This window comes from Comamonas testosteroni ATCC 11996, assembly GCF_000241525.1.
Classification (GTDB): Bacteria; Pseudomonadota; Gammaproteobacteria; order Burkholderiales; family Burkholderiaceae_C; genus Comamonas; species Comamonas testosteroni.
This window is the reverse complement of the sequence record NZ_AHIL01000027.1, coordinates 1-43800: the sequence shown is the minus strand read 5'-3', so window position 1 is coordinate 43800 and position 43800 is coordinate 1. Positions and strand designations below refer to the sequence as shown.

Annotated in this window: 43 protein-coding genes and 1 pseudogene; 14 read left to right on the top strand and 30 right to left on the bottom strand. The window is 61.7% G+C overall.

Going from position 1 to position 43800, the window contains the following annotated elements; all coding sequences use genetic code 11:
* Positions 1–75 precede the first annotated feature (75 nt).
* From ubiA to recG, 5 genes are all read right to left on the bottom strand, one after another.
* Entirely contained in the window at positions 76–957 is an 882-nt protein-coding gene (gene ubiA / locus CTATCC11996_RS11420; RefSeq protein WP_003076209.1) for a 4-hydroxybenzoate octaprenyltransferase, read from the bottom strand.
* A 50-nt stretch (positions 958–1007) separates the two neighbouring features.
* Positions 1008–1856 (bottom strand): phosphatase PAP2 family protein, encoded by an 849-nt coding sequence (locus CTATCC11996_RS11415; RefSeq protein ID WP_050878853.1) that lies wholly within the window; start codon positions 1854–1856, stop codon positions 1008–1010.
* Between the two features lie 97 nt (positions 1857–1953).
* Positions 1954–2490 (bottom strand): Dps family protein, encoded by a 537-nt coding sequence (locus CTATCC11996_RS11410; RefSeq protein ID WP_003068377.1) that lies wholly within the window; start codon positions 2488–2490, stop codon positions 1954–1956.
* A gap of 63 nt (positions 2491–2553) precedes the next feature.
* Positions 2554–3522 carry a LysR substrate-binding domain-containing protein gene (locus tag CTATCC11996_RS11405; protein ID WP_003050465.1) on the bottom strand — a complete coding sequence of 323 codons (969 nt, stop codon included), beginning with the start codon at positions 3520–3522 and terminating at the stop codon, positions 2554–2556.
* A 142-nt stretch (positions 3523–3664) separates the two neighbouring features.
* Positions 3665–5860 carry an ATP-dependent DNA helicase RecG gene (recG, locus tag CTATCC11996_RS11400; protein ID WP_034348887.1) on the bottom strand — a complete coding sequence of 732 codons (2196 nt, stop codon included), beginning with the start codon at positions 5858–5860 and terminating at the stop codon, positions 3665–3667.
* Between the two features lie 152 nt (positions 5861–6012).
* Between recG and CTATCC11996_RS11395 the strand changes: the two genes are divergently transcribed.
* From CTATCC11996_RS11395 to CTATCC11996_RS11380, 4 genes are all read left to right on the top strand, one after another.
* Positions 6013–7227, top strand: coding sequence for an HD-GYP domain-containing protein (locus CTATCC11996_RS11395; RefSeq protein ID WP_034348874.1), 1215 nt, complete (start codon positions 6013–6015; stop codon positions 7225–7227).
* Between the two features lie 87 nt (positions 7228–7314).
* Complete coding sequence (gene queA / locus CTATCC11996_RS11390; RefSeq protein WP_003076200.1) at positions 7315–8403, top strand: tRNA preQ1(34) S-adenosylmethionine ribosyltransferase-isomerase QueA; 1089 nt, start codon at positions 7315–7317, stop codon at positions 8401–8403.
* Between the two features lie 127 nt (positions 8404–8530).
* Positions 8531–9385: a Wzz/FepE/Etk N-terminal domain-containing protein gene (locus tag CTATCC11996_RS11385; RefSeq protein ID WP_003076198.1), complete on the top strand. Its 855-nt coding sequence runs from the start codon at positions 8531–8533 to the stop codon at positions 9383–9385.
* Between the two features lie 103 nt (positions 9386–9488).
* Positions 9489–10415, top strand: coding sequence for a DMT family transporter (locus CTATCC11996_RS11380; RefSeq protein ID WP_238532407.1), 927 nt, complete (start codon positions 9489–9491; stop codon positions 10413–10415).
* Between the two features lie 20 nt (positions 10416–10435).
* Here the strand turns inward: CTATCC11996_RS11380 and CTATCC11996_RS11375 are convergent, their stop codons facing one another.
* A complete protein-coding gene (locus CTATCC11996_RS11375; RefSeq protein WP_003076195.1) occupies positions 10436–11173 on the bottom strand; it encodes a uracil-DNA glycosylase in 738 nt (245 codons plus the stop codon).
* A gap of 172 nt (positions 11174–11345) precedes the next feature.
* Between CTATCC11996_RS11375 and CTATCC11996_RS11370 the strand changes: the two genes are divergently transcribed.
* Entirely contained in the window at positions 11346–11750 is a 405-nt protein-coding gene (locus CTATCC11996_RS11370; protein ID WP_003076194.1) for a winged helix-turn-helix domain-containing protein, read from the top strand.
* 21 nt (positions 11751–11771) lie between these two features.
* Here CTATCC11996_RS11370 and trpC read toward each other — a convergent pair whose 3' ends face one another.
* From trpC to trpE, 6 genes are all read right to left on the bottom strand, one after another.
* Positions 11772–12572, bottom strand: coding sequence for an indole-3-glycerol phosphate synthase TrpC (gene trpC, locus CTATCC11996_RS11365; RefSeq protein WP_003076193.1), 801 nt, complete (start codon positions 12570–12572; stop codon positions 11772–11774).
* Positions 12565–12726: a hypothetical protein gene (locus CTATCC11996_RS25880; RefSeq protein WP_003076192.1), complete on the bottom strand. Its 162-nt coding sequence runs from the start codon at positions 12724–12726 to the stop codon at positions 12565–12567. The genes trpC and CTATCC11996_RS25880 overlap by 8 nt, the downstream gene beginning before the upstream one ends.
* On the bottom strand, positions 12723–13766 hold the full coding sequence (trpD, locus tag CTATCC11996_RS11360) for an anthranilate phosphoribosyltransferase (RefSeq protein WP_085959855.1): 1044 nt from the start codon (positions 13764–13766) through the stop codon (positions 12723–12725). Before trpD ends, CTATCC11996_RS25880 begins: the two co-directional genes overlap by 4 nt.
* Positions 13767–13877: 111 nt before the next feature.
* Positions 13878–14459 carry an anthranilate synthase component II gene (locus tag CTATCC11996_RS11355; RefSeq protein WP_003068342.1) on the bottom strand — a complete coding sequence of 194 codons (582 nt, stop codon included), beginning with the start codon at positions 14457–14459 and terminating at the stop codon, positions 13878–13880.
* 4 nt (positions 14460–14463) lie between these two features.
* Positions 14464–14793: a chorismate mutase gene (locus tag CTATCC11996_RS11350; RefSeq protein ID WP_003076190.1), complete on the bottom strand. Its 330-nt coding sequence runs from the start codon at positions 14791–14793 to the stop codon at positions 14464–14466.
* 166 nt (positions 14794–14959) lie between these two features.
* Positions 14960–16459 (bottom strand): anthranilate synthase component I, encoded by a 1500-nt coding sequence (trpE, locus tag CTATCC11996_RS11345; protein WP_034348884.1) that lies wholly within the window; start codon positions 16457–16459, stop codon positions 14960–14962.
* A gap of 439 nt (positions 16460–16898) precedes the next feature.
* Here trpE and CTATCC11996_RS11340 point away from each other — a divergent pair, with 439 nt between their 5' ends.
* Entirely contained in the window at positions 16899–17504 is a 606-nt protein-coding gene (locus CTATCC11996_RS11340) for a chalcone isomerase family protein (RefSeq protein ID WP_003076187.1), read from the top strand.
* A 1-nt stretch (position 17505) separates the two neighbouring features.
* Here the strand turns inward: CTATCC11996_RS11340 and speE are convergent, their stop codons facing one another.
* From speE to rpe, 4 genes and pseudogenes are all read right to left on the bottom strand, one after another.
* Positions 17506–18396: a polyamine aminopropyltransferase gene (speE, locus tag CTATCC11996_RS11335; RefSeq protein WP_455580278.1), complete on the bottom strand. Its 891-nt coding sequence runs from the start codon at positions 18394–18396 to the stop codon at positions 17506–17508.
* A 21-nt stretch (positions 18397–18417) separates the two neighbouring features.
* Positions 18418–18771, bottom strand: a pseudogene (locus tag CTATCC11996_RS26585) (S-adenosylmethionine decarboxylase family protein); the annotation flags it as partial.
* Between the two features lie 138 nt (positions 18772–18909).
* On the bottom strand, positions 18910–19593 hold the full coding sequence (gph, locus tag CTATCC11996_RS11330) for a phosphoglycolate phosphatase (RefSeq protein WP_003076183.1): 684 nt from the start codon (positions 19591–19593) through the stop codon (positions 18910–18912).
* A 177-nt stretch (positions 19594–19770) separates the two neighbouring features.
* Positions 19771–20451 carry a ribulose-phosphate 3-epimerase gene (rpe, locus tag CTATCC11996_RS11325; RefSeq protein ID WP_003076181.1) on the bottom strand — a complete coding sequence of 227 codons (681 nt, stop codon included), beginning with the start codon at positions 20449–20451 and terminating at the stop codon, positions 19771–19773.
* 31 nt (positions 20452–20482) lie between these two features.
* Between rpe and apaG the strand changes: the two genes are divergently transcribed.
* The 6 genes from apaG (at position 20483) to CTATCC11996_RS11295 (ending at position 26879) form a co-directional block, all read left to right on the top strand.
* The gene (gene apaG / locus CTATCC11996_RS11320; RefSeq protein WP_019043152.1) at positions 20483–20890 is read left to right on the top strand and encodes a Co2+/Mg2+ efflux protein ApaG; all 408 of its coding nucleotides are present in this window, start codon (positions 20483–20485) and stop codon (positions 20888–20890) included.
* A gap of 20 nt (positions 20891–20910) precedes the next feature.
* Positions 20911–22878 (top strand): site-specific recombinase, encoded by a 1968-nt coding sequence (locus CTATCC11996_RS11315; protein WP_003076179.1) that lies wholly within the window; start codon positions 20911–20913, stop codon positions 22876–22878.
* Between the two features lie 62 nt (positions 22879–22940).
* Positions 22941–23918, top strand: a complete 978-nt coding sequence (gene thiL, locus CTATCC11996_RS11310) for a thiamine-phosphate kinase (RefSeq protein WP_003076178.1) — start codon at positions 22941–22943, stop codon at positions 23916–23918.
* Positions 23919–24105: 187 nt separating this feature from the next.
* Positions 24106–25722: a DUF4139 domain-containing protein gene (locus tag CTATCC11996_RS11305; protein WP_034348864.1), complete on the top strand. Its 1617-nt coding sequence runs from the start codon at positions 24106–24108 to the stop codon at positions 25720–25722.
* A 21-nt stretch (positions 25723–25743) separates the two neighbouring features.
* A complete protein-coding gene (locus CTATCC11996_RS11300) occupies positions 25744–26337 on the top strand; it encodes a phosphatidylglycerophosphatase A family protein (protein ID WP_080569866.1) in 594 nt (197 codons plus the stop codon).
* A 23-nt stretch (positions 26338–26360) separates the two neighbouring features.
* The gene (locus CTATCC11996_RS11295; protein ID WP_003076173.1) at positions 26361–26879 is read left to right on the top strand and encodes a CinA family protein; all 519 of its coding nucleotides are present in this window, start codon (positions 26361–26363) and stop codon (positions 26877–26879) included.
* Here CTATCC11996_RS11295 and CTATCC11996_RS11290 read toward each other — a convergent pair.
* The 14 genes from CTATCC11996_RS11290 to CTATCC11996_RS11230 form a co-directional block, all read right to left on the bottom strand.
* Positions 26876–28780, bottom strand: a complete 1905-nt coding sequence (locus CTATCC11996_RS11290; RefSeq protein WP_003076172.1) for a TadG family pilus assembly protein — start codon at positions 28778–28780, stop codon at positions 26876–26878. The two genes, CTATCC11996_RS11295 and CTATCC11996_RS11290, sit on opposite strands and share 4 nt — an antisense overlap.
* 21 nt (positions 28781–28801) lie before the next feature.
* Positions 28802–29227, bottom strand: a complete 426-nt coding sequence (locus CTATCC11996_RS11285; RefSeq protein WP_003076171.1) for a DUF3613 domain-containing protein — start codon at positions 29225–29227, stop codon at positions 28802–28804.
* A 20-nt stretch (positions 29228–29247) separates the two neighbouring features.
* On the bottom strand, positions 29248–30924 hold the full coding sequence (locus CTATCC11996_RS11280; RefSeq protein ID WP_003076170.1) for a tetratricopeptide repeat protein: 1677 nt from the start codon (positions 30922–30924) through the stop codon (positions 29248–29250).
* Positions 30921–31874 (bottom strand): type II secretion system F family protein, encoded by a 954-nt coding sequence (locus CTATCC11996_RS11275; protein WP_034348860.1) that lies wholly within the window; start codon positions 31872–31874, stop codon positions 30921–30923. The genes CTATCC11996_RS11280 and CTATCC11996_RS11275 overlap by 4 nt, the downstream gene beginning before the upstream one ends.
* The gene (locus tag CTATCC11996_RS11270; RefSeq protein ID WP_003076166.1) at positions 31874–32842 is read right to left on the bottom strand and encodes a type II secretion system F family protein; all 969 of its coding nucleotides are present in this window, start codon (positions 32840–32842) and stop codon (positions 31874–31876) included. The genes CTATCC11996_RS11275 and CTATCC11996_RS11270 overlap by 1 nt, the downstream gene beginning before the upstream one ends.
* Positions 32835–34169 carry a TadA family conjugal transfer-associated ATPase gene (locus CTATCC11996_RS11265; RefSeq protein ID WP_003076165.1) on the bottom strand — a complete coding sequence of 445 codons (1335 nt, stop codon included), beginning with the start codon at positions 34167–34169 and terminating at the stop codon, positions 32835–32837. Before CTATCC11996_RS11265 ends, CTATCC11996_RS11270 begins: the two co-directional genes overlap by 8 nt.
* Positions 34166–35503 carry a CpaE/TadZ family protein gene (locus CTATCC11996_RS11260; protein ID WP_042437611.1) on the bottom strand — a complete coding sequence of 446 codons (1338 nt, stop codon included), beginning with the start codon at positions 35501–35503 and terminating at the stop codon, positions 34166–34168. Before CTATCC11996_RS11260 ends, CTATCC11996_RS11265 begins: the two co-directional genes overlap by 4 nt.
* 28 nt (positions 35504–35531) lie before the next feature.
* Complete coding sequence (locus CTATCC11996_RS11255; protein WP_034348858.1) at positions 35532–36896, bottom strand: type II and III secretion system protein family protein; 1365 nt, start codon at positions 36894–36896, stop codon at positions 35532–35534.
* A 3-nt stretch (positions 36897–36899) separates the two neighbouring features.
* On the bottom strand, positions 36900–37889 hold the full coding sequence (gene cpaB / locus CTATCC11996_RS11250) for a Flp pilus assembly protein CpaB (protein ID WP_003076159.1): 990 nt from the start codon (positions 37887–37889) through the stop codon (positions 36900–36902).
* A gap of 48 nt (positions 37890–37937) precedes the next feature.
* Positions 37938–38474, bottom strand: coding sequence for a TadE/TadG family type IV pilus assembly protein (locus tag CTATCC11996_RS11245; RefSeq protein ID WP_003076158.1), 537 nt, complete (start codon positions 38472–38474; stop codon positions 37938–37940).
* A 19-nt stretch (positions 38475–38493) separates the two neighbouring features.
* Entirely contained in the window at positions 38494–38958 is a 465-nt protein-coding gene (locus CTATCC11996_RS25020) for an A24 family peptidase (RefSeq protein WP_157999245.1), read from the bottom strand.
* A 13-nt stretch (positions 38959–38971) separates the two neighbouring features.
* Entirely contained in the window at positions 38972–39178 is a 207-nt protein-coding gene (locus tag CTATCC11996_RS11240) for a Flp family type IVb pilin (protein WP_003076156.1), read from the bottom strand.
* Positions 39179–39595: 417 nt separating this feature from the next.
* Complete coding sequence (locus tag CTATCC11996_RS11235) at positions 39596–39910, bottom strand: helix-turn-helix domain-containing protein (protein WP_034348855.1); 315 nt, start codon at positions 39908–39910, stop codon at positions 39596–39598.
* 212 nt (positions 39911–40122) lie between these two features.
* Positions 40123–40920, bottom strand: coding sequence for a YecA/YgfB family protein (locus CTATCC11996_RS11230; protein ID WP_003076152.1), 798 nt, complete (start codon positions 40918–40920; stop codon positions 40123–40125).
* Between the two features lie 180 nt (positions 40921–41100).
* On the opposite strand from CTATCC11996_RS11230, the gene CTATCC11996_RS11225 reads away from it, so the two are divergent.
* Together CTATCC11996_RS11225 and CTATCC11996_RS11220 are read left to right on the top strand one after the other, a co-directional pair.
* Complete coding sequence (locus CTATCC11996_RS11225; RefSeq protein ID WP_034348852.1) at positions 41101–42849, top strand: FMN-binding glutamate synthase family protein; 1749 nt, start codon at positions 41101–41103, stop codon at positions 42847–42849.
* 70 nt (positions 42850–42919) lie between these two features.
* Positions 42920–43738 carry an RIO1 family regulatory kinase/ATPase domain-containing protein gene (locus CTATCC11996_RS11220; protein ID WP_003076147.1) on the top strand — a complete coding sequence of 273 codons (819 nt, stop codon included), beginning with the start codon at positions 42920–42922 and terminating at the stop codon, positions 43736–43738.
* Positions 43739–43800: the final 62 nt, after the last annotated feature.

The following is a 43800-nucleotide window of genomic DNA, read 5'->3' as shown; positions in this document are numbered from 1 at the left end:
GTCGGTCGTTTTTTTATTTGATCTTTCAGGTCTCTATCGCTTATCAGTCAATCGCTTTCAGCTATTAAAACAGGACTATTTCAACGCAAACCCTAGCGCCACGCCCGCAAAGATCGCAGCGCCAATCCAGTGGCTCTTGCTGAAGGCGACAAAACAGCCTTCGCGCGTGCGGTCCTTGATCAGGCTGAAATGCCAGACGATCTGGGCCGCCGCCACGCCCATGCCCAGCCAGAAGGGCCAGCCCAGCTGATAGGGAGCCAGCACCCAGGCGATCAGACCCCAGCACAGGCCAAAGAACAACATGATGGCCGTGACATCGAAACGGCCCAGTGTGATGGCCGAAGTCTTCATGCCGATCTTGAGATCGTCATCGCGGTCCACCATGGCGTATTCGGTGTCATAGGCCAGCACCAGAAACATATTGGCCAGCCACAGCGTCCAGGCCGTGGCGCTGACCTCACCAGTCACCGCCGCAAACGCAATCACGATACCGAAATTGAAGGCAATGCCCAGAAAAGCCTGAGGCATGGCAAAAAAGCGCTTGGTGAACGGGTAGAGAATCGTGAACAGCACGGCAGGCACCGACCATGCCACGGCCTCCCAGCGGGTGGACAGCACCAGGCCGAAGGCCACCAGCGTGAGCACCAGGCCGACCATGGCTGCTTCCCTGACCGAGATCTGGCCGCTGGTGACGGGGCGCTGGGTGGTACGTTTCACATGCCTGTCGAAGTCACGGTCGGCAATATCGTTGATGGTGCAGCCCGCGCTGCGCATCAGCACCGTGCCCAGCACAAAGACCACCAGCAGATGCCAGCCCGGAAAGCCCTGGCCTGCCACCCACAGCGCCACCAGCGTGGGCCAGACCAGCACCAGCCAGCCTGCGGGGCGGTTGAAGCGGATCAGATCCAGATACAGCGACAGCTTGGAGCGCGGCGAAGCAGGAATGGAGGTGGACATGAGAGGAGTTCCGGAAGGCAGGAGATCACGACCGGGCCCCCAGGCCGCGGTCAGCGCAGCGGCAATTGTGCCTCGCCCTGCACCGCCCTGAGGGCGCCGCCCCCATGCTCGACACGGTCTGTCAACCAGAGCACCAGAGCCGTCCAGCCCAGACCCAGGCACAGACCCGCCAGCACATCGCTGGCATGGTGCACGGACAGCAGCACACGGCTCAAGCCCGTGCTCAGGGCCAGCAGAACCGCCACCGCAAAGACCCCTGCCCGCCAGCCGGGCGGCAGTCGGCGAGCGACCAGCCAGGCCAGCATGCCGAAAATCGCGGCTGTGCCTGCGCTGTGACCGCTGGGAAAGCTGAAGCCTGCCTCATGCACCAGACCATCCAGCGGACGCGCGCGCTGCATGGTCGCCTTGATGAAGCGCACCCACAGTCCCGTACCGGCCACGGCCACCAGCCAGCTCAGCAGTTGCAGGCCCTGGCGTCGCCACAGCAGCCACAAACCCACGGCCAGGCTCAGCAGCCCCATGACGCGCAAATCCCCGAGCATGGTCCAGCCCCGCACCAGGGGCTGCAGACTGGGCGGCAGGCCTGCGCTCACCGCGCTCTGCAGCTTCAGGTCCAGGGCCATCAGCCCCTGAGGCGGCTGAAGGAACTGGGACTGCTGCACGCCAACGACCAGCAGGGCCAGAGCAGCGCCAGCCAACCCAGCCACCACCAGCAGCCAGTTGCCCCCAGGCCTGAGATCCGCGCTGCGGTCCTGCCACAGCCACGCGGCCCGGCCCTGGGCACGCCAGCGCAGCAGGCCGGCCGCGAGCAGCAGCAACAGCAGCAGCACCCAGATGGCATGGCTATCCACCCACTGCGCCAGCAGGACCACGGGAGTCGCCGCAGAAAACACAGGCATTCCTTTCAGGAGCAAAAGCGAAAAAGCCCTGACGGGCCTCTGGAGGCGGGCCCGTCAGGGCTTGGGGAGTCCGCGAGAACAACGGCCTGGGTGCGGCTCACTCCTCGAGCAGGGAGCGCAGCATCCAGGCGGTCTGCTCGTGCACAGCCAGGCGCTGGGTCAGCAGGTCGGCCGTGGGCTCGTCGCCGGCCTTGTCGGCACGGGGAAACAGCTGGCGGGCCGTGCGCGCCACGGCCTCGTGGCCCTGCACCAGGATGCGCACCATCTCCAGGGCCTTGGGCGGCTGCGCCGGTGCATCGGGCAGGCTGGTGAGCTTGCCGAACTGGGCATAGGAGCCGGGTGCATGATGGCCCAGTGCACGGATGCGCTCGGCCACGGGATCAACGGCATTCCACAGCTCTGTGTACTGCGCCATGAACATGGTGTGCAGCGTGTTGAACATGGGCCCCGTGACATTCCAGTGGAAGTTGTGCGTGGTCAGGTACAGCGTATAGGTGTCGGCCAGCAGCGCCGACAGCCCCTTGGCGATGGCGGCGCGGTCCTCGTCGCTGATGCCTATGTGGATGCCTGCGGGCACCTGCGGCGCGGCGTCCGACTTCTGTTTCTGCGATTTGTCCTTGCCTTGCTTGGTCATGCACTCACCTTTCAGGTTTAACGAATCCAGACTCCCGCCCTCTTGGAGCCGCTGAAGCCACGCTTACTGCGACAGGCGCTGCACTCCTGGCAGCGGGCAGGCGTAGACGGCATTGCGCAGTGCAGCAATCGCCTCGTAGCGCGTGAAGCTGCGCCGCCAGGCCAGCACCACACGGCGAGTGGGCGGCGCAATGCCGTCTTCCTCATGAATCGGAAGATAGCGGATATGAGGCTCATCGGCGCGGCGACGGCGCTCAATGGGAGCCAGCGCATCCTCGGGCACGGACAGGCGCGGCACCAGGGTCACGCCCATGCCGGCGGCCACCATGTACTTGATCGTTTCGAGAGACGAGCCCTCGAACGTGCGGCGAATGCCTTCGGAGTTGCTGGCATAGCGCGCGAATTCGGGACAGACCTCAAGCACATGATCGCGGAAGCAGTGACCCGCGCCCAGCAGCAGCATGGTCTCGTTCTTGAGATCCGTGGTGGACAGGCTTTTCTTCTGCGCCAGCGGGTGGGTGCTGGGCACGGCGGCCATGAAGGGCTCGTCGTACAGCGGCGCCAGTGCCAGACCGGTATCCGGGAAGGGCTCGGCCATGATGGCGCAGTCGATCTCGCCCGTGCGCAGCATCTCCAGCAGCTTGACGGTGAAGTTCTCCTGCAGCATCAGCGGCATCTGCGGCGTCATATTGATGGAGTTGCGCACCAGATCGGGGAGCAGATAGGGGCCTATGGTGTAGATCACGCCCAGGGTCAGAACACCGGACAGCGGGTCCTTGCCGCGCTTGGCGATTTCCTTGATCTCGTTGGCCTGCTCCAGCACGCTTTGCGCCTGGCGCACGATCTCCTCGCCCAGCGAGGTCACCGAGACTTCACCGGCACTGCGCTCGAAAATCTTGACATCCAGCTCTTCCTCCAGCTTCTTGATCGCCACGGACAGCGTAGGCTGGGACACATAGCAGGCTTCGGCGGCGCGGCCAAAGTGCTTTTCCCGCGCAACGGCCACGATGTACTTCAATTCGGTAAGAGTCATAAAGAGTGGGTCATTGGGATCATCAATAACAGCATTGATTCATCCTGTTTTTGCATTCAATCACAAATTGCCAAGGCAAAAGATTACATATATTCCTGCAAAAACGTAACTTTTTACGTCTTTGAACGCAGGTTTGGGTATTTCAGGCCTTCAGATACTCGGCCTTTCCACCCAGCCAGCGGCTGACATGGCGTGCAGCCAGCACAGGAAACTGCTCAAGCATAAGCGGTGCCAGCTCGCGCGCCCAGTCCAGCAGCAGCACATCCTGCTCCAGATCGGCAAAGCGCAACATGGGAGCACCAGACTGCCGGGCACCGAGAAACTCTCCCGGGCCGCGAATTTCCAGATCCCGCCTCGCGATCTCGAAACCGTCATTGGTCTCGGCCATGGCACGCAGGCGCTCCTTGCCGGTATCGGACAGCCGCCCGTTGTCATTGACCGAATACAGCAGTACGCAGGCCGAGGCCGCAGCGCCGCGCCCCACTCGGCCGCGCAGCTGGTGCAGCTGCGAGAGCCCGAAACGCTCCGAGTGTTCGATGACCATCAGCGAGGCATTGGGCACATCCACTCCCACCTCGATCACCGTGGTGGACACCAGCACCCCCATGACGCCGGCAGAAAACAGCTCCATCACGGCCTTTTTCTCGGCCGTGGGCATGCGCGAGTGCAGCAGACCCACCATGACACCGGGCAGCATTTCACTCAAATATTCATGGGTGGCCGTGGCATTCGACAGATCCAGCGCTTCGCTTTCCTCGATCAGAGGACAGACCCAGTAGACCTGACGCCCGCTGGCGACCTGGGCACCGATGCGCTCGATCACCTCGTCCTTGCGGCTGTCCGAGATCAGCTTGGTGACGATGGGTGTGCGCCCTGGCGGCAGCTCGTCGATGGTGGAGACATCAAGGTCGGCGTAATAGCTCATGGCAAGCGTACGCGGAATCGGCGTGGCGCTCATCATCAGCAGATGCGGCTCCATGCCCGTGGCTGCGAGCTTTTGCCGCAACGCCAGGCGCTGGGCCACGCCAAAGCGGTGCTGCTCGTCGATGACGGCCAGGGCCAGGTTCTTGAACTGCACCTGCTCCTGAATCACGGCATGGGTGCCCACGACCAGCGCCGCCTCGCCGCTTTCCACCAGCGCCAGCATCGCGGCGCGCTCCTTCTTTTTCTGGGCACCGGCCAGCCAGGCGACCTTTTTGCCCAGCGGCGCCAGAATCGGCTCCAGCCAGCCGACCAGCTTGCCGAAGTGCTGCTCGGCCAGAATCTCGGTGGGTGCCATCAGGGCGCACTGCCAGCCGGCCTCGATACAGGCCACGGCAGACAAGGCCGCCACCACCGTCTTGCCCGAGCCCACATCGCCCTGCAGCAAACGGTGCATGGGAATGCGGCGCTCCATATCGGCCCGAATCTCGCCCACCACGCGCTGCTGCGCCCCCGTCAGGCCAAACGGCAGCTGCGCCAGAAACTGCTGCGTCAAATCCGCCATGCCGGCCTGCGGCCTGAGCACGGGCGCGCGCAAGCGGGCACGCTCGCGCTTGGCCTCGTACTGGGACAGTTGCTGAGCCAACAGCTCTTCGGCCTTGAGCCTTTGCCAGGCCGGGTGGGAATGATCCTCCAGCGTGACCAGCGCTACATCGGGCGTTGGATGATGCAAAAAAGTGAGCGCATTGCGCAAGTCATGTGCGGGCTGAATCCCATCGTGACCATAGAACTGCGCAATGGGAGGCGACTGCCCCGGAGGCAAGGTCTCGGACAGATCGGCACGCAGCAGCGCCGAGGCAATGGCCCGCCGCAGATAGGCCTGCGGGAGACTGGCAGTGGCGGGATAGACAGGCGTCAGCGCCGTGGGCAACTCTCCGCCCGCCACCCGGAATGCGGGGTGCATCATCTGACGCCCCCAGAAGCCGCCCTTGACCTCGCCGCGAATGCGCAGGCGCGCGCCCGGCGCCATGGTCTTTTGCTGCGACGGATAGAAACTGAAGAAGGTCAACAGACAGGTGCTGCTGCCATCATCCACGGTGACCTTGAGCATGCGCCGCGGACGCAGTTGCACCTCGCTGTGCGTGACCGTGGCTTCGATCTGCACCGTCTCGCCATCGCGCGCGTTCTTCAGCGGCACGATGCGGGTTTCGTCCTCATAGCGCAGCGGCAGATGCAAAGCCAGATCGATATCGCGCGTCAGCCCCATCTTCTGCAAGGCCTGCTGTGCAGGACTGACGGTCTTTTTGGCAGCGGCATCCAAATTCGTGCCTGCCTTTTTTTCACGAGTCCCAGCGCGAGTGCCAGCGCGCTTGACAGCAGACTTCGGCTCGGCAACAGGCTTTTTTGACACAGACAACTGAGACTCCTTGACTACACTCCCCGCGACCAGGAAAGCAATGTATGTATGTATATACAGCATATTCAGGTTTGCAAACAACTGCCTCCAGCGCAACAACGTCAAAATCGCTACCATTCTCAAATTGTTACTTTGTGTTTCCGTAGAAATTCATGTTGAAGCGAGTTGATGTCGAGCACCTTCGCCCGGGAATGTTTGTGCACGAGTTCTGCGGCTCTTGGATGGAGCATCCCTTTTTGCGTGCCAGCCTCCTGCTCGATCAGCCCAGGGACCTGGAACGTCTGCTTGCCACCACCATCCGCCAGGTGTGGATAGACACCGGCAGGGGGGCCGACATCGCCCCCGACATCACGCCCGCAGAGGTCTCCGAGTCGCCAGTCGACGAAGCTGTGCCGTGCTCGCCAGCACGGCTCACCAGAACCAGCGTGGAGTTGCAGCAGGCCCATCAGATCATTGGGCAGGCACGTGATGTCCTCAAGACCATGTTCAACGACGTTCGCCTGGGCCGTCCGCTGGACCTGCCTGCCTCAAGCCTGCTGGTCGACGAGATGGCCGAGTCGATCAAGCGCAACCCCCATGCCCTGATCAGCCTGGCGCGCCTGAAGACTGCGGACAGCTACTCCTATATGCACAGCATCGCGGTGTGTGCCCTGATGATCGGGCTGGCGCTCCGCATGGGCCTGGACGAACACCAGGTGCATCTGGCCGGTATCGCGGGCCTGCTGCACGACATCGGCAAGAGCAAAGTGCCTATCGAAGTTCTCAACAAGCCCGGGCCGCTGGATGCCGAGGAATGGGTCATCATGAAATCCCACCCCCGCTGGGGCTACGAACTCCTGCGGCCTCAGGGGCTGGACGATGCCGTCACCGACGCCTGCCTGCATCACCACGAAAAAGTCGACGGCACGGGCTATCCCGACGGACTGAAGCAGGACGACATCAGCCTGATGGCGCGCATGACGGCCGTCTGCGACGTCTATGACGCCATCACCTCGGATCGCCCCTACAAGCAAGGCTGGCACCCGGCGATTGCGCTGCAGCGCATGGCGCAATGGGCGCCCCATCATTTCGACAAAGCCATCTTCGAGCAGTTTGTGCAGACGGTAGGCATCTACCCGCTGGGCTCGCTGGTGCGACTGCAGTCGCAGCATCTTGCCGTGGTGCTGGATGTCTCGCCGACCTGTCTGCTGACCCCGAAGGTGCGGCGCTTTTACTGCCTCAGCCAGCAGCGCCGCATCACGCCCGAGATTCTCGACCTGGCCTGCCCCCATGCCAACGACAGCATCGTCGGGCGCGAAGACCCTGCCGACTGGCCCTTCAGGAATCTCAATGAACTCTGGAATCCAGCCACCGCCGCACAGCCCTGAAGCCGACAGCCCTAATGGCGATTTGCGACAATCGACCACTTGTTTGATTGAACTTGGAACGGGCCTCGTACGGCCCTCAAGCACCGCATGTCTTCCTGCTCCCGTGAATTCACACTCAGCGATTTCGACTTCGACCTGCCCGAATCCCTGATTGCCCAGCATCCCACCGCCGTTCGCAGCGCCTCGCGCCTGCTTGACGGCCGCAGCCTCCCTGCCACCGACCGCATCTTCCGCGAACTGCCCGATCTGCTGCAGCCCGGCGACCTGCTGGTCTTCAACGACACCAAGGTCATCAAGGCACGCGTCTTTGGTGAAAAGGCCAGCGGCGGCAAGATCGAACTGCTGGTCGAGCGCGTGCTGCAGAACAACGAGGTTGTGGCCCATATGCGCGTGAGCAAGAAGCCCTTGCCCGGAGCCAAGATCCATCTTTGCGGCGGCCTCAAAAACGGCGGTTTCGAAGCCACGCTGCTGGGCCGCTGGCCGGACGAGAACGGGCCGCTATTCCAGCTTTCCTTCAAGGGCAACCAGGGCGAGTCGCCCTATGAGTTGCTGGAGCAGTTCGGCCACCTGCCACTGCCCCCCTATATCGAGCGCCAGCAAAACGCCGACCACGACCCGGATGAAAAGGAAGACAGCGAGCGCTACCAGACTGTGTTCGCCGCCCACCCTGGCGCGGTCGCGGCACCGACCGCAGCCCTTCACTTTGACGAAACCGTGCTTGCCGCCCTGCAGGCCAAGGGCGTGGAGCGCGCCAGCGTCACCCTGCATGTAGGTGCCGGCACCTTCCAGCCCGTCAAGACCGAAAACCTTGCCGACCACACCATGCACAGCGAGTGGTACGACATTCCCTTGCCCACATTGGCCGCCATGGAGCGCTGTCGCCAGCGCGGCGGCCGCATCATTGCCGTGGGCACCACCACGGTGCGCACTCTGGAGTCCTGGGCCAAGTACGGCAATATCAGCGGCGACACCAGCATCTTCATCACCCCGGGATTTCAATACCAGGTGGTCGATTTGCTGATCACCAACTTCCATCTGCCCAAAAGCACGCTGATGATGCTGGTCAGCGCTTTCGCGGGCTATGAACACATCATGGGCATGTATCAGCATGCGATTGCCCAGCACTACCGCTTCTTCAGCTATGGAGACTCCATGCTGCTGGAGCGCCATCGCTGATCTGCAACACATTGGACCCGCCACCCCAGCCCCTGGCATATAGAGTTACAGAAAATCTGGGTCCAATCTTTTCTTGGTGGTAGATTTCATTGTTTTGTCAAAATGCTTATTCATTTTATAAAAATCAATGGAAGCTCAAGCCCCACAAGATGAAGAGTTGGATCTGCTGGATCTGTTGGTAACTCTCGCAGAAAACTGGAAAATTCTGATTTTCGGCCCGCTACTGGCGGGCATTGCTGCCTATGGAATTGGCTTTGTGATTCCCAAGACCTACGAAAGCAGCTCATCGGTTCAGGTTGAGCGTGCCGGCTCCAGCTTTACCGCCCCCATGGCCGCAAGCTTGGCCATGTCTGCAGACGTGCTGCACCAGATTGCCCCCGTTGCGGGCCTGGACGATGGCCTGACCAACGAAGCAATCTATAAAAAACTCAGCAAGCGCATCACCGTCAATGTCGGCAAGCAGGACAAGCTGCTGAATATTGCAACGCAGGCCAAATCGCCTGAAGCGGCTCAAAAGCTCAACCAGGCGCTGCTGGACACCTTGTTTCCTCTGAGCAGGCCGCGCGGAATGGAAAAAAAGCAGCTGGAAGTGCAACTGGCCTCCGAAAAGACGCGCCTGGAGGAGTCCCTCAAGCTCGAGCATGACACCTCCGCCAATCTGTCCTCCGGGAAAAGTGTCAGCGAAGCGACCAGCCGCCTCTATGGCGAGCTGCTGACCGCCAACAGCAATCGCCAGAAGGGGATCCTGGACATGGAGCGCCGCCTCGGCGGCCTGGACAATGACGATGTGATCCAGATGCCGACCCTGCCCGAAGGCGCTATCAAACCCAAGAAATCCATGCTGGCCATTGGTGCGGCTGTGGGCTCCGGCTTCATCCTGCTGCTTTTTGTGTTCATCCGGCAAGCGCTGCGTGCCGCCAAGGAGTCTTCGACCGAGCGGGCCGAAAAAATTGCGCGTATTCGTAACGCCATGCCCTGGTAAACCTTCGCCACCCATCCCATGCCCGCACCTAACAGTGCGGGCATTTTTATGGGCGGCGCAACCAACTCAGGCAGCCTCCTGCACCTAGAATTCTGCGATTCTCTTGTCGCAAATCGCTACGGACATGCTCCCCCGCTGGCTCTCGCCCACACTTTCACCGTCAGCGCAGTCTGCCATCCGCGGTGTTCTGCTCACCATATTCGCCTGTGCGCTGTTTGCCGTTCTGGATAGCGCCACCAAATTCACGGGCACGCTGCTTCCGACTCTCATGGTGCTGTGGCTGCGCTTCATGGCCCAGGCCATGGTCACCAGCGTGCTGGTTTTGCCTCGGCACGGCTTTTCGGCACTGAGAACCCAGAACTTGAGGTTTCAGCTTCTGCGGGCAGCTTCAGGGCTTTTGACTACGGTCTGCGCCTTTTTCTGCATAAAGAACATGCCTTTGGCCAATTTCACAGCCATCTGGTCAGCGGCTCCGCTGTTTATCGTGGTCGCATCGGCACTCTTCTTCAAGGAGCAGGTCAGTCCTGCCCGTTGGTCGCTGCTGGTGATCGGCCTGCTGGCAGTGATTGCCATTGTGCGGCCGGAAAACGACGGGCAGTCCTTGGGCCTGGCCGCCCTGTGGCCGGTTGGTCTGCTGATATCGGGCACCACCTACCAGGTCCTCGGAAGTCGCCTGTCGCGCCTGGACTCGCCTCCGACCACCCAGCTCTACTCGACCTGGCTTCCCTTGCTGCTGACCACTCCTCTCATGGGCTTTGTGTGGCAGCCCATCGATCAGTGGCAGATCTACGCAGCGGCAGCTGTGATGGGCCTTTGCAGCGGCATTGGCCACCTGATGCTGCTGCAGGCATACACCCACGCCACGCCCGCAACCGTGGCGCCTTTCCTCTACAGCCAGATCGGCTTTGCCATGCTGATGGGCTGGCTGTTTTTCGGACAGCTTCCCGACAGCACATCGCTGATCGGCATGGCGGTGGTGACGCTCAGCGGCCTGATGGGGGTCTGGCTGGGGATCAGGGAAAAGCGCTGAGACAGCCCAATCCGGCCATCTCAATAGCCTTGTCTGAGCTTGAACTCCCGGGCCTTGCCGAAGTGTCCGTTACCGATAAAGGGCACGGGAGGCCTCAGAGCCGATAGTGGTGAAGGGTGGTTGCTCATCAGCACCAGATGACCACGATCCTGAGGAATGAACACACGCTTGGACTGGGCGTGCGAGCCCCAGAGCATGAAGACCGTGGGCCGCCCCTGCTCGGCGACATGTCGGATGATGGCATCGGTCAGCTCTTCCCAGCCTTTTTTGGCATGGCTTGCGGCTTGCCCTTCTTCCACCGTCAGGCTGGTATTGAGCAGCAGCACACCATGCTGAGCCCAGCTCACCAGGCTGCCGCCGGGCTGGGGAAAAGCCGGAAACGGCGTGCCCAGCTCGCGCTGCATTTCCTTGAAGATGTTCTGCAGCGAGGGCGGAACGCGCACCCCGGGGGCAACCGAGAATGCCAGCCCTTCGGCCTGCCCACGGCCGTGATAGGGGTCCTGCCCGAGAATCACGACACGCACGTCCTCTGGCGGTGTCAGCTCCAGGGCCCTCAAGGGGGCAGGGGGAAAGATCACGGCGCCGGCACCCAGTCTTTGCTGCAAAAACTGCAGCAGCTTCTGGCCCGTGCTCCCAGCAAAGAAAGGCTCGACAACGGCTTGCCAGCCGGTTGAGACTGGCCAGTCCTGCGGATCTGCACTCATCAACTGGGTAGGCGCAGCGGTGTTGGCACTCATGCTCTGGCTAGTGAAGTTCATGCGTGGATTCTCTCAACTTCCACGCCCACCTCGAATGATTTCCTCAAGGGTTCTCACCTATTTCGAGGCTCAAAATACCTGATTTCAGTGAGTGACACATTCTGACAATTTGCAAAGAATCGACTCCAACATAGCTGACCACCTGGCGGCTCAGGCTCACAAGGAGTTATTCATGCACACATCTTCTGCCAGTCACTCACAAGCCTCTGCCGCGCAGGCCTTCTTTTCATGCGCCCGCTCCGCCTTCAGCCTGAATCCCCAGGGCTTCAAGTTTGCCGACTGGGAGCTGCGCCTGCGCTCGCGCAGCCTCATCAGCGCTGCCGGGCATGAGGTGGGGCTCACAAAGAGCGAGTTCGCGCTGCTGCTGGCCCTGCTCAAGCGCCCCAGGCAAATCATGAGCCGTGAACAGATCATGGATCTGACACAGGCCGAAGATGATGTCTTTGACCGTGCCATCGATGTGCAGATGCTGCGTTTGCGCCGCAAGGTCGAAGCATCGAGCCGCGCGCCCATGCTGCTCAAGACCAAGCGTGGCGCCGGCTATTTTCTGGATGCCGATGTGCAGGTTCTGCGCTGAACCTGCACACCGGCCAACCCTTTATTGAAACAACTGGGCCAGGGCCTCGCCCGGCTCGCGGGCACGCATGAATGCCTCGCCCACCAGGAAGGCGTCAATGCCCGCCTCACGCATGGTCTTCACATCGTCCCTGGTCAGGATGCCGGACTCAGTCACCAGCAGGCGATCGGCGGGCACATCCTTCTTGAGGGCAATCGTGGTCTGAATATCGACCTCGAATGTGCGCAGATTGCGGTTGTTGATGCCCACCAGCGGCGTCTTGAGCTTGAGTGCTCGTTGCAACTCCTGGCCGTCATGCACTTCCACCAGCACATCCATGTCCAGGCTGTGCGCAATCTGCTCCATCTCCGCCATCTGCGCATCGTCCAGGCAGGCAGCGATCAGCAGCACGCAATCGGCGCCCATCACCCGCGATTCGTAGATCTGATAGGGGTCGACCATGAAGTCCTTGCGCAGCACCGGCAGCAGCGTGCTCGCGCGGGCCTGCTTGAGATAGTCGGGTTGCCCCTGGAAGAACTGGCGATCAGTCAGCACCGACAGGCAGGCAGCACTGATCTTGCCGTCCCCCACCATATAGCTCTGGGCGATATCGGCAGGATCGAAGTCGGGACGGATCACGCCCTTGCTGGGGCTGGCCTTCTTGACTTCTGCGATCACGCCGGCTTGTCCCTTGGCGATCTTGGCACGGATGGCGCCCACGAAATCGCGCGTGGAGACACGGCTTTGCGCATCGCGGCGCATCTCGGCAAACGGCACGGCCTTCTTGGCGGCAGCAACTTCCTGGACCTTGACGTCGCAGATTTTCTTGAGAATGTCAGACATGGTTTTCCTTGTTGGTGGCGGCATCCGCCGGGCCGCGCAAGACCTTCACGATGATGCGGTGCATGCCTATGCCCACCACGATGAACAGCAGGGAGATGCCCAGCACGATCCAGGTGCCGGGATCGCTCCAGATGGGCGCATCCAGCAGGCTCATGCCGCTGCCTGGCCGAGCTTTTGCGAATAGGCCACCAGTTCCTGGAGCTTGGCCAGTGCCGCGCCGCTGTCGATGGCCTGTTGCGCACGCTCCAGCCCCTCTTCGATCGAGCCGGCCACATTGGCGGCGTAGAGGGCGGCGCCGGAGTTGAGACAGACGATATCGCGTGCCGGGCCTTGCTCACCCTGCAGCACGCCCATCAGCATGGCCTTGGACTCCTCGGGATTCTCGACCTTGAGCGAGCGCGTGCCCGCCATGCGCAGGCCAAAGTCCTCGGGGTGTAGTTCGTATTCGCGCACCACGCCGTCCTTGAGCTCGCCGACCAGCGTGCCCGCGCCCAGGCTGATTTCATCCAGGCCGTCGCGGCCGTAGACAACCAGCGCATGTTCGGCGCCCAGGCGCTGCAAGGCACGCACCTGGATGCCGACCAGGTCTTCATGGAAGACCCCCATCAGGATATTGGGCGCGGATGCCGGGTTGGTGAGCGGGCCCAGGATGTTGAAGATGGTGCGCACGCCCAGCTCCTTGCGCACGGGGGCCACGTTCTTCATGGCCGGATGATGGTTGGGCGCAAACATGAAACCGATGCCCACATCGCGTATGCAATCGGCGATCTGCGCGGCGTTGAGGTTGATGTTGACGCCCAGCGCCTCCATGGCATCGGCACTGCCCGACTTGCTGCTGACGCTGCGCCCGCCATGCTTGCTGACCTTGCCGCCCGCCGCCGCAATCACAAAGGTCGAGCAAGTCGAGATGTTGAAGGTGTTGGCGCCGTCGCCGCCGGTGCCGACGATATCGACCAGATTCCTCTTGTCGTGCACGTTCACCTTGTTGGAGAACTCGCGCATCACCTCGGCCGCAGCCGAGATCTCGCCAATGGTTTCCTTCTTCACGCGCAGGCCGGTGATGATGGAGGCCGTCATCACGGGCGAGAGCTCGCCGCGCATGATCATGCGCATCAGGTGCAGCATTTCGTCATGGAAGATTTCACGATGCTCGATGGTTCGCTGCAGCGCTTCCTGGGGAGTGATCATTGCAATATCTCTCTATGTTTTTGATAGCTGTCTCCGCTTATCAGCAATCGATTTCCTATTGTTTTCATTCTGAAATCAAGCAGTGACATACGCTGACAGCTATCAATAAATCAACAGTTATTTCTGGTCGAGGAAGTTCTTCAACATGGCATGGCCATGCTCGGTCAGAATGCTCTCGGGGTGGAACTGCACGCCCTCGATGGCCAGCTCGCGGTGGCGCACCCCCTGGATTTCACCATCTTCGCTGGTCGCCGTGATTTCAAGGCATTCGGGCAGCGTGTTCCGGTCTATGACCAGGGAGTGATAGCGGTTGACCGTGAACTGCCTGGGCAAGTCGGCAAACACGCCCTTCTGGTCGGTGCTGATCACGCTGGTCTTGCCGTGCATCTGCTGGCCCGCCCGGATGATGTCGCCGCCAAAGGCCGCGCCAATGCTCTGGTGACCCAGGCAGACGCCCAAAATCGGCAGCTTGCCTGCGAAATGCTTGATCGCCGCCACCGAGATGCCCGCCTCGTTGGGCGAGCAGGGGCCGGGCGAGATCACCAGCCGCTCGATGCCTTCACGCGCGATCAGCGCCTCGACTTCGGCCACCGTGGTTTCGTCATTGCGCACCACGGTCACCTCCGCGCCCAGCTCGCCAAAGTACTGGACGATGTTGTAAGTAAAGCTGTCGTAGTTATCGACCATCAGCAGTTTCATGGTCTTACTCCCCTGATTTCTTGGGTTCACGCAGACGCGCAAATTCCTGGTGTTCGTAGTCGATGCAGGCTTCCATCAGCGCGCGATAGACGGTCTCCATCACATCGGGCTGGCCGCCCTCCTGCGCCGTGCGCTCACGCACGCGACTGACGATGGCTTCGATACGCGCCTCATCGCGCACCTGGCCCACGTCTTCCTTGATGCGTGCTGCCTGCTGCATATAGCCGATGCGGGTGACCAGCAGCGGCACCAGCACATCGTCGAGCGCATTCACATTGCGGCGCACATCTTCCATGGTGGTGCAGTGCTGCACCTTCTCAATGGAACGATTCATTGCATTTCTCCATCGCGTGTCAGGTCAGTCACTGCACTCAAAGCTGTTGCAGCGCCTTGCAGGAGACGGCCAGCAAGGGCCGCCCCGCAGCGTGGGCTGCCCCAGCAAAGGCCGTCGTCCCCCTTCAAGGGGGAAGGTGCGCAGCGCCTCAGGGGGTAGTCGTTTTTCATTCCAGACCTTCCTCAACCAGTTCTGCGGCGCGCAGCAAGGCGCGGGCCTTGTGCTCGGTCTCTCTCCACTCCAGCTCGGGCACGGAGTCGGCCACCACGCCGGCAGCGGCCTGCACATAAAGCACGTTGTCCTTGATGACGCCGGTACGGATCGCAATTGCCAGATCCATGTCGCCGGCAAAGCTCAGATAGCCGCAGGCACCGCCGTAGATGCCGCGCTTGCCGGGCTCGAGCCGATCGATGACTTCCATGGCATGCACCTTGGGCGCGCCCGTCAGCGTGCCGGCGGGGAAGGTGGCCTTGAAGACATCCATATTGTCCATACCGTCCTGCAAGATGCCTTCCACATTACTCACGATATGCATGACATGGCTGTAGCGTTCCACGGCAAAGGCTTCGGTCACCTTGACGCTGCCGGTCCTGGCAATGCGGCCGATATCGTTGCGCGCCAGATCGATCAGCATCACATGCTCGGCACGCTCCTTGGGGTCGGCGATCAGCTCCTGCTCGGTGGCCTTGTCGGCCTCCACCGTATTGCCGCGCGGACGGGTGCCGGCCAGGGGTCGAATCGTGACCTTCTGGCCGTCGGGCGTGCGCTCCTGGCGCACCAGGATCTCCGGGCTGGCTCCCACCACATGGAAATCTCCGAAATGGTAGAAGTACATATAGGGGCTGGGGTTGAGCGAGCGCAGCGCGCGGTAAAGCGACAGCGGCGAGGCCGTGAAACGCTTGTGAATGCGCTGGCCCACCTGCACCTGCATGAAGTCGCCCGCCGCAATCAGCTCCTTGGCCTTTTGCACGGCATCCAGATAGTCCTGCTTGTCGAAGCTACGCTCTGCGGGATAGCTTTCACCGGCACGAATCTGCGGCGCGCTGACCGAATAGCGCAGCTGGTCCTTGAGCTGGCGCAGGCGCTTCTTGGCGCGGGTATAGGCCTCTGCCTCGCCGGGGTTGGCGTAGACGATGAGGTAGAGCTTGCCCGAGAGGTTGTCGATGACGGCGACCTCTTCGCACTGCAGCAGCATGATGTCGGGCGTGCCCAGGCTGTCGGGCGGGCAGCTGCCTTCAAGCTTTTTCTCGATGTAGCGCACGGCGTCATAGCCGAAATAGCCGGCCAGACCGCCGCAAAAACGCGGCATGCCGGGCGTGACGGCCACTTTGAAGCGCTGCTGATAGGCCGCGATGAAGTCCAGCGGATTGCCGCCGGCAGTCTCCACCACCTTGCCATCGGTCACAACCTCGGTCCTGGCCTGGGCACCGAAGCCCGAGGCGCGCACAAAGCTGCGTGCCGGCAGGCCGATGAAGCTGTAGCGGCCGAAGCGCTCGCCGCCGACGACGGATTCCAGCAAGAAGCTGTACTTGCCGTCGCCATTGGCATGGGCCAGCTTGAGATAGAGAGACAGCGGGGTTTCGAGGTCGGCAAAGGCCTCGATCAGCAGCGGGATGCGGTTATAGCCTTGGGCCGCAAGCGATTTGAATTCCAGTTCCGTGATCACGGGAGAAGCTCCGGGAGTCATGGCGCATGGTGCATCTGCACGGATGGATTACAGGGCAGATGACGCGTTTGAAGAGAGGATGCGCCGGTTCATTCCAATTGGCCCGAAGTATGCAATGCATGGGGCCGCGGGGTGCACGCCGGGCTCGTGCCGGGTGCTTCAGCAGTTCAGATGTGCAGGCTTACGCCAGGGCCAGGCTCCCCGGTCTCCACAACCTGCATTGAACGTGCGATGAATGAACATGATGCCGGACAGTGTAGCGCATGAACTGCGGAATTTCTCCGCAGTCCAGATACCCAGGGAAAGACCCATCTCAAAGCCCCATGCTGGGGACAGTCCTTATTGCGACGAAATCTGGCAGACACAAATATGCACGACCGTTCGCAATTCAAGGCCACCTGCAGAGCAGGCCAGGAACAACCAACACGAGGAGACATTCATGCCCAGCTTACGTTGGCCACAGGCTTTGCTGCTGGCCGCTGCGCTTGCCAGCTTCGCCACCCATGCTCAGGAGCGTCCGACTGACCCCGTCAAGTTGCATGGTGTGAACTACGCACCCAGCTTGCAGTTGCAGGGTCAGGCCCTGCAGCTCAACGGTGCAGGCACCCGCTACAAGGCCGTTTTCAAGGTCTATACCGCCGGCCTGTACCTGGAAAAGCCGGCGCGCAGCCTGCAGGAAATCGCTGCCCTGCCCGGGCCCAAGCGCATCAGCGTGACCATGCTGCGCGATATCGACTCGGCCGAGCTGGGCAAGCTGTTCTCACGCGGCATGGAAGACAATATGGAGCGGGCCGCCTTCTCCAAGCTGATTCCGGGGGTGATGCGCATGAGCGAAATCTTCACCCAGCACAAAAAGCTGCTCGCGGGCGAGAACTTCATGGTGGACTGGCTTCCCGGCCAGGGCGCCATCGTGACCGTCAAGGGCCAGCCACAGGGCGAAGCCTTCAAGGAGCCCGAATTCTTCAACGCCCTGCTGGGCATCTGGCTGGGCCCCAAGCCCGCCGATCAGCAGCTCAAGAAAGCGCTGCTGGGCGAGGCAGGATGAATCACTTGAGCAGCTCGCGGTAATAGTTGGGCAGCGCAAACAGCGCGCCGTGCACCTGCTCGTTGTAGTACTGCAGATCCCGCACTTTGCGCTGCCTGAGGCGTTCGGCCAGCTGCGGCGCCTTCAGCTCCAGCGGATCGAGCTCATCGGAGGCCAGGGCCAGCCCCCAGTAAGCGCCGTAAAGCGGAATGTAGAGGCCGTAGCAGCGCACCACGGCAAACTGCTGATGCAGGCTGCGCACCAGCTCCGCCACCTGCGCACCGTGAAAGACAGGGCTGCCCAGATGCAGCACCAGCGCACCGCCCGGCGCCAGCACGCGCTTCATGCGTGCCAGCGAGTCAGGTGCATACAAGGCGCTGGCAGGCGTGTCAGGGTCGGTCAAATCCATGAGTGCCAGATCGAAGCGCTCATCGCTTGCATCCATCAAGGCCAGACCGTCGCCTATACAGACCTCGACACGCGGATCGTCGAGCGCGCCCCGATGCACGGACTGCAGATGCTGGCGCGAGAACTGCACCACAGCCTCATCCAGCTCAGCCAGCACCACGCGCTCGATGCTCGGGTGCTTGAGCAGCTCCTCGGCGGCTCCGCCATCGCCGCCTCCCAGAATCAGGGCCTTGCACGGCGCGGGGTGGGCCATGGCGGCCGGGTGCACCAGCGCCTCGTGATAGAAAAACTCCTCGCCCTCGGAGGTCATGAAGCAATCATCCAGACGCAGCACCTTGCCGAACTGCGGCGTCTGCAGCAGCTCCAGCTTCTGATACGGGGTCTGCTGCGTCTGCAGCGCCGTGGCGCGGTAACCAAAGCGCGCATGGGGCGTGAGCTGCTCCGTGGCCCAGCCGGATTCGGGCCCGGGTGCAGGGTCCACATCATGGTCCGCCGACTGCGCCATGCCGATGTCGCCGCGCATCAATTGCTGGCGCAACACCTTTCGGGGCGCAAAAGCGTCGATCACGCCTTCCATCAGCCTGCGGGCCTTGCCCGAGTTGTCGGCCGAAAAATTGCACACATAGACGTCGATGGTGACACTGCCCGTCTCGGGCCAGGTATGTATGGCCAGATGAGACTCCGCCAGCAGAACCGTACCCGTCACCCCGCCGGGCTGGCCTTCATAGGGCGGAAACTTCACCCAGGTGTCATCCACCAGGGTCAGTCCCGAGGCCGCAGTCTGTTCGCGGCAAAGCCCGGCGATGGCATCGGCATCGAGCATATAGCGCTCGCAGCCTGCGCATTGGTAAAGGTCGGCAGTCAGGTGCAGTCCGTGCATGTGGCGTGAGTCCCCCTTTGTTCTCTGCCGACCGCACAGTGATGCAGGAGCCGGCATGGATTCAGACAAAGCGACCGACTCTAGCAAATATGCTTATCCGCACTCTTTCATGCCAGATATGCGGACAAAAACACAGCATCACGCAACAAGCTGCGCCAGCGAATCCAGATGAGCCCTGGCCTTGACCGCCGTGATAGGCTGGCCGTGGTTGTAGCCGTAGGTCATCAACACCACGGGGCAGCCCGCTGCATGGGCAGCCTGGGCGTCGTTGCTGGAGTCGCCCACCATCAGCGTGCGCGCGGGATCGCTGCCCAGAGCCTTGCAGGTCTCGACCAGGGGCATGGGGTCGGGCTTTTTGCGCGCGAAGGAGTCGCCACCGAACACACAGTCGAAAAAGCCGTCCAACCCCTTGGCGGCCAGCAGGGGCTGGGCAAAGGACAGGGGCTTGTTGGTCAGGCAGGCCATGCGCAGGCCCAGGGAGCGCAGGGCATGCAGACCCTGGGCCACGCCCGGGTAGACATCGGCGAACTGGCCGTTGATGGCCAGGTAATGGTGCTCGTAACGCTGCCAGGCCTGGGGATACAGGACGTCGATATCCGCAGCCCCCACATGGGCCAGCACCGAGCGGATCAGATGCTCGCTGCCCTTGCCCACCATGTTCTCGATGATCTGCGGCTTGATAGCCGGCAATTGCAGATCGGCCAGCATGCGGTTGAGCGCTTCGGCGAAGTCGCCCAGCGTGTTCACCATCGTGCCGTCGAGGTCGACCATGACGGCATCCAGTTCCAGAGCGGCGGCGGGAGCGGGCAGATTCAGCTTCATACAACTATCAATTCAGTAGCTGCATGCGCTTTTCAATATTGGGCTTGCAGCCAAAAAACTAAAACATCCATCCCCCGACTCCCAAAGCCGCGCTCGTGTATCGAGCGCAGCCGAAGTCAGGGCTGGGAACCAGGCCTGGGCGGCCTCGCCGCCTCTGTGCAGCGCCTTAAGCGGGAGTCAGGCCAGATTCTTGCGCATGGTGTCGATGACAGCCTTGTAATCGGGCTTGCCGAAGATGGCGCTGCCTGCCACAAAAGTGTCGGCACCGGCATCGGCCACTGCACGGATATTGGCTTCCTTGATGCCGCCGTCCACTTCCAGGCGAATGTCTTTGCCAGAAGCATCGATCAACTTGCGGGCCTTTTCGATCTTACGCAGCGTGCTATCAATAAAGCTTTGACCGCCGAAGCCGGGGTTCACGCTCATCAGCAGGATCAGATCGATGTCTTCGATCATCCAGTCCAGCACCTCCAGCGACGCGGCGGGATTGAACACCAGACCGGCCTTGCAGCCGTGAGCCTTGATGTTTTGAACACTGCGGTGCACATGCAGCGACGCATCGGGGTGAAAGCTGATGTAGTCCGCACCTGCCTTGGCAAAAGCCGTGGCGAGATCGTCCACGGGCTGCACCATCAGATGCACGTCGATGGGCACGGGCTTGCCGTCGGGTGTGACCGAATGGGGCTTCAAAGCCTGACAGATCATGGGGCCGAAGGTCAGATTGGGGACGTAATGGTTGTCCATCACGTCGAAGTGGATCCAGTCGGCGCCGGCTGCAATGACATTACGCACTTCTTCACCCAGACGGGCGAAGTCGGCTGACAGGATGGAGGGGGCAATACGGTAGGTGGGGCTCATGGATTGCAATTGTCGCAGTTACCATTAGCTCATGCCGATGAATGAGTTTCTGGTCCAAGTCCAGCCCGCCTACCTGCCCGAGCAATCCGCCCCGGCCGCCGGCGTCTATGTGTTTTCCTACACCATTACCGTCACCAACACGGGTGAGGTGCCCGCGCAGCTGATTGCGCGGCACTGGATCATCACCAACGAGTTGGGCCATGTCGAAGAGGTCAAGGGCCTGGGCGTGGTGGGCCGACAGCCGCTGCTGCAGCCCGGTGAATCCTTCGAGTACAGCAGCGGTTGCCAGCTGCGCACGCCCACGGGCACCATGCGGGGAAGCTATCTCTGCGTGAATCACGAGGGCGAGACCTTCGAGTGCGAGATTCCGCTATTCGTGCTGCAGATGAATGAGTCCGGCGACCCCATGCCCATGCCCGAGAAGCGCGTTCTGCACTAAGGCGGCCACCCCACATTTGCATGAAGAAAAGCACTCTTGACCTGCCCGGCCTGCTGGCGTCCCTGGATCCCGACGCAGGCCTTGCACAACGCCATCTGTGGCTGATCCATCTGGCCGAGTGGATACGCGCAGCCGAACCCTCTGTCGAAGGCGCCGTGCAGCGCGTGAAACAGATCGTCGAGGCCTTTGAGGCCGACCCCGAAGCGCTGGCCCGGCTGCGCCGCTGGAGCCAGACGCTGATGGAAACGGTGGACATCACCGCCCTGCTGGCCGATTTCGGCTTTGCCCCGCGCACCGCCATGGCGAGCGAAGTGGCCGAGCGCCTGCGCTACAAGCTGCTGCCCAGCACGCCCGAGACCGAGGATGCCTCCGAGCTGTTCATGCTGGTCTTTCCCGAGCGTTTCGACGCCCGCTGGCTGCATGCGCTGGACAGCCAGCTCATGGCCCGCATTACCACCTTGCTGACCCCGCAGCAGCAGGATGAAGGCGTGAGCTTCTGGGAGCGTAACCTGCTTGACGCCATCACCTATTGCGCGGGACAGATTCTCTCCACAGGCTTTGCCCCGGAGCTGCGTCTGCGCATGAGCGAGCAGGCACGCGAGGAAAAGCCGTTTCATGCGCTGATCCACGATGTGGAAAACCTGCGTGTGGAGGTCATGCTGCCGCTGCGCACCACCGACAGGCGCGACGCCGCAGCCGCCCAGCTGCGCGAACGGCTCGAGGCCTGCCGCGCCGCCGTATCGTCGGTGTACTCCTATGTCGAGGCCGAAGGCATTTCCGTCGGCCTGATCTTCCGCCTGCGCCAGGTGCGTGCGCGCATTCTGCGCATTCGCCGCCTGCTCGATTGCCTGCTGGCAGAAGACCGCGCCTACGAGACGTCCGAGCTGCTGTCCAACCTGGTGGCCGTGGGCATAGAGCGCCGAAGCGTGCGTGCGCTGATGTCCACCAACTCATCGCTGCTGGCCGCCAAGGTGGCCGAGCGCAGCGCCGAAACCGGCGAGCACTACATCACCCGCGACGGCAGCGAATACCGCAAGATGGTGGCCAAGGCCGCGGGCGGCGGCTTTGTGATGGCCTTCACCACGCTGGCCAAGTTTGCGCTGTATGCGCTGGGCCTGTCCGTCTTCTGGTCGGGACTGGCTGCGGGCTTCAACTACGCCATCAGCTTTGTGCTGATCCAGATGCTGCACTTCACGGTGGCCACCAAGCAGCCTGCCATGACGGCGCCTGCCATGGCCGCCAAGCTCAAGGACATCCAAAGTGATGGCTCCATCCAGGAGTTCGTCGATGAGGTTGCTCATCTGGTGCGCTCCCAGGTGGCTGCCATTCTGGGCAACGTGCTCATCGTCTTCCCAGGGGCGTTGCTGCTGTCGCTGGGCTATGCCTATCTTGTCGGCCACCAGGCGCTCAGCACCCCGCATGCGCGCCAGGTGCTGGACTCGCTGAGTCTGCTGGGGCCATCCGTGCTCTTCGCCGCCTTTACCGGCGTGCTGCTGTTTGTCAGCAGCCTGATTGCCGGCGGTGCGGAAAACTGGTTTGTGCTGCGCAACATCGATTCGGTGATTCGCTACAACCCGCGCATCACCCGCTTTCTGGGCACGGGCCGCGCGGATCGCTGGGCAAGCTTTTTGCGCAAGAATGTCTCCAGCCTGGCGTCCAATATCTCGCTGGGTTTCATGCTGGGCCTGGTTCCTGCATTTGCGGCCTTCTTCGGCCTGGGACTGGAAGTACGCCACGTCACCCTGTCCACGGGCCAGATCGGCGTGGCCGTGGCATCGCTGGGCTGGGAGGTGCTGCATGACGATCTGCTGTGGTGGGCCGTGGCCATGCTGCCCTTCAATGCGGCGCTGAATGTGGGGGTGAGCTTCTACCTGGCTTTCCGCGTCGCCCTGCGTGCCCACAACGTCAGCGGCGTGGACCGCTCGCGCATCTACAAGGCTATACGCCAGCGCTTCTGGCGCAGGCCGCTGAGCTTTTTCTGGCCTTGACCATCAACCGCCGCCGACCAGCGGCCCACCAGGCCGCAGCATCGCGGGCGGCCAGAGACTTCATGGGTGAATTCGATCTGATCCGCCGCTACTTCCAGCGCCCTGTGCGTCGCGCCGCCCTGGGCGTGGGCGATGACTGCGCGCTGCTGGCCCCGGCCCCCGGCATGCAGCTGGCCATCTCCAGCGACATGCTGGTCGAGGGCCGCCACTTCTTTGCCGATGTGAACCCGCGCCTGCTGGGTCACAAGGCTCTGGCCGTCAACCTCAGTGATCTGGCCGCCAGTGGTGCCAGGCCTCTGGCATTCACGCTGGCCCTGTCCCTGCCCGGTGCCGACGAAGCCTGGATCAGCGAATTCGCGGCCGGCCTGCTCACCCTGGCCGATGCCCATGAATGCGAGCTGATCGGCGGCGACACCACGGGCGGCCCGCTCAATATCTGCATCACCGTATTTGGCGAAGTCCCTGCCGGCCAGGCCTTGCTGCGCAGCGGCGCCAGGGCCGGCGATGAGATCTGGGTCAGCGGCACTCTGGGCGATGCACGCCTGGCACTGGAGGCCATGCTGGGCCATGCGCCCTTGCCTGCCGAGTTGCTGCAGCAGGCCCGCCAGCGGCTTGAAGCCCCCACGCCGCGCGTGGCCCTGGGCCTGGCGCTGCGCGGCATTGCCAGCAGCGCGCTGGATGTCAGCGACGGCCTGCTCGGCGACCTCGGTCATATCCTGGAGCTGTCCAGTGTCGGCGCCACAGTAGACAGTCGCTGCATCACGCCCTTGATGGCTGCAGCCGCCTATCCGCAAAGCGATGCATGGCAATTCGATTCAAAGCTGCAGCAGCAATGCACGCTGGCCGGCGGCGACGACTACGAGCTGTGCTTTACCGCCCCCGCAGCCCGGCATGCCGACGTACTGGCAGCAGGCTCTGCCAGCGGCACGCCGGTGCATCCCATAGGCCGCATCGATGCCGAGCCGGGTCTGCGCGTGATCGATGCGGACGGCACCCTGCTGCAAAACCGCTGGAAGTCCTTCGACCACTTCGGCGGATGAACGCAATGAACGCGGCCCGGACGCAAGAGGCGCCAGGACAGGGATAGGAAACCGCCTGGGTTAAGCTCAAGCCCTTGGGGCTTACGCAAACAGGAATGCAACAAGGGCCTGCCTGCTGAGGCAGTCGTCTTGCCTGAACCCGTTTTGCGTAAGTCATGTCCCTGTCCACTGCCCACAAGAGCTGCCAATGTGTTCAAGCCGTCTTCTGCCTGTGTCCATGGTCTGTGTCGCAGCTGCTTTGCCCGGGCTCGCCCTGGCCGACGCCAGCAGCCTCAGTGTCTCTGGCAATCGCGCGCCCATCACCGAGGTCACGCTCTATCCCGGCATCGCCGCCGTACAGCGCGAGGCACGCATCGACGCCCAGACCCGCCTGCTCAGCTTTGAATGCCTGCCCGCCAGCGTGGATACGCAGAGCCTGCAGATCAGCGGCGATGAAGGCGTGCGCGTGGGTGAGATCAAGACCCTGATGCAGTCCAGGCAGATGGCTGCCAAGGAATGCACCAGCCCGCTGGATCAGCAGATTCGCGGCCTTGAGGATCAGCTCGCGAACATCGAGGCCGAAGAAGGCGCCGCCAGGCTGGTGGGCGATTTTCTGCAGGGCATGAGCAAGCCTGGTGACGAAGCCAGAATCAGCCCCGCGCAGATTGCCGGCACCAGCCAGGTCCTGCGCCAGACCAGCCGCGACAACAGCCTGCGTGCCCACCAGATTCAGCGCCAGAAGCAGGATCTGCTGGCGCAATTGCAGCCCTTGCGCCAGGAGCGCGACCGCACGGGTTCCGAGCAGTCTCAGGTCATGAAAGTCAGCGTGCAGCTGGCCAGCGCACGCGCGGCCAATGTGCGCCTGAGCTACCAGGTGCGCGGGCCGAGCTGGCAGCCCAGCTACCGCGCCCAGTTGAACACCACCAAGCAGCAGGTGCAGCTGGAGCGCCAGGCCCTGGTCGTGCAGGCCAGTGGCGAGGACTGGAGCAATGTGCGCCTGCGCCTGTCCACCGGCCAACCCAGCCGCAGCACCCAGGGTGTCATGCCACGCCCCTGGACGGTGGATATCGCCCAGCCGCTGCCCCCCGCCGTACCGGCGCCGGCCCCCGTCGCCATGATGGCGCGCAGCGGAGCCCGGGCGATGCGCGAAGAGGCAGTGGCACCGGACTTGCCAGTGCTCGATGTCTCCAGCATCAACACGGCCTACAGCACGCAATTCATCGTGCCGTACAAGATCAGCGTGCCCTCCAGCGCCGAGCGCATCACGCTGTCGCTAGGTCAGGAAAATCTGGCCACCAGCTTACTGACCCGCACCGCGCCGGCCATGGAAGAGGCGGCCTATCTGATTGCCACGCTGCAGGCTCCGCCAGGCATCTGGCCGGCGGGCCCGGTAGCTCTGTTCCGGGACGAGGCGCTGGTTGGCAACGGCAGACTGGACTTCGGCAACGCCCAGGCGCTGGCGCAAGGACTGTCTTTTGGTCGCGATGAAAACGTGGTGGTGCGCCGCCTGCCTGCGCAAAGCCACACCGGCAGCGGCGGCTGGGCCAGCAGCAAAACCGAGCGCAGCATCGTGCGCCACTACGCAGTGGAAAACCGCCACAACCAGCCCATCGCGCTGCAGGTGCTGGACTCGGCCCCTGTTTCGCGCAATGAGCAGATCAAAGTGCAGTCGCAATACAGCCCGCAGCCCGCCACCACCAGCTGGAATGCGCAAAACGGCATGGTTGCCTGGGAGCAGAATCTGGCCGCCCGCAGCACGACCCAGTTCCAGGCCACGCACCAGATCCGCTTCCCCGAAAACCAGCCCATCACCGGCCTGCAGTAAGGCAGCGCGTATCATCACGCCATGACGGATGATCTATCAGATAGCGCCGCAGCGCATACGGATAGTGCGCAAGCAGCTATCAATAACAAAGCAAGCCACGGCATGAGTGCGGCAGGAATCGCCCACCCCAGCGTGAAGTTCATGCTGCAGCATCCGGCCCATCTGATTGCTCTGGGCTTTGGCTCCGGCCTGCCCCGCGTCGCCCCCGGCACGGTGGGCAGCCTGTGGGCCTGGCTGGCCTATCTGGTGCTGGCACTGTGGCTGAGCCCGGCACAGATCGGCTGGCTGATTGCCGCCAGCATTCCCGTAGGCTGGTGGGCCTGCACCGTCACCGCAAAGCATATGCGCGTGGCAGACCCCGGCCATATCGTCTGGGACGAAGTGGTCGCCATGTGGATTGTTATGTGGCTGTGCATGCCCATGGGCTTCTGGGGTCAGCTCACCTGCTTCGCTCTGTTCCGCTTTTTTGATGCCGTCAAGCCCCAGCCCGTCAAATGGGCCGATCGCCTGTTCAAAGGCTTCGGCCCGCGCGGCGGCTGGGGAATCATGTGGGATGACCTGGTAGCCGCCTTCTGCACTCTACTGGTCGTGGCCCTCTGGCGGCATTTCTTCTGACCGCGCAAGCCATGGAGGAGACGATGAGCACACAAGCAAGCGGCATCGAAGAACTGGTGCGGCAACTGGCCGCCAGGCTGACCGAAAAAGGCTGGATGCTGGCCACCGCCGAAAGCTGCACCGGCGGCATGATTGCTGCAGCCTGCACCGATCTGGCAGGCTCCAGCCAATGGTTCGAACGTGGTTTCGTGACCTACTCCAACGAGGCCAAGACCGAGATGCTGGGCGTGCCTGCCGAGCTGATCGCCAAGCACGGCGCCGTCAGCGAGGAGGTCGTGCGCGCCATGGCCGAAGGCGCCATACGCAATTCACGCGCCCAGGTCAGCATTGCCGTGACGGGGGTTGCGGGCCCGAGCGGAGGCTCTGCCGAAAAGCCTGTGGGCACAGTCTGGTTCGGCTGGAATGTGGATGGGTGCAGTATCAGCGAGCTGCAGCAGTTCGCCGGTGGCCGCTTCGCCGTGCGGGCCGCAACGCTTCGGCATGCCCTGGCGGGGCTGCTGACGCAACTGAATGCTGACTGCCGGACTAGCCAGCGGGCTTAGAACACCAACTGAACATCGGCAGCGCAATTGAGCTGCACGCCCACGTCGGTGGTGGCCAGGTCTATGCCCAATACCTTCAGCAGCACATTGACCAGTGGGTCGAGCAAGGGCGACAGCACCTGACCGATCAGAGCGGCAACGGCGCCACTCAGCCCACCCAGCAGATCGAACACAGTCCCTAGCAAGGCGGTTAGAAGGCCGTTGGGGCTGCCGGTCGCGGGAATGCGCGTCAGCTGGATTTGACCGACTGTCGGAGCCAAGCTGCCGACGATATTCTTTGCTGCCACGCTCTGGTACAGCGGCGCCTGCTCAAGCCGCGGCGGATTTACGAAGACATGCGGATCGACGATGTTCTCGCCCACGGGCGAGTCCACGGATGCGCCCAGCCCACCGAAATAAAGCGGGGTACGTCCGGCGCCATTGCACCCGAGGCAACCGACGTCGGCCACGACCAATGGCTGCACTATGGGATAGACCTTGGAGGAAAATGCCGCTTTCGCGGCATCTGCCGGCGTATTGCCCATCCTCCCTATGCGCAGGTTGGAGACGGCCGTGGTGCTGCGGGTGTGCAGCCATTTGTTGCCGGCCTGACAAGAGTAATCCGTCAGCCTCGCGCTGCCGCTGCCCACATCCAGTGCTATGTCCAACCTCACAGGCGGTGGCAGCACCTGGATATCCATCCATTTCGGAGGAATGCCTCCGAGCAATAGATTCACGGTCGTCAACACAGGCGACAGCAGCACCAGCACGCCATTGACCAGGCCCGTTACGGCCGAGGCCAGCGGCACTTCCGCCGAAATCAGCGTGCGCACCTGTGCCGTGCGCACAAAAATGGCGTGCTCGCCCGTGGGATTTTGCTTGGCCAGAGACGGATCGCCTATAGCAGACAGCTGCGGCGGCTCTATCACCTTGAGCTTGACAGAGATGCCCACCAGACCCAGCGGCAGATCGAGCGCCGCCACGGCCGCACTGTTGGCGTTGCCTAACTGCGCGACTGCCTGCACGAGATCAAAGGCGCGCAGCCCCAGGTCCAGCGCCGAAGCCGGCAGACCTGTCTGCAGCTTCAACAGTTGGCCCAGCGTCAATGGCACTCCGCCCACACTGACGGCGGCTTGCACGAGTTTTTGCAGCGCATCCACGACCACTCCTGCCGTCTGCTGCTGTCGCACCACGCCCAGCAAGGCGGTGAGCACGCTGCCTACACGCGCATCGGCTTTGAGCAGCCCGTCGTAATCGCCGGCAGCCACATTGAGTTGGACCGCCAGCGCATCAAGAAATTGCAGCAAGCTCACCCGCGTATCCAGCAAACCCTGCCAACCCACGGCATCGATTTTCACGCTCGACTGCAGCAGACCGCTGAACAGCGCATCGAGCAACGGCGACTGACTGCTGTCTACGCTCAGCAGCGTGCTTCGAACGCTCAAGGCCGCCGCAGGGGGCTTGCGCGCCGCGGTGGCACTGGCAACCACCAACCGCCCCTGAGCCTGCCCGGCCGACAGGAGGAAGAAGTACGGCACGCCGCGTGTCACAGTGACCCGGCTCGCATTGAAGGGCGTACCACCAGCCACGAAATAGTCGGTTGCACCGCCCGCACGCCGGGGACTCCAGCTGCCGCACTCCACGACAAGCGCATCGCCATCGAGCGCAGCTTCATTCAGCCCGTTTTGCCGCGCACTGCTGCGGGCATTGTCCTGGCAGGCCGAAACTACGGTCGCGGCCCCCCCCAACGCCGCCAAATCAGCAATCTTCTGCAACTCGCGCTTCTGCCAGAACATATTGCCGATATCGATGGTTGCCAGGCAGATCACAGCAATCATCAGCCATAGCGCCCCCAGCATCGCCACGGAGCCCGATTGGCGACGAGTGCGAAGACGGCTCAGGCCTTTGGCAAAAGACTGCATGCAGAGAACCTCTCTGGCCGCTTAGCGGCTACCACCTGTCTTGCTGCCCACTTGTGTTTCAGCGCTCTCCGGGATCTTGTGGGTAAAGCTCTCCAGATAGCGCTGATAGCTGCGCTGGGCCACATCGCTTGTCACGGGATAGGCATTGCGCGATGCGTACTGGCCGCCGGCCTGCAGCGCCAGCAGATGGCTGGTGGCATCGCCCACACGATTGCTTGCCGGTGGCGTCAGGGAGGCATTGCCCGGAGCCGGAGTCTGAGTCACTGCGGCCTGCGCAGTTGCTGCGGGCATCGCTGCCGCACTTCGGGGCGCACTCATATTGGTCACGCCTGTGGTGAGGTCGGTACTGCTGCTGGCCTGCGCCAAGGCGACCGAGGCCATGCCCAGTGCCATCAATGCCAGGGTGAATGCGCGGGCCCATGGGATGGATGCTGTCTGCGTATTCATGGGGACTACTCCTTGAAGGTTCAGGGCCAGGCACGCTCGGGCGCACCCGTCTTGGCAGAAGCTGCAGGCTTGCTGCCGGCATCTTCATCGGGTGTCTCAAAAAACAATCCGCCCGCCGCTGCGCGCTGCGGCAGCATGGCTTGCACGGCCTGCTTGCCGCCGGATTCACCGCTCTGACGCACTGCGACAGGGTTTGCCGCAGCCATCACCACGGCAGCCTCCGGCACCGATCTTGTCGGGCGCACGGGCTGGCGCGGGATCACGGACTGCGGTGCAGGCTCGGCTTGCAAAGCCGTTGCTGGCCGCGTCTGCTGCACTTTGGCGGGCATCGCCTCGGTGCGCAGAGGCTGTTCAGGTTTGGGCGTCTCCTGCTTCGCGGACTGAGAAGCCGTCGCCACGGCCGCCTCCAGCGGCAGTGCAGTTTTAGCTATTGATAAAGGAGCTATTTGCGCTTTATTGACAGTAATTTCAAACTGTTTTGCTTCTGAAATCCTTTCCAATGAAGCGGTAGCTGCTACATTATCAGGAGCATCCATTGCCTGCCCAGGCACAGGCGGCACGTAGGCATAGGTTTGCGCAGCCGCCGGCATCAGCTGGCTCGCCCCCTGACCGGGGTGACGCGGCCTTCCTGCATCGAAGCTGCCGCCAGAGACCATCCACTGACCACCGCTGGGCGCCCGCTCCACACTCCGCGCCACCATGGGCTGAGCTGCGGGCAGCGGCAACAGGGTCTGGGTCACATGGGAACGAGACGGCACAGAGTCCGCTGCCTTGACTGTCACTACCGGAGCCTTTGCGGCTTCAGGCTCCGGTGCGGGCTTTTTTGCGGCGGGTACCTCCTGCACTGCAGCAGGCTCCGGCACTTCGGCGGATTTCCCGGAACTGGCCACGGCCTCAGGTGCAGTCTTCACTTCCGGACGAGAGAGGTTGACGACCTTTCCGGTCGCAGCCGCGGCAGGCTTTGCTGCGGCCAGACTTGCATCCCTCAACCACTCCCCGGCCTGCTCCTTGACCAGCTGCTGGGTCTGTGCATCCAGCTTGCGCTGGCGCATGAATTCCTCGGCCTGCGCGCTCTGGCCGCTGACCATCATGAACAGGCTCAGGTTGACGTTGGCCTGTGCATCCTCGGGGTTGAGCTGCGCCGCCTGCATCAGGGGAATGCGCGCTGCATTCAGGTCACGCGCACGCAGATAGGCATAGCCCAGATCGGTCAACAGGCGCGAATCCACAGGATTGCTCATGCGCGCCTGCTCCATCTGCTGAGCGGCACTGCGAAAGTCGCCCTGCTCTGCGGCCACACGGCCCAGGCCGTAGCGTGCGGCACCATCCTTGGCGCTGCCCAACAGGCCCTGGTAGATGGGGATGGCTGCACTGAGCTGCCCCACCTGACGCAATGCATCGGCGCGCAACAGCCTCGAATCGCTGGAAGCGCCCCACTGCTTGTCCAGTGCATCCAGGTGCGCGATGGAGGCATACCAAAGCGACTTGGACTGCATCTGCTTGACCAGAGAGAGGTAGGTGTCCTGCGTGTCGACCACCGCCTCCTTCTCCAGCGGCCTGTCTGCTGCGGCCTTGGCCGCGGGCGACAGCACGGACTGGTTCTGCCCCAGCAGATTGCCCATGCTGGAACAGCCCGACAGCAGAGCCATGGTTGCAGCCGCCAATGGCAGCATCAGATATCGGCTTTCTTTTTTCATTTTGTCATCCCTCCCAGTGCCCGGATCACGGCAAGAAACCCCGGTCCGGCTGTAATGATGATCAGGGCAGGAAGCAGCGTCACCACCATGACGCCCGTCATCTTGACCGAGATCTTTCCTATCAACTCCTTCATCTTGGCCTTGCGCTGCTCGCGCAGACGTTCGCCAAAAATGCGCAGCGGCTCCTGCACGGCTCCACCATATCTGTCGATCTGAGTCATCAGCGATGTCAGATTGGCCAGGTTGTCGTTCTGATAGACCTCGCTCATGCGCCCAAAGGAACGCTCGCGCGTGCTGCCCCGGCTGTACTGCTGGTTGGCCAGCTGTATCTCTCGCGAGAGCACGGGCATGACATTGCCGAAGTCAGAGCCAATCACCTGCAGGGTCTGATCCAGGCTCAAGCCCGTGCCTTGCAGCAAGCCCAGCAAGTCGACGAGCAAAGGCAGCTCGCGGGCGACGCTGGCCCTGCGGCGGCGCGCCACGCTGCGCAACACCCATTTGGGAAGCAGAAAACCTATGGTGAACGCAGCAAACAGGTAGAGCAGAAATTGTTTGCTGCCCGAAAAAACAAAGGCAGCAAGCAGCACAAGCAATACAGAGACCACGCAGCGCGCTATCAGGTATTGCAGCTGCGCGCGAGTCGATCCCCAGCCGCATTTGCTCAGCAAAATGCGGTCTTCCTGTGCCACCAGCGCCTTGCCAAACGAGGTATTGAGCCAGTGTGCAGGCAGATCGCCATCGCCATTGAGCGAGCGCAGCAGATCTGCGGGCCTGGCAGGCGCCGCCGCCTCATTCGCCGCAACCGCGCCGCTGCGGCTCAGTGCATCCTGCACCACCTGACTGCTGCGTTCGCGTCGCTGATGTGCATAGGCAATCAAAGCCGCACCAATCAGCGCCGCCAAGGCCACAAATGCCACGCTCAGCATCAGCAAAAGACGGGATGTCTCCATCAGTCGGCCCCCTCATCGAGCTTGGCCATGCGGTAGAGCAGCAGCACACCAAAGACCTGCAACGCAGCCGCTGCCCAGATGATGTTGCGGCCACTGGCGTCATTCCACATCCTCAGGAAATAGCTCGCATTGAAGGAAATGATCAGACAGCACACGGCCACCGGCAGCAGACTCAGCACCCAGGCCGACAATCGCGTTTCGGCCGTCATGGCAGACAAGTCCTGCTCGGCCTGCTCGCGGTCGCGCATGAAATTGGCCACACGCTCCAGCAGCAGGTCGACCCGGCCGCCATAACGCACGCTGATGCGCAAAATAGCTGCCAGCAAGTGCAGCTCGTCGAGTCTTGTCTGCCTGGCCACATGGGCCACCGCATTCTCCAGATCCATGCCCGCGCGGGCCAGACTGGCGGCTTTTTCCATGACCGACTGCAACGGGTCTTTGGTGCTGGCTGCAGCCATCTGAAAGGCCGCCTGAACGGAGTTGCCAATGGTCACCAGGCGCACCGTGTTGTCGAGAAAGCCGGGCAACTGCTGCGTGAGCCTGGTGCGGTACTTCTGTGCCCGCGTGTAAAGCAAAAAGAAGAAGCCAATTCCCAGCACCACCAGCGCTGCACTACCGGCCAGCCAGCCAGCAGCAAAGCCAACGGCCAAAAACATCGCAGCAATCAGGACCAATCCGCCATAGAAAAGTCCGGCACTGGCCGTCCCCAACAAAGCGGCGGGAACCGGCCATCCTGTTTTTTTCTCACTGCCCAGCAAAGCATCCGCCACGGAGCCGTCAAAAGCCGATGCCGCTGCATCCTTGGCCGCAAACCCGGCCGCAGCTGCTGCGCTTTTCTCCAGGCTCTGCTCCAGATGCCTGGTCATACGATGCGTCTTCTGCTGCCGGCTGACAAACATCCACAGCGCCATGGCGGCTGCAGCAATCAGCAGCGCCAGGCTCAGGAGTAAAAAAGCATTGCTAGCCATGACGCAGTCCCGCATGGTTTGCGCCGTTACCTCCCGCGTGCTGCAGCACCGCGCGATAGCGTGCCAGCTTGGGCGTATGCGGCACCATGCCCAGCGTGGTCCAGCGCTCCAGATCCTCACCATCGGGCTGGGGCAGCAGCTCGTGACGATAGAGCTCCTGAGTGGCAATCACGCTGTCGATGATGCCCGTGACTTCGGTGATCGATGTGATGCGCCGCTTGCCATTGGGCAGGCGGCTGATCTGCACGATGAAATCGAGCGCATTGGCAATCTGGCGGCGCAGGCTGACCTCGCTGCCCTGAAAGCCCGCAAAGCCGGCAAGCATCTCCATGCGGTGCAGACACTCGCGCGGAGAGCTTGCATGGATGGTGGCCATGGAGCCGTCGTGACCGGTGTTCATGGCCTGGAGCATCTCCAGCACTTCCGCGCCACGCACCTCGCCCACCACAATGCGATCCGGGCGCATGCGCAAGCTGTTGCGCAGCAGATCTCGAATGGAAACCACTCCCGCGCCTTCAAAGCCACCGGGACGGCTTTCCATGCGCACCACATGAGGGTGAGGCAGCGTCAGCTCGGCCGTGTCCTCAATCGTCACCACCCGCTCATTGCCGGGGATAAAGCCAGCAATCGCATTGAGCATGGAGGTCTTGCCGCAACTGGTGCCGCCGCTGATGAGAATATTGCAGCGTTCGCGCACCGCCAGCTCCAGCAAGCGGGCCATGCCTTCGTCCATGGTGCCGAAGTCGACCAGATCCTGAACCCGCAGCGGATCATTGCGAAACTTGCGGATCGAAACCGCCGGCCCGTCCAGCGACAAAGGCTCTATCACCACATTGATACGGCCGCCGTCCGGCAAGCGTGCATCGACCATGGGCGTGGATTCATCAAGGCGGCGGCCCAGCGGGGAGATGATGCGGCGCACGATGCGCAGCACATGGGCGTTGTCGGTGAAGTGCAAGGCCTCCTGCTGCAAAATGCCCTTGCGCGAAACGAATACGCGCTGATAGCCGTTGATCAGAATGTCTTCCACTTCCGGGTCGGCCATCAAGTCGTCAAGCGGCCCCAGCCCCGACAACTCCTTGTTCAGTGCCTGCGCAATCCATTGCACCTCCTCGTCATTGACGGGAAAGCGCTGCTGACGCACAAACTGCTCCAGCTCCTGGTGCACAAACTGGCGCACACGGCTGGTTGACCACTTGGCAAACACTGCCCCCAGTTCCTCCACACGCGTCAGCAAATGCTCATGCGCGACGTTCTTGATCAGCAGCAGTTGCTTGGAGTCCGAAAAATGACTGGTTTTTTCGGCGAAAACAATGTCCATGCTCATTCGCCTCTCCTCAATCGCTTGGCCCATTGCCCCAGAACGCCCGACACTGGCGCCGCGACCTTGTCGGCCGCAACCGCTGCGCTGAGCAATGCTCTGGCCATGCTTCTGACGCAAGTCACATAGGGGTCACCGCGCAGCGACTGCGACAACAGCTGGCCGCAGCTGGCGGCATTCAGCAAAACCGTGGATCGGTCCGGAACCACATGCAGCAGCTCCAGACCAAGGCGCTGGGCGACCTCTTTGGCGGGCAGCCCGGCTTGTGCATTGAAGCGGTTGAGCACCAGCTTGAGCGTGCCGCGATTGACGCCCTTGGCATCGAGCTCCTTGAGCATCTGCGCCGTAGACACAATGCCTCCCAGTGACTGGTCACAAACTACCCAGCCAAGCCCGCTCTCGCGCAGCAATGGCGCCAGAAAATCAGCCTGCACCATGCCGCCCAGATCGATCACCTGCACCCCTAGCAGGCTCTTGAGCGTGCTGACTACGCCCGCCGCAGCCGCAGGGCTGACTTCGCGCAACATGCCCAGATCGGAAGGCCAGGCCAGAGTTACCGTGCCCGTGGAGTGTTTGGCAAAGGCCGAGTTGATCAGCGTCGCGTCCAGGCGGCGCGTGTTCTGAACCGCGTCCACAAAGCTGAAGTCACCGGCGATGCCCAGATACAGCAAGCCATCGCGCGCCGGCAACCCCAGATCCAGCAATGCCGCATGCGCAGACTCATCCTGCGGCAACTGACTTGCGCCAAAGGGCCGAGCAAGCTGTTTTTTGTTCTGGGCGCCTCGCACGTCATAGGCATGCATCTCCTGGAACATCACGGCCAGATGCGTTGCCAGCGTAGTCACCCCCATCCCGACACGCGCTCCCAGCAAAGGCAGGGAAAAGCCTTTGGTTTCCGGCTCCAGCGCCACAGCCGCAGGCAGCTGAGTGCGTGCATGCATCTGATGCCTGATCACCGCACTGGCCTCGCCTTCGGTCGCATCCCAGTCAATGAATTCGGCCACGCCACAGCGCAGGGCCGCACGCATGGAAGCGGGCTCGGCTGCAGAGCCGGATCCCATGATCACCACACCGGGGAATGCGGCACGCAGCTCGCTGACCAGGGCGATGGCAGCCTCCGTCATGGGAGCCGAGAAATCCGCCACCACCACGCCAAGCCCAGGCGCCGAAATCGCAGCGTGAAGCGTTGCCAGATCGCCAGCCACCGGTATCACTTCCGCATCGCTGCCCAGAGCACTCGCCAGCCAGAAAGCGTGCGATGACGACTGCGTCACCAGCACCACGCGGACATTGCTGCGCGCAGACCCTGGCTGCGCGGTATTGAGCTGGGATGAGTCCATGCGCATATTCATGTCTCTACTCTGACACTCAGCGCGAGAAGCCGGGCGCCACGCTGGACGACAGGCCTCCCGCCATCCATGGACCCCACACCGCAGGATCACGCTGCTCGGTGCGCCCGGGCAGCAGCGGCTCCACATTCACATCGCGGGCCAGCGGCTTGACAAGGCGCGGCGTCACCACAATCGCCAGCTCGCTCTCCTTTTGCTGAAACTCCTGGCGCTTGAACAGCACGCCCAGAATCGGGATGTCGCCCAGCAAAGGAACCTTGTCGGTACCTGATGTGGTGTTGCGGCTGACCAGTCCGCCAATCACAAAACTCTCTCCGTCCCCCAGCTCCACCGTCGTATCGGCACGACGAGTGGTTATGGACGGAACAGTCGCGCTGTTCAGAACAATGGTGTTGGCATAGTCCAGCTCGCTGGCCTCAGGCGCCACCTTGAGCACGATGCGATCGTTGGACAGCACCGTGGGAGAGACCGTCAAACCAATGCCGTAAGGCTTGTACTGTATGGCCACCATGCCCGTGCCCGCAGGCACGGGAACCGGCACTTCGCCGCCGGACAGAAAATTGGCGCTTTGGCCGGACAAAGCCACCAGGGTCGGAGCCGCCAGCACCCGCGCCAGATTGTTGCCTTCAAGCATGCCGATATTGACCCCAATGCCGGCCTTATCGAATTGCATCAGCAAGTTGAAGGCCTGAGTCAAAGGATTCGCTGCTGCGCCCGTCGTGGAACTCCCACCGCTTGTGCCATAAGAGCCGCGTCCAAAAATGCCAAAGCTGAAGCCCGAGCTGTTAGGGGACGTGCTGAACAGGTTGAGACCCACCTTCTTCATCTGGGTCTTGTTGAACTCGACCACCTTGACATCGACCTGCACCACATTGCTCTTGAGCTGGACGCTGGAGAGATCGACGGTCTTGGCCTTGTCAGCCGACTGCGCGTTCGCCAGCTCACCGGCAAACTGCTGCTCTATCAGGCTGGAGGCCCTGGCTGTGCGCAAGTCCACACGCTGTTGCACATTGAGCATATAGCTCTGCGCCTGCGCTTCACCGCGCGGCCACACCATGAAAGATGTACTGCCGGGCTTTAGCGGGCTCAACAAGATCTTGGCGGCAGCACCCTTGCCCGCACGCTTGATATGCACCGCCGCAATCGTGTCGTCGCCGATTGCAATGCGCTCCACACCGCCAGGCAGATCCAGCTCATGCTGAGCCCCCATGACCAGCTTGATTTCCCTGGCTGCTGTTGCTTGCTGCGCTCTGCTTTCGCCTGCATTGGGGGCCTGCTGCGCAAGGGCCGGGACAGTGACGGCACTCAAGGACAGGCCGCAGAGCAGATGCAGCGGCTTCATTGGCGCAGTGCGGGTCGAGATCCAGAAAATCTTGTTATTCATAGCTCAGTACCGCACGGTTTGAGAGTTGGCGCCACGTACAAATTCAACAGGCAGGGAGGTGTCTGCAGATGCAGTACGCGTGCGCGGCACTGCAGGCTTGGCAACACCAGCTGTCATCGGCTTGGCAGCACTCGTGCGCGCTGCAGAAGTGCCTGCAGACCCAGCCAGGCTGCTCATGGCCACACCGGCCTGCGCTGCGTCAGCACCTTCCAGCGGCGCTACAACAGCGCCTTTGGGCATGGCCACAGTCAGCACGCCGGGCAGCGGCGCAAACTTTTCCATGTCCGGCTCTGTCATATCCGTCGGATTGCGCAGTGCTAGTACCAAGCTGCCGCTAGAGCCTCCCAAGGCCAATTGACTCACCTCTGCCACAGGTACTGCAAGCACTGCGGTGCGTGCGTTGTCAGGGCCACTGGCCTGCTTGCCGTCTGTTTTTTCAGCCGTGGTCAGTGCATCGACTGACGCAGCGCCATAGGCAAGCACACGCTTGCGCGAAAGCAGCAAGCGTGCCTGGCTCTGGTCGATTTCATTGCCATCGCGGCGCAGTACGAAGAAGACATCGACAAAGTCCCCAGGGCGTATGCGATTGCCGGCGCCAATGCTTTCGTCCACCTTGACGGCGACGGCGCGCTCACCTTCTGCGACCTTCAGGGCAAGGCCCGTCACCATCTGCCCTTTGAGCACAGGGGCGCCTTTGGGGATGTCCACCGCAGGCACAGAGCCAATGGCTGCCGCAATCTCGCTATAAGCGCCATCGGGTTTGGAAGGCAGCTGAGTGAGTTGCAGATCCTCGGCCTTGAGTGTCTGACCCGCAGGAATGGCCTGTGCGGCCATCACCACGTTCACATCAGCACTGGGCTTGCTCTCGTGGGCGGAGGCCAGAGCCTGGTGGTCTGGTGCTTGAGGTGTCCTGGCAAGCATCCACCCATAAACGCCCAAAGCCAATGCAATTGCCAGCAAAACCCCGACTGCGATCTTTGCGACATTCACCATAGATCCCCCTCTTCTTACTTTGTCTAAAAGAGCAAAGCTTTATCGTTTTCAGTCAATCAAGCTAATTTGTGCGACCGCCTTCCCCTGCAACAGATTTGGAGTGGGTAGACCCAGAAAAGGTCCAAGCAGCTTCGGAATCAGCGGAGCAGAGGCATAGTTGTAGTTCACCTGCATAGTCACGCAGTTCACCTGGCTGGTATTGCTGCTAGCTGTGAAGGACGCAGATCCGGTACCACACAGACCAGAGGTGGCATACAAGCCCGCTGCATTGCTGAGACCTGAGCCACAGGTCGTAGAGCCAAGGCCTGCACCGATTTGGGAAAGCCAATCAGTCGCTATAGCCGCACTAGCGCAGGCCGCAGCAAGACGATTCAGCAGCTGCGTCTCCTTAGTCGCCGAACTGCCAGAGGACGGTGCTGGATAGCGCACAGCGGCTCTTGCCCCTTCGGCGGCAGCCAAAGTCAGAGTCTGCTGTGCAGCAAAGATCAGGCCATAAGTAATGATGGCGTAGAAGATCAGAAAGAAGATGGGAAAGAGAATGGCAAATTCAATTGCGGCTGCACCTTGCTGTTGCTTTAATTGCATGCCCCCTCCTTTCTTCTTGCTATTTATTAAGCATCAGAACAACTACCGTCGCCAACGATAGATAGGTAACATAAGGAATGAATCTTCTCCTATTCTCCTGGTGACTATCACTCCAATTTACTGCCGGAACATAAAAATACTTCAAATCGCTTCGCGCCACTAGGCCATGAACCACCGCAAATACGCAACTCAAGGCCCATATAGACAATAATAAACTCCAGCCTACCCAAACACCGAGAACAGTTGCAAATTTAACATCGCCAGCACCCATCATTCCTATTGAATAAAAAATCAAAAGAATAAAAAATGCCGAACCTGCACCTATCAATCTATCTTTTACAGATATATTTATGAAATCGTATTCAAAATTAGTTAACAATATGATTATTATTAATAAAAAACCAGCAAGCACAATCCAGTTAAAACACTTTCTATAGACAACATCACCTGCTGCGGCTATGCAAAGCCACAGCAGAAATGTCATGCCAACTAACACGTTAGCCACCTCCAGAGCCAGTCCCCCCATTGGTGACAGCAACAGTTCCTAAAACGTTGGTGATTCGCGTAAAAAGATTACCGATTGCATTACGAACTCCCTCCAAGGAGACGATCAGACCTACTGCAATCAGCCCCGCAATCAACCCATACTCAATCGCCGTTGCACCTTCTTCATCGCGCCAGAATTTGATGATTTGGTCTTTCATGACTAGCTCCTTCAACAATCAGGTTGGTAGATCGCTGTGGCTGTTTTCGACCACCGCGGAACTGATCTTACGAAGCAAGAAACATCTTGAAATATTTGAAATAGCTATCAACAACCATGCAGCATAGTTGTCGGCAATTTCAATCACCTTGCAAGCAAGCACTCTCCCATCAAAAATACCAATGAAAACAAAGACTTCACAAGACACAGAGAAGCGTCTGCAGTTTTCTTGACTCTTCCCTCACGTATGTCTTCCGGTTCAATCTACGCAATCTTCATTTATTTCCTACAGATTAATAGATTTCATCCTACATTCAATAATCGGGTTAACCCTTGGTTTTGAATGAAAAACAAAAAGGCCTGCAAATAGCAGGCCTTTCTGAAACAAAAGGAATCGCTCAGCAAAGTGATTCGAGAATCACTGCAGGGCTTTAATCAGTTTGAGAGCAATGTCCTGCAGCGGTGGCTGCAGTTTTCTATAGCAGTCGAGCAAGCGCTGCTCGTCGCTGGGTAGCGATGCGGTCTCGGAATGCAGACCTGCCATCAATTCCAGCGCCGTGGTCTGCAGCGCGACGGCCAGTCTTGCCAGTGTGTCATTCTTGAGAGTGCGAATGGCTCCCGACTCGATCTGCGAGATGGCGGATGCAGTGACATCCGCCATCTGCGCCAAGCGCCCCTGGCTCAAACCCAGCGCCTGTCGCCGGGCGCGTATGCGCTCACCTAAATGCGTCATCTATTTCACTAACCCACACTGAACGGCAATGCCTACGCAAATGTCACGCGGCCTTTTTTAGTTTGAGCCTCCCGACAACCGAGACGCCTTGATAGAGGACTCTGCAACGCCGCCATCCCCAACGCGGAGGCAGCAGGCAAAGACCGCCCGGCGTTGGTGGTGCTGCCGCCCCTTGGCGGGGAAGCTCAAAGAGCCTCAGGCGGTGGCTCTGGTCAAGCCCCGTGGCACTTCTTGAACTTCTTGCCGCTACCGCAGGGGCAGGGGTCATTGCGGCCGGGCTGCTCGCCCTTGACGATGGTTTCCTGGCGGGGGCCCATGCTCTTCCACAGGCGGTACAGGTCATACACGGCCCAGATGGCTTCGCCAAAGGCGTCCACACGTTCCTGGCTGGTCGAGGCGGGGCCGGCTTCGTCGTACAGATTCAGCGCCGGCTCATCGGTGTCGTCTTCGGTCAGGTTGACGATGAACTCCATGGCCGCATCCAGCAACTGGGCTGCTTCCTTGTCGCGGGGTGCCGCCCATTCGTCGGCCCAGTTCTCCACCACAAACATGAAGCCCAACGCCCACACTTGCGAGAACGAGGGCACTTCTTCGCCGGCCAACTCGGCCTGCTCGGCTTCGGGCAGGATGGCGATGGCGCCACGCGTGTCCAGTGCTTCGGGCTGGAAGGCGGCGTCGTCGGCCAGGGACTTGATGTCGGCATCGAGCTGCTCGCGCACTTCGGCCAGGCGCAGCTCGAACAGCTCCATGAAACGTGCCTGCTGGGCCTCGTCCTTGAAGACTTCCAGCTTGGGCAGGGGCTGGCCTTCGGCCACTTGCAGGGCTTCGCCATCGCCCAGCAACATGGGCATGTATTCGGCTGCGGCGATGGGGCGACGCGTGCAGACCAGAGCGGTCAGGAAACCGTCACAGAATTCCCACTGGGGGATTTCGTCGCCACGGGTGCGCAGCTCATCGAGCAGCGCATCCAGCTCTTCGAGCTGATCGTTGCTCAGTGCGCCCTCAGGCATGTCGGCGAGGACCGCGTCTTCTGCTGCGGAGTTAGGTGCTTGTTCTTGCATAGGGAAAGGCTTTTATGATGGCCCGGACCGTTTCATCACTATCGAAGTGCAGGGCCGGGAGATGGAGCTGGGGGCAGGATGCTCCCGTACAGGCTGAATTTTAGCGGGCCACCATCAACACACCCTGCCATGGGAGTATCTGCAGTGCATCGCTTCTTCAACAGTCTGCCTCTGCGCTATAGCGCGCTAGCCATTTCGGTGGTCGTGCTGGGCATCTCGCTCTACACGCTGACGACAGCAGACAGGGGGCTTGGATGGCTGGTCGCTTCAGGCCTGTTGGTGCTGCTGGGCATCTGGGATCTGCTGCAAAAGCAGCATGCCATTTTGCGCAACTATCCCGTCATGGGACATTTGCGTTTCATCTTCGAATTCATCCGTCCCGAGATTCGTCAGTACTTCATCGAAGGCGATACCGAGGCCCAGCCTTTCTCGCGCGCCCAGCGCTCGCTAGTCTATCAGCGTGCCAAAGGCCAGGTCGACAACCGGCCGTTCGGCACCCAGCTCGACGTCAGTCAGCAGGGCTATGAGTGGGTCAACCACTCCCTGCAACCCACCAAGCTCAGCTCGCATGACTTCCGCCTGTGGATTGGCGGCACGCAGGAGCAACCAGCTGAAGGAGTGGACCCCTGCACCCGCCCTTATCACGCCAGCGTCTTCAATATCTCGGCCATGAGCTTTGGTGCGCTGTCGGGCAATGCCATCCAGGCGCTGAACCAGGGCGCGAAGATGGGCGGCTTCATCCACGACACGGGCGAAGGCTCGATCAGCCAGTACCACCGCATGCATGGCGGCGATCTGATCTGGGAGGTGGCCTCTGGCTACTTCGGCTGCCGCAATGCGGACGGCACGTTCAGCGAAGAGAAATTCATCGCCAACGCCACCGATCCGCAGGTCAAGATGATAGAGATCAAGCTCAGCCAGGGCGCCAAACCCGGCCATGGCGGCATGCTTCCCGGAGCCAAGGTCACTCCCGAAATTGCAGCAGCGCGCGGTATACCCATTGGCGTGGACTGCATCTCGCCCTCAAGCCACAGCGCATTCTCCACCCCTGTGGAGCTGATGCAGTTCATTGCCAGGCTGCGCCGCCTTTCTGGCGGCAAGCCCACGGGCTTCAAGTTCTGTGTCGGTCACCCCTGGGAATGGTTTGCCATGGTCAAGGCCATGCTGGAAACCAATATCACGCCCGACTTCATCGTCGTCGACGGTGCCGAAGGCGGCACGGGCGCTGCGCCTGTTGAGTTTGTCGACCATGTGGGCGTGCCGCTGCAAGAAGGCCTGCTGCTGGTGCACAACACGCTGCTGGGAGCGAACCTGCGCCAGCGCATCAAGATCGGCGCGGCCGGCAAGGTCATCACGGCCTTCGACATTGCCCGCATGATGGCCCTGGGCGCCGACTGGTGCAATTCGGGGCGCGGCTTCATGATGGCGCTGGGCTGCATCCAGGCACAGAGCTGCCACACCGGCACCTGCCCCACGGGCGTCACCACACAAGACACCGTGCGCCAGCAGGCGCTGGTCGTGCCCGACAAGGCCACGCGCGTGGCCAACTTCCACAAGAACACCTTGCATGCGCTGCAGGAGCTGGTTCAGGCCGCCGGCCTCAGGCATCCCAACGAAATCACGGCCCACCATATCGTGCGCCGGCTGGACGACACCCAGGTCAGCCTGCTGTCCAACCTGATACTGCGCGTGGAGCCAGGCTGCCTGCTCAAGAACCTGGAGCGCCAGCACAAAGTCTTCCAGAACTACTGGCCGCTGGCCACGGCACAGAGCTTTCAGCCGCTGCACGAGCCCGTATTGCGCCCCTCTGCTGCGGATAGTGCCGACAACGCGGCACAATCTCAGGCTTTTCCCCAGCGCAACGGCATCTGGACCTGAGAAGCCAGAGCTTCGCGCGCCCGACAGACCCCAAGCCGTGCCATCTCAGGATATTTCCGCCCAAGAGCAGATGCCCTCTGCGCAGAACGCCATCGATTACCAGGCATTCCTGCGCGAGCATCTGAACCAGCCTCACAGCATCATGCGCTATGAACTGGCGCATGAAACCCTTTGGGTCAAGCGCGCCAACAAAGGCAACCCGGCCCTCAACTACTGGCTGCTGAACACGCTGGCCAAGCTGTTCAGGGCCGCCGTGCTGCAGCCCGTGCCCAACCCCGGCGGGACCGAGTCCCTGCAAACCGAGGTGCGCCGCCTGCGCAGTTTCATGGCCAAGGGCCTGCGCGTGCCGCAAGTGCTGGCCACGCACGAGCAGGCCTTTGTGATGCGCCATCTGGGCCGCCCGGGCGAAGAGGCTCCATCGCTGAGCAATGCCATCGAAGACGCGATTGCCCAAGGGGCACAGGCCACGCTGCAACTCTGGCAAAGAGGCCTGGAGGCCATACAGCAGGCACATGCCCGCGGCGAGGTGCTGAGCCAGGCCGTGGCGCGCAATATGGTGGTCTGCGCCGACGGGGTCATAGGCTTCATCGACTTTGAAGACGACCCTGCTGCCCATTTGCCGCAAGCTGTCTGCATGGCGCGCGATGCGCTCAACTACGCCCAGTCCACGGCACTGTTTCTGCAGCAGGCAGGTGCGCTGGAGCAGGCCCGACAGGCCTGGCAGCAGTTTGTGCAGCAGCTTCCCGCCGAGGCCCGGCAGGTACTGGAGCGAACCGTCAACAAACTGAGCTGGGTGCGCTTTCTGCCCCGCAGCAAGAGCCTGGGGCGCGACACCCTGCGCGTGCTCGCAGCCCATGACTTGCTGGCGGCGCCCCCGCTCTCCGCCTGAATTCCATAAAAGCAATAGCCACCAGCGCGTTCCCTGACTGGGCTTCAGGCCTGAAGCCCATG

Bases quoted from the DNA above. Each gene is read 5' to 3' on its own strand.
- CTATCC11996_RS11280 (WP_003076170.1), bottom strand. From the start codon at position 30,924: ATGAAAAAAGAAAGCCGATATCTGATGCTGCCATTGGCGGCTGCAACC.
- CTATCC11996_RS11370 (WP_003076194.1), top strand. From the start codon at position 11,346: ATGCACACATCTTCTGCCAGTCACTCACAAGCCTCTGCCGCGCAGGCC.
- CTATCC11996_RS11270 (WP_003076166.1), bottom strand. From the start codon at position 32,842: ATGGCTAGCAATGCTTTTTTACTCCTGAGCCTGGCGCTGCTGATTGCT.
- trpC (WP_003076193.1), bottom strand. From the start codon at position 12,572: ATGTCTGACATTCTCAAGAAAATCTGCGACGTCAAGGTCCAGGAAGTT.
- cpaB (WP_003076159.1), bottom strand. From the start codon at position 37,889: ATGGTGAATGTCGCAAAGATCGCAGTCGGGGTTTTGCTGGCAATTGCA.
- CTATCC11996_RS11275 (WP_034348860.1), bottom strand. From the start codon at position 31,874: ATGGAGACATCCCGTCTTTTGCTGATGCTGAGCGTGGCATTTGTGGCC.
- CTATCC11996_RS11235 (WP_034348855.1), bottom strand. From the start codon at position 39,910: ATGACGCATTTAGGTGAGCGCATACGCGCCCGGCGACAGGCGCTGGGT.
- CTATCC11996_RS11405 (WP_003050465.1), bottom strand. From the start codon at position 3,522: ATGACTCTTACCGAATTGAAGTACATCGTGGCCGTTGCGCGGGAAAAG.
- thiL (WP_003076178.1), top strand. From the start codon at position 22,941: ATGGGTGAATTCGATCTGATCCGCCGCTACTTCCAGCGCCCTGTGCGT.
- queA (WP_003076200.1), top strand. From the start codon at position 7,315: ATGTCTTCCTGCTCCCGTGAATTCACACTCAGCGATTTCGACTTCGAC.
- CTATCC11996_RS11410 (WP_003068377.1), bottom strand. From the start codon at position 2,490: ATGACCAAGCAAGGCAAGGACAAATCGCAGAAACAGAAGTCGGACGCC.
- CTATCC11996_RS11375 (WP_003076195.1), bottom strand. From the start codon at position 11,173: ATGAACTTCACTAGCCAGAGCATGAGTGCCAACACCGCTGCGCCTACC.
- CTATCC11996_RS25880 (WP_003076192.1), bottom strand. From the start codon at position 12,726: ATGAGCCTGCTGGATGCGCCCATCTGGAGCGATCCCGGCACCTGGATC.
- CTATCC11996_RS11230 (WP_003076152.1), bottom strand. From the start codon at position 40,920: ATGCCTGAGGGCGCACTGAGCAACGATCAGCTCGAAGAGCTGGATGCG.
- apaG (WP_019043152.1), top strand. From the start codon at position 20,483: ATGCCGATGAATGAGTTTCTGGTCCAAGTCCAGCCCGCCTACCTGCCC.
- CTATCC11996_RS11285 (WP_003076171.1), bottom strand. From the start codon at position 29,227: ATGAATACGCAGACAGCATCCATCCCATGGGCCCGCGCATTCACCCTG.
- CTATCC11996_RS11355 (WP_003068342.1), bottom strand. From the start codon at position 14,459: ATGAAACTGCTGATGGTCGATAACTACGACAGCTTTACTTACAACATC.
- CTATCC11996_RS11315 (WP_003076179.1), top strand. From the start codon at position 20,911: ATGAAGAAAAGCACTCTTGACCTGCCCGGCCTGCTGGCGTCCCTGGAT.
- CTATCC11996_RS11245 (WP_003076158.1), bottom strand. From the start codon at position 38,474: ATGCAATTAAAGCAACAGCAAGGTGCAGCCGCAATTGAATTTGCCATT.
- CTATCC11996_RS11300 (WP_080569866.1), top strand. From the start codon at position 25,744: ATGACGGATGATCTATCAGATAGCGCCGCAGCGCATACGGATAGTGCG.
- CTATCC11996_RS11220 (WP_003076147.1), top strand. From the start codon at position 42,920: ATGCCCTCTGCGCAGAACGCCATCGATTACCAGGCATTCCTGCGCGAG.
- CTATCC11996_RS11290 (WP_003076172.1), bottom strand. From the start codon at position 28,780: ATGCAGTCTTTTGCCAAAGGCCTGAGCCGTCTTCGCACTCGTCGCCAA.
- CTATCC11996_RS11385 (WP_003076198.1), top strand. From the start codon at position 8,531: ATGGAAGCTCAAGCCCCACAAGATGAAGAGTTGGATCTGCTGGATCTG.
- CTATCC11996_RS11260 (WP_042437611.1), bottom strand. From the start codon at position 35,503: ATGGACTCATCCCAGCTCAATACCGCGCAGCCAGGGTCTGCGCGCAGC.
- ubiA (WP_003076209.1), bottom strand. From the start codon at position 957: ATGTCCACCTCCATTCCTGCTTCGCCGCGCTCCAAGCTGTCGCTGTAT.
- rpe (WP_003076181.1), bottom strand. From the start codon at position 20,451: ATGAGCCCCACCTACCGTATTGCCCCCTCCATCCTGTCAGCCGACTTC.
- CTATCC11996_RS11225 (WP_034348852.1), top strand. From the start codon at position 41,101: ATGGGAGTATCTGCAGTGCATCGCTTCTTCAACAGTCTGCCTCTGCGC.
- CTATCC11996_RS11255 (WP_034348858.1), bottom strand. From the start codon at position 36,896: ATGAATAACAAGATTTTCTGGATCTCGACCCGCACTGCGCCAATGAAG.
- CTATCC11996_RS11295 (WP_003076173.1), top strand. From the start codon at position 26,361: ATGAGCACACAAGCAAGCGGCATCGAAGAACTGGTGCGGCAACTGGCC.
- CTATCC11996_RS25020 (WP_157999245.1), bottom strand. From the start codon at position 38,958: ATGACATTTCTGCTGTGGCTTTGCATAGCCGCAGCAGGTGATGTTGTC.
- gph (WP_003076183.1), bottom strand. From the start codon at position 19,593: ATGAAGCTGAATCTGCCCGCTCCCGCCGCCGCTCTGGAACTGGATGCC.
- CTATCC11996_RS11350 (WP_003076190.1), bottom strand. From the start codon at position 14,793: ATGAATCGTTCCATTGAGAAGGTGCAGCACTGCACCACCATGGAAGAT.
- CTATCC11996_RS11240 (WP_003076156.1), bottom strand. From the start codon at position 39,178: ATGAAAGACCAAATCATCAAATTCTGGCGCGATGAAGAAGGTGCAACG.
- CTATCC11996_RS11415 (WP_050878853.1), bottom strand. From the start codon at position 1,856: ATGCCTGTGTTTTCTGCGGCGACTCCCGTGGTCCTGCTGGCGCAGTGG.
- CTATCC11996_RS11305 (WP_034348864.1), top strand. From the start codon at position 24,106: ATGTGTTCAAGCCGTCTTCTGCCTGTGTCCATGGTCTGTGTCGCAGCT.
- CTATCC11996_RS11395 (WP_034348874.1), top strand. From the start codon at position 6,013: ATGTTGAAGCGAGTTGATGTCGAGCACCTTCGCCCGGGAATGTTTGTG.
- speE (WP_455580278.1), bottom strand. From the start codon at position 18,396: ATGGCGCAGTCGGCGGACCATGATGTGGACCCTGCACCCGGGCCCGAA.
- CTATCC11996_RS11265 (WP_003076165.1), bottom strand. From the start codon at position 34,169: ATGAGCATGGACATTGTTTTCGCCGAAAAAACCAGTCATTTTTCGGAC.
- CTATCC11996_RS11340 (WP_003076187.1), top strand. From the start codon at position 16,899: ATGCCCAGCTTACGTTGGCCACAGGCTTTGCTGCTGGCCGCTGCGCTT.